This window comes from Clostridioides sp. ES-W-0016-02, from assembly GCF_020641035.1.
GTDB lineage: Bacteria > Bacillota > Clostridia > Peptostreptococcales > Peptostreptococcaceae > Clostridioides.
This window is the reverse complement of record NZ_CP061361.1, coordinates 1978325-2035995: the sequence shown is the minus strand read 5'-3', so window position 1 is coordinate 2035995 and position 57671 is coordinate 1978325. Positions and strand designations below refer to the sequence as shown.

At 28.3% G+C, this 57671-nt stretch carries 56 protein-coding genes, 1 pseudogene and 1 riboswitch (2 of these 58 running past the window's edge); of the genes and pseudogenes, 7 read left to right on the top strand and 50 right to left on the bottom strand.

The features are described from left to right. The 5 genes in view from IC758_RS09870 to IC758_RS09850 are tightly spaced (at most 46 nt apart) and all read right to left on the bottom strand, a layout consistent with a single transcriptional unit that may run on beyond the window. A protein-coding gene (locus IC758_RS09870) for a hypothetical protein (RefSeq protein ID WP_227860945.1) crosses the window boundary here: on the bottom strand, positions 1–598 show its 5' portion. It extends 308 nt beyond the left edge of the window; the window shows 598 of its 906 coding nt (coding positions 1–598); it begins with the start codon at positions 596–598; the stop codon falls past the left edge of the window. Between the two features lie 3 nt (positions 599–601). Further along, positions 602–808, bottom strand: coding sequence for a hypothetical protein (locus tag IC758_RS09865; protein WP_194655110.1), 207 nt, complete (start codon positions 806–808; stop codon positions 602–604). Between the two features lie 46 nt (positions 809–854). Continuing rightward, positions 855–1562 (bottom strand): antA/AntB antirepressor family protein, encoded by a 708-nt coding sequence (locus IC758_RS09860; RefSeq protein WP_194655109.1) that lies wholly within the window; start codon positions 1560–1562, stop codon positions 855–857. A gap of 28 nt (positions 1563–1590) precedes the next feature. Beyond that, complete coding sequence (locus IC758_RS09855) at positions 1591–2043, bottom strand: helix-turn-helix domain-containing protein (RefSeq protein ID WP_227860944.1); 453 nt, start codon at positions 2041–2043, stop codon at positions 1591–1593. Between the two features lie 38 nt (positions 2044–2081). Then, positions 2082–2282: a helix-turn-helix domain-containing protein gene (locus IC758_RS09850; RefSeq protein WP_227860943.1), complete on the bottom strand. Its 201-nt coding sequence runs from the start codon at positions 2280–2282 to the stop codon at positions 2082–2084. 134 nt (positions 2283–2416) lie between these two features. Between IC758_RS09850 and IC758_RS09845 the strand changes: the two genes are divergently transcribed. After that, positions 2417–2713 carry a helix-turn-helix domain-containing protein gene (locus IC758_RS09845; protein WP_227860942.1) on the top strand — a complete coding sequence of 99 codons (297 nt, stop codon included), beginning with the start codon at positions 2417–2419 and terminating at the stop codon, positions 2711–2713. 4 nt (positions 2714–2717) lie between these two features. Here the strand turns inward: IC758_RS09845 and IC758_RS09840 are convergent, their stop codons facing one another. Further along, complete coding sequence (locus IC758_RS09840) at positions 2718–2858, bottom strand: hypothetical protein (protein ID WP_227860941.1); 141 nt, start codon at positions 2856–2858, stop codon at positions 2718–2720. 32 nt (positions 2859–2890) lie between these two features. After that, on the bottom strand, positions 2891–3082 hold the full coding sequence (locus IC758_RS09835; protein WP_227437353.1) for a helix-turn-helix domain-containing protein: 192 nt from the start codon (positions 3080–3082) through the stop codon (positions 2891–2893). 168 nt (positions 3083–3250) lie between these two features. Between IC758_RS09835 and IC758_RS09830 the strand changes: the two genes are divergently transcribed. Next, complete coding sequence (locus IC758_RS09830; protein ID WP_194655106.1) at positions 3251–3610, top strand: hypothetical protein; 360 nt, start codon at positions 3251–3253, stop codon at positions 3608–3610. A gap of 282 nt (positions 3611–3892) precedes the next feature. Here IC758_RS09830 and IC758_RS09825 read toward each other — a convergent pair whose 3' ends face one another. Then, positions 3893–4123 carry a helix-turn-helix transcriptional regulator gene (locus IC758_RS09825; protein WP_207731457.1) on the bottom strand — a complete coding sequence of 77 codons (231 nt, stop codon included), beginning with the start codon at positions 4121–4123 and terminating at the stop codon, positions 3893–3895. A gap of 155 nt (positions 4124–4278) precedes the next feature. On the opposite strand from IC758_RS09825, the gene IC758_RS09820 reads away from it, so the two are divergent. Then, positions 4279–4674 (top strand): helix-turn-helix domain-containing protein, encoded by a 396-nt coding sequence (locus IC758_RS09820; protein WP_227860940.1) that lies wholly within the window; start codon positions 4279–4281, stop codon positions 4672–4674. A gap of 135 nt (positions 4675–4809) precedes the next feature. Here IC758_RS09820 and IC758_RS21010 read toward each other — a convergent pair whose 3' ends face one another. Beyond that, complete coding sequence (locus IC758_RS21010) at positions 4810–4932, bottom strand: hypothetical protein (protein ID WP_255630976.1); 123 nt, start codon at positions 4930–4932, stop codon at positions 4810–4812. 353 nt (positions 4933–5285) lie between these two features. Between IC758_RS21010 and IC758_RS09815 the strand changes: the two genes are divergently transcribed. From IC758_RS09815 to IC758_RS09805, 3 genes are all read left to right on the top strand, one after another. Beyond that, complete coding sequence (locus IC758_RS09815; RefSeq protein WP_227860939.1) at positions 5286–5540, top strand: helix-turn-helix domain-containing protein; 255 nt, start codon at positions 5286–5288, stop codon at positions 5538–5540. A gap of 196 nt (positions 5541–5736) precedes the next feature. Further along, entirely contained in the window at positions 5737–6783 is a 1047-nt protein-coding gene (locus IC758_RS09810; RefSeq protein WP_227860938.1) for a tyrosine-type recombinase/integrase, read from the top strand. Between the two features lie 611 nt (positions 6784–7394). After that, entirely contained in the window at positions 7395–7883 is a 489-nt protein-coding gene (locus IC758_RS09805) for a prolyl-tRNA synthetase associated domain-containing protein (RefSeq protein WP_255613419.1), read from the top strand. A gap of 230 nt (positions 7884–8113) precedes the next feature. On the opposite strand, the gene IC758_RS09800 is transcribed toward IC758_RS09805, so the two are convergent. The 5 genes from IC758_RS09800 to IC758_RS09780 all read right to left on the bottom strand — a co-directional run bounded on the left by IC758_RS09800 (position 8114) and on the right by IC758_RS09780 (position 14341). Further along, positions 8114–10660: an ABC transporter permease gene (locus IC758_RS09800; RefSeq protein ID WP_227823883.1), complete on the bottom strand. Its 2547-nt coding sequence runs from the start codon at positions 10658–10660 to the stop codon at positions 8114–8116. Positions 10661–10668: 8 nt separating this feature from the next. Next, a complete protein-coding gene (locus IC758_RS09795) occupies positions 10669–11346 on the bottom strand; it encodes an ABC transporter ATP-binding protein (RefSeq protein ID WP_227437334.1) in 678 nt (225 codons plus the stop codon). Between the two features lie 82 nt (positions 11347–11428). Then, the gene (locus tag IC758_RS09790; RefSeq protein ID WP_227437332.1) at positions 11429–12418 is read right to left on the bottom strand and encodes a sensor histidine kinase; all 990 of its coding nucleotides are present in this window, start codon (positions 12416–12418) and stop codon (positions 11429–11431) included. Continuing rightward, positions 12405–13091 (bottom strand): response regulator transcription factor, encoded by a 687-nt coding sequence (locus tag IC758_RS09785; RefSeq protein WP_227437330.1) that lies wholly within the window; start codon positions 13089–13091, stop codon positions 12405–12407. Before IC758_RS09785 ends, IC758_RS09790 begins: the two co-directional genes overlap by 14 nt. A 515-nt stretch (positions 13092–13606) precedes the next feature. After that, positions 13607–14341, bottom strand: coding sequence for a class I SAM-dependent methyltransferase (locus tag IC758_RS09780; RefSeq protein WP_227437328.1), 735 nt, complete (start codon positions 14339–14341; stop codon positions 13607–13609). A 379-nt stretch (positions 14342–14720) separates the two neighbouring features. Between IC758_RS09780 and IC758_RS09775 the strand changes: the two genes are divergently transcribed. Next, positions 14721–15770, top strand: coding sequence for an ABC transporter substrate-binding protein (locus tag IC758_RS09775; protein ID WP_227860937.1), 1050 nt, complete (start codon positions 14721–14723; stop codon positions 15768–15770). Positions 15771–15900: 130 nt separating this feature from the next. Here IC758_RS09775 and IC758_RS09770 read toward each other — a convergent pair whose 3' ends face one another. The 36 genes and pseudogenes from IC758_RS09770 to IC758_RS09600 all read right to left on the bottom strand — a co-directional run. Further along, a complete protein-coding gene (locus tag IC758_RS09770; protein ID WP_227436116.1) occupies positions 15901–16248 on the bottom strand; it encodes a cupin domain-containing protein in 348 nt (115 codons plus the stop codon). A 198-nt stretch (positions 16249–16446) separates the two neighbouring features. Continuing rightward, positions 16447–17469 carry a M56 family metallopeptidase gene (locus IC758_RS09765; RefSeq protein WP_227483101.1) on the bottom strand — a complete coding sequence of 341 codons (1023 nt, stop codon included), beginning with the start codon at positions 17467–17469 and terminating at the stop codon, positions 16447–16449. A 1133-nt stretch (positions 17470–18602) separates the two neighbouring features. Next, the gene (locus tag IC758_RS09760) at positions 18603–18812 is read right to left on the bottom strand and encodes a helix-turn-helix transcriptional regulator (RefSeq protein ID WP_227860936.1); all 210 of its coding nucleotides are present in this window, start codon (positions 18810–18812) and stop codon (positions 18603–18605) included. Between the two features lie 11 nt (positions 18813–18823). Beyond that, entirely contained in the window at positions 18824–19153 is a 330-nt protein-coding gene (locus IC758_RS09755) for a DUF6442 family protein (RefSeq protein ID WP_227834343.1), read from the bottom strand. A 15-nt stretch (positions 19154–19168) separates the two neighbouring features. Beyond that, a complete protein-coding gene (locus IC758_RS09750; protein WP_227436109.1) occupies positions 19169–19480 on the bottom strand; it encodes a DUF6442 family protein in 312 nt (103 codons plus the stop codon). A 245-nt stretch (positions 19481–19725) separates the two neighbouring features. Continuing rightward, positions 19726–20463 (bottom strand): YdcF family protein, encoded by a 738-nt coding sequence (locus IC758_RS09745; RefSeq protein WP_227834344.1) that lies wholly within the window; start codon positions 20461–20463, stop codon positions 19726–19728. A gap of 16 nt (positions 20464–20479) precedes the next feature. After that, positions 20480–23935 (bottom strand): GGDEF domain-containing protein, encoded by a 3456-nt coding sequence (locus tag IC758_RS09740; RefSeq protein WP_227860935.1) that lies wholly within the window; start codon positions 23933–23935, stop codon positions 20480–20482. A 33-nt stretch (positions 23936–23968) separates the two neighbouring features. Next, positions 23969–25321 carry a putative bifunctional diguanylate cyclase/phosphodiesterase gene (locus IC758_RS21235; protein ID WP_413927711.1) on the bottom strand — a complete coding sequence of 451 codons (1353 nt, stop codon included), beginning with the start codon at positions 25319–25321 and terminating at the stop codon, positions 23969–23971. 102 nt (positions 25322–25423) lie between these two features. After that, a pseudogene (locus tag IC758_RS21230) lies at positions 25424–26053 on the bottom strand (cache domain-containing protein); the annotation flags it as partial. Positions 26054–26420: 367 nt separating this feature from the next. After that, entirely contained in the window at positions 26421–27260 is an 840-nt protein-coding gene (locus tag IC758_RS09730; protein ID WP_227860933.1) for a prephenate dehydrogenase, read from the bottom strand. A 15-nt stretch (positions 27261–27275) separates the two neighbouring features. After that, positions 27276–27809, bottom strand: a complete 534-nt coding sequence (locus tag IC758_RS09725) for a shikimate kinase (protein ID WP_227436091.1) — start codon at positions 27807–27809, stop codon at positions 27276–27278. A gap of 11 nt (positions 27810–27820) precedes the next feature. Beyond that, complete coding sequence (aroE, locus tag IC758_RS09720) at positions 27821–28630, bottom strand: shikimate dehydrogenase (RefSeq protein ID WP_227436087.1); 810 nt, start codon at positions 28628–28630, stop codon at positions 27821–27823. A 45-nt stretch (positions 28631–28675) separates the two neighbouring features. Further along, positions 28676–29872, bottom strand: a complete 1197-nt coding sequence (pheA, locus tag IC758_RS09715) for a prephenate dehydratase (RefSeq protein ID WP_227860932.1) — start codon at positions 29870–29872, stop codon at positions 28676–28678. A 2-nt stretch (positions 29873–29874) separates the two neighbouring features. Then, positions 29875–30954, bottom strand: coding sequence for a chorismate synthase (gene aroC, locus IC758_RS09710; protein WP_227823871.1), 1080 nt, complete (start codon positions 30952–30954; stop codon positions 29875–29877). Then, positions 30932–32245, bottom strand: a complete 1314-nt coding sequence (gene aroA, locus IC758_RS09705; protein ID WP_227823870.1) for a 3-phosphoshikimate 1-carboxyvinyltransferase — start codon at positions 32243–32245, stop codon at positions 30932–30934. Before aroA ends, aroC begins: the two co-directional genes overlap by 23 nt. Further along, on the bottom strand, positions 32245–33309 hold the full coding sequence (gene aroB / locus IC758_RS09700) for a 3-dehydroquinate synthase (protein WP_227823869.1): 1065 nt from the start codon (positions 33307–33309) through the stop codon (positions 32245–32247). Before aroB ends, aroA begins: the two co-directional genes overlap by 1 nt. 21 nt (positions 33310–33330) lie before the next feature. Further along, entirely contained in the window at positions 33331–34344 is a 1014-nt protein-coding gene (gene aroF / locus IC758_RS09695; protein WP_227436070.1) for a 3-deoxy-7-phosphoheptulonate synthase, read from the bottom strand. Positions 34345–34812: 468 nt separating this feature from the next. Beyond that, on the bottom strand, positions 34813–35769 hold the full coding sequence (locus IC758_RS09690; protein ID WP_227436068.1) for a CorA family divalent cation transporter: 957 nt from the start codon (positions 35767–35769) through the stop codon (positions 34813–34815). 313 nt (positions 35770–36082) lie between these two features. After that, positions 36083–36781 (bottom strand): response regulator, encoded by a 699-nt coding sequence (locus tag IC758_RS09685; protein WP_227436066.1) that lies wholly within the window; start codon positions 36779–36781, stop codon positions 36083–36085. Positions 36782–36815: 34 nt separating this feature from the next. After that, the gene (locus IC758_RS09680) at positions 36816–39518 is read right to left on the bottom strand and encodes a sensor histidine kinase (protein ID WP_227823868.1); all 2703 of its coding nucleotides are present in this window, start codon (positions 39516–39518) and stop codon (positions 36816–36818) included. Between the two features lie 298 nt (positions 39519–39816). Next, positions 39817–41634, bottom strand: a complete 1818-nt coding sequence (gene ftsH / locus IC758_RS09675; RefSeq protein ID WP_227436062.1) for an ATP-dependent zinc metalloprotease FtsH — start codon at positions 41632–41634, stop codon at positions 39817–39819. Positions 41635–41664: 30 nt separating this feature from the next. Continuing rightward, on the bottom strand, positions 41665–42108 hold the full coding sequence (locus IC758_RS09670) for a MarR family winged helix-turn-helix transcriptional regulator (protein WP_227823867.1): 444 nt from the start codon (positions 42106–42108) through the stop codon (positions 41665–41667). Positions 42109–42406: 298 nt separating this feature from the next. Beyond that, positions 42407–43039 (bottom strand): TetR/AcrR family transcriptional regulator, encoded by a 633-nt coding sequence (locus IC758_RS09665; RefSeq protein WP_227436059.1) that lies wholly within the window; start codon positions 43037–43039, stop codon positions 42407–42409. 152 nt (positions 43040–43191) lie between these two features. After that, on the bottom strand, positions 43192–44082 hold the full coding sequence (locus IC758_RS09660) for a homoserine O-succinyltransferase (RefSeq protein ID WP_227483113.1): 891 nt from the start codon (positions 44080–44082) through the stop codon (positions 43192–43194). Positions 44083–44111: 29 nt separating this feature from the next. After that, a complete protein-coding gene (locus IC758_RS09655) occupies positions 44112–45377 on the bottom strand; it encodes an O-acetylhomoserine aminocarboxypropyltransferase/cysteine synthase family protein (RefSeq protein ID WP_227834349.1) in 1266 nt (421 codons plus the stop codon). A 109-nt stretch (positions 45378–45486) separates the two neighbouring features. Continuing rightward, positions 45487–45589, bottom strand: a riboswitch (SAM riboswitch). 53 nt (positions 45590–45642) lie between these two features. Further along, complete coding sequence (locus IC758_RS09650; RefSeq protein ID WP_227860931.1) at positions 45643–48267, bottom strand: calcium-translocating P-type ATPase, PMCA-type; 2625 nt, start codon at positions 48265–48267, stop codon at positions 45643–45645. Positions 48268–48429: 162 nt separating this feature from the next. After that, a complete protein-coding gene (gene yaaA / locus IC758_RS09645) occupies positions 48430–49173 on the bottom strand; it encodes a peroxide stress protein YaaA (RefSeq protein ID WP_227483115.1) in 744 nt (247 codons plus the stop codon). Between the two features lie 15 nt (positions 49174–49188). Then, entirely contained in the window at positions 49189–49647 is a 459-nt protein-coding gene (gene bcp, locus IC758_RS09640) for a thioredoxin-dependent thiol peroxidase (RefSeq protein WP_227483116.1), read from the bottom strand. A 257-nt stretch (positions 49648–49904) separates the two neighbouring features. Next, positions 49905–51602: an adenine deaminase gene (ade, locus tag IC758_RS09635; RefSeq protein ID WP_227483117.1), complete on the bottom strand. Its 1698-nt coding sequence runs from the start codon at positions 51600–51602 to the stop codon at positions 49905–49907. A gap of 294 nt (positions 51603–51896) precedes the next feature. Next, positions 51897–53051, bottom strand: a complete 1155-nt coding sequence (locus IC758_RS09630; protein WP_227483118.1) for a putative manganese transporter — start codon at positions 53049–53051, stop codon at positions 51897–51899. A 270-nt stretch (positions 53052–53321) separates the two neighbouring features. Continuing rightward, positions 53322–54161, bottom strand: a complete 840-nt coding sequence (locus IC758_RS09625) for a 4-hydroxy-3-methylbut-2-enyl diphosphate reductase (RefSeq protein WP_227860930.1) — start codon at positions 54159–54161, stop codon at positions 53322–53324. A 12-nt stretch (positions 54162–54173) separates the two neighbouring features. Next, positions 54174–54770: a lysophospholipid acyltransferase family protein gene (locus IC758_RS09620; protein WP_227436043.1), complete on the bottom strand. Its 597-nt coding sequence runs from the start codon at positions 54768–54770 to the stop codon at positions 54174–54176. Between the two features lie 51 nt (positions 54771–54821). After that, on the bottom strand, positions 54822–55472 hold the full coding sequence (cmk, locus tag IC758_RS09615) for a (d)CMP kinase (protein WP_227851039.1): 651 nt from the start codon (positions 55470–55472) through the stop codon (positions 54822–54824). Between the two features lie 48 nt (positions 55473–55520). After that, on the bottom strand, positions 55521–56774 hold the full coding sequence (locus tag IC758_RS09610) for an NAD(P)/FAD-dependent oxidoreductase (RefSeq protein WP_227834351.1): 1254 nt from the start codon (positions 56772–56774) through the stop codon (positions 55521–55523). Between the two features lie 24 nt (positions 56775–56798). Continuing rightward, positions 56799–57440 (bottom strand): histidine phosphatase family protein, encoded by a 642-nt coding sequence (locus IC758_RS09605; protein ID WP_227436028.1) that lies wholly within the window; start codon positions 57438–57440, stop codon positions 56799–56801. Between the two features lie 205 nt (positions 57441–57645). Then, positions 57646–57671: the 3' portion of a DUF1653 domain-containing protein gene (locus IC758_RS09600; RefSeq protein ID WP_227483122.1), read on the bottom strand. 394 nt of this gene lie beyond the right edge of the window; only the last 26 of its 420 coding nucleotides appear in the window; its start codon lies off the right edge, out of view; it ends in the stop codon at positions 57646–57648.

Here is a 57671-nt window from a genome sequence, read left to right as displayed (position 1 = left end):
AGGGCTGTTCTTTTTTATCTTTTCTAGCCTTTTTATTTGCTTCTTTCATGTCTTTTTGTAAATTTTCAAAATAAAACAATTTAGCTTCCAATTTTTCTATTGCATATATATCACTTGTTTCTATTGCCTTTCCATATTCAAAACTTCCAGTTCGATATGCTTCTAAAATTTTTTCTATAGGTGTCATTTTTTCTAAATTCTTCTTTGTATTTTCAATAAATCTTTTTATAACCTCAGAGTGCTCAAAATTACGTTTCATTATCATATCAGTTTGTTTATCAGCTTTTTCATAGTTATATCTAGCTGGTCCTGCAACTGTAACAGGTACAAAATTTGCTCTTCTATTTAACTTTTCGTTATAGATTTTTTCTATTAATCCTTTAAAACCTGCTTTTCTTAACTGTATGTACTCTAATTGTTCTTTTGTATATTCATCATTGCAATTAAAATTACAATCAAAACTTTCAAAAGCTATCTTTGCATCCTTTGCAATGCAATTTCCAGCTTCAAAATGACTCAACTCATTACATCTTCTTATATTATCCTTATTCAAGTTTAACTCCACTACTTCTCTATCTATACAATTTACACATTCCATTTTTTATGCCCCCCTTTTTGTTTTATAACAATATCTTTCTTTAAAATAAGTCACTGATACCCTGCCAGAAAAAGTCTTAAAGCCTTCTTTTTCTAATTCTTCATTTAATTCTGCAATTATTTTGTATGCAGTTGCTTCGCATATATCTAAAAATTTAGCTACATCTTTTGCCCTATAAAACAATTGTTCTTTAGCTACTGCTTTTGCCATTTAAAACACCTACTTTCAAAATATTCTGTATTTAAATTTTAAAGTTCTAACCTAACATTGATAGCTGTTCTTCTTGTTCCTTCAATAATCTTTTTAAAATATACTCTTGACCTTTTCCTGTAACTCTAGTTGTTTTAAAAGTAAATGTGCCAGCTGAGTTCTCCTTAACACCTTCTATGGTTTCTAAATAATCTCTATCTATTGCAACTTGCTTTGGTTCAGTAGAATTCTTAAATACTAAATCCCATTCTCTTAATTTCTCGTATAATCTTTTCTCTCCAATAACTATCCCTTTGCTTTTAGAAATGATTTTTGCTACCTCTCTTACAAGTAAACTATTTTTTGATGATGCTATTTGATTGATAAATTTACTTTTTTCCTGCAACTCTTTATTTTTTTGCTCTATTGTTTTATTTGCTACAATTAATGCTCTAGCCATAACTTTTTCGGGACTATTCCAATCCTTTTCTATCTTAATAAAATATTGTCTTGCTTGTTTACCTTTTTCATTACGCTGTATCATAGCTATTTCTTTTGCCATATCTAACTTAATAGCATGATTTTCACTTGGTCGTCCTCCAGTACTTTCTTCCAAAATTGGAATAAAGTCTTCGTTTATTGTAAATCCATATTCACACATTCTTTTAAACCAAGTTGTATAATTGGAATTCACCTCTAAAAATTCATGTAATTCTCTAGCATTTACTATTGGTTCTTGATTTTCATTTATTTCAACATTTATAAGCTCATTCATGACTATCTTCCTCTCTATATTTTTAGTGTTATTCAATATTACTTGCTTTAGTTGCAAACTTTAAACCTAGTACAGCTTCATGTAAATCATCTATACTTTCCATTCCGATATTCCAAACTTCTTCTTCATCTTTGTCTATCACATCATCTTCAACTACTCTTATAAAATCATCTTCTAACTTTAGGTAATTCCTTATCGCTATGTATAGTTTTAGAGCTGCATTAGAAATTGTTTTAAGTTTTACATTTGGTAAATCAATTAATTCATTTCCTATGCTAGATTTTAAATGTTGGTATCCTAGAAATTGATTATTATAAATTTCTGTCATTTTTGAAACCACTGTAGTTGGTGGTATTCTTTTCTCGTTTTCATATGCTCTCAAACTTTCAACTGATATATCTAGTTGTTCAGATGCTTTTTCTTGTGTTAAACTGGTACTTTCTCTTGCTTTTTGATAAATATTTTGGTACTGTTGTAACATTTAAATGCCCCCTTTTATGATATATAATTAATAAAAGATTAATTTATTAATGATGCAATTGTTACATCTAATGCTTTTGAAATTTTTTCTAAGTCATATAAAGTAATTTGTGTCGCTGAATTTTCAATCCGACTTATTTCAGCTTGTGAGATACCGATTAATTTTGACAATTCAATTTGAGTTATAGCTTTTTTTATTCTAAATTGTTTTATTCTTAATCCGACTTTCTTATTTAACATTTATTCACCTCCTGTATATTTTATATATTATACGTATAACGTATAATTGTCAATAAAAAAATACGTTTTTTGTATTGGAATTATTAATTCTTTTTTCTTAATATATACTTATAACGAATAAAAGGAGTTTTTATATGAATATTGGTCTTAGAATTAAAGAATTACGTAAAAGTAAAAATATTACTGGAAACTATTTAGCGGAAATTACTGGAATATCTCAATCCATTATCTCAAGATATGAAAGAAATATCATAGAGCCACCAATATCTTCACTGGAAATCATATGCAATGCTTTAGATATAACTTTATATGATTTTTTTGCATCCGAGAGAAATCCTATTTTACTTAATGAATTAGTAAATATAGCCATAGATTTACCTGAAGAAAAAGTAAATACACTTATCCAAGTTGCAAAAGATATGAATAACTAGTTATCTAAAATTCATCAATATTTATAAAAGATACTTTATAACTTAGGTATCTTTTATATATTTCTAATGCTTTTGATTTCTTATCTTGCGTAATACTAGCATTTTCTCTGCTTAATTGATAGATATTTTGGTACTGTTGTAACATTCAAATCACCTCTTTGAAAGGTTATACTATAATTAACCTTTTACTTTTAAATATTTACAAATTGCTTCTTTTGCATTTGGACTTTTAAGTCTATCGTTAATTACTGCTGATAGATGATATTTTGACAATCCTAATTCTTCTGATAAATCATCTAGTTTTAAATCTTTATCTATCATGGCTTTTTTAACTTCCTTGCTCCATTTTGGTAAACATTTTTTATTCATTATTATCACCTTCTTTATTAGTGTGTTTATTTGTGGTAAAATTAAGTTTATATAACAATTTGTTGTCGTAAGTAATTGTTATCATAGTTATATTATAATCGGAATTTTTCCGACAGTCAAGGAATTTTTCCGTTTTTTATATTTTATAATTTGAAAGGGGTAGATTTTATGTCCAATCAAAATATTTTAGACTTTCTAACACTTGAAAATAAGCTATCTGACAAAGAAATAATTTCACTTCTAGGATGGAAAAATCGAGGTAAAGTTACTGATATACGCAGAGGTAAATCTAATTTTACCATTGATGATGTGCTTATTATTTCGGAAAAATTCCATACAAGCGTGGATTATATCCTAAAAGGCAAAGAACATTCAACAGATATTCTTAAAATATCCAATTCAACTGATAACGAACAGGAAATTTTATCTCTATTACATAAATTTGATGAGCGTAACCAAATCAAATTTATAAGTAAGGTTGAGGATTTAGCTGACAAAATGTTAGAAAAAGAAAATGATACAGAGTAATTACTATATGCCTGCTCTTTTATAACTTTTTAGACAGGCGTATTATTACTTACTATTTCGTACCTAATCACCTCTTTTAAGTGTTTTATTTTGATTTTCAAAGTGCGCTTATGATAAATAAGTATCCTTTTTTATTTTTCTTGTATTAAATCAGTATTCTCTCTACCTAACTGATAAATATTTTGGTACTGTTGTAACATTCATTTAACATTATTTATAATGTATAATTATTTTAAAGAAATTTAAATATTGTATGCTTTAATTATATTTTCATTTTAAGTTTCATATCGTAACATTTTTCCCGAAAAAAATTTCATCTGGAAAAGCATCTTCTAACGAAACATTTAATGCTTTTGAAATGTTTATTGCTACTGCTACACTTGGATTCCTTTTTCCAGATTCAATAAGGGAATACGAAGGTCTACTTATTTTGGCGTTTTCAGCTACTTTTTTTTGTGTTATCCCAAGTTTGTGTCTTAATTCATATAATTTATGCCTTTTTATATTATTCATGTTTTCACCTCGTTTCATTTTGTAACATCTTATATTTACATTATAATGTTACGATATGTAACTGTCAAGAGATTTTTTTAATTTTAGTTACATATCGTTACCAAAATTGAAATGTTACATTTTGTAGAGTATAATAAACTAAAAGGAGGTGCATTATGTTAGGAGAAAAAATCAAAAGCCTTAGAATAGAGAAAAAGATGACTCAAGAAGAATTTGCTGAAAATTTATGTATTTCCAGACCAGCTTTATCTTTATATGAATCAAATAAAAGAAAACCTGATTTTGAGGTTCTAAAAAAAATCGCTGAACATTTTAATGTTTCTATAGATTTTTTGCTTGATAATAACATAAAGGACAACAAATTAGCGAAAGTTAATCACTCTGATGAAGATAATCTAGTTTCTAAAAGAGATTTAAAAAAAGATTCAACATATCCAAATGAGATAGATGAAGAAGTAGAAGCATTAGTCGATATGATATACGAATTAGATAAAGAAGATAGAGAAACTGTTACAAAAATACTTGATGCTCTAATTAATAAACATAAATAAATAAAAAACATTGGCATAGTCAGTCAATGTTTTTTATTTAAATAACTGTCATTTTGACCACATAATATTATTAGGCTTTTTCATATATAACATGAACTTTATTGCTTTTATTATAACTAATAAAAATATGCATCCTCATTTTTCTTTTAATTTTATATAAAGAGATATTACTATTTTCATAAAACTTTCATAGTCATATTTATATTCTTTTTTTAATTTTTTTATAGTAGAAACCATTTTTTCTCTTTCATCTTGCATATTACCATCCCCCTTGTTTTATTATAAATAACTTAACTAAAGTTTTTTTATGAATATTCAGTTTTTTATATATGGTTTTGTTTTACCATATATTCTGCATGTATAAAACTATGAAAACTTGGTAATTATTGTATCTTCCTATTTTTGTGTATATCAATAATCTTTGAAATTTTAATCCTTCTTATTAAAGTTCTTAGTATACTAATCTTTCTTAATTAAATATTAACACATAAATCGACTAGAAAAATATCCGTACGAGGAATATTTCCGATAGTAGTTTACAATATTTACCATATTTTTTTTACCTATTACTATTGAAAATAATCATTATTACTACTACAATTTAATCTTGTATGAATATGTCATTATCATTAAAACAATATCGAAAGAAGAGACAGCTTACACAAGAAGAATTAAGCAAATTGACTGGAATTAGTCAAAGTTATATTTCAAGACTAGAAAAAGATGAATTTATTCATAGTATTTCTTCTACAAAAATAATTCTGTTATCTGATGCTTTAGAAATAGATACGCTTGAACTAGCAGAGTACTTTTTTGGCAAAGAGAGAAAACATTTGAATAATATGAAAAAAGGAATTGATAAATAATCAGTTCTTTTTTCATATTTAAAGATTTATTATTAATCAACCTTGTAATATAATTGTAGTTATAAAGCTATTAGAGAGTATTATATTAGAAATGTGGAAAAAAGTATATTGAGTTAAAATCTGAATATGAAAGTTTGAAAAAGAATTATTAAATGTATAAAAATACTAATATTAAATAGTTAAAGAGGTGACGCAAATGCCTGCTTATAAAGATGAAGAAAGAAAAACTTGGTTTGTTAGCTTCTATTTTACAGACTTCAACGGAGATAAGAAAAAGAAAACTAAGCGAGGTTTTAAAACTAAAAAAGAAGCTTTAGAGTTTGAAAGAGAATTTTTAAATCAAAAGCAAATGAGTACAGATATGACATTTAAAAGCCTTACAGAAGAATATTTGGTTGATATGGAAACGAGATTAAAAACCTCAACTATGAATGGCAAGAAACATATAATAGAATTGAAGCTTATTCCATTTTTTGGAAAACTAAAGATAAATGAAATTACTGGTATACATGTTCGTAAATGGCAGAATGAACTATTAAATAGTTCTTATAGCCCCACTTATCTTAAAACAATACATAGCCAGTTAGTGGCAATTTTAAACTATGCAGTAAAATACTATAATTTAGACAAAAACCATGCAAGTCTAGTGGGTGGTATAGGTAAAAAAGATGCAGAAGAAATGAACTTTTGGACTTTAGAAGAGTTTAAAGAATTTATTAAATTTGAAAATAAAGATGATGCAAACCTAGCTTTTAAAATTTTGTTTTGGAGTGGAATAAGATTAGGTGAACTATTAGCCCTTACTCCACAAGATATTTCTGAAACAGAATTAAATATTAATAAAAGTTATCTAAAATTAAAAGGAGAGGATATTATTTCATCTCCAAAAACTGCTAAGAGCAAACGCATTGTTACCATTCCGAATTTTTTATATAATGAAATTAAGGATTATATTTCTAAATTATATGATTTAGGAGAAAATGAAAGAATATTTAAATTTTCAAGAGCTTATTTAAATTTAGAGCTGAAAAGATGTGCTGAATTAGCTTCTGTGAAAAAAATTAGAGTACATGATTTACGACATTCTCATGCTTCTCTACTTGTAAATATGGATATCAATATATTAACTATAGCTGAACATCTAGGGCATGAAAAAGTTGAAACAACATGGAATATATATTCTCATTTATATCCTAATAAACAGTTGGAAATCTCACAAAAACTTGAAGTTTTAAACAAATAGTATCATAATAGTGTCACAGATAAATCATAAAACCTGTAATCATTGTAATTGCAACGATTATAGGTTTTAGTTAACAATCCCAGAAGAAGCATAAATTTTACCAGTATATTTAATTCCAGCGAGTTCAGCTAATTCTTCATCTATGATTCCAACAACTTTGTCTGTAGACATATAAAGCACATTCCTTTCTAAGATAATTTATTGCTAAAATTATTAAAATTAAATATCTATATTTAAAGTATAGTTTATTCGAAAAAGAAAAGATAGTATAATATAGTTTTTTCATATCTGACCTTACATAACCTCTTTTTATATGATTTATAAATGGTAACTAAGGCTCTATTTTCAAATTATTTTTGGAAAATTTTTAGTTTTTTAAGCTTATATTATATATATATCATTTTTTACTTGAAAATATATATATTCTGAATTATTATAATAGTAAGAATTGAAATGAAATTAGGCAAGGCTGTTGAAAGATTTTATGATTAGATATGGAGAAAATATAGTAGACTTTTGTTTGTACAGAATAATAATGCATGTTTTATTTTAAAGTGTTCTATGATAATATTATTTTTATATATCAAATAAATTACCAACAGGAGGAAATTATGAACGCTCAACAAGAAGTATATAAAAAATTGGATGAACTAAATATATCTTATGAAATTGTAAATCATCCTGCAGTCTATACAATTGATGAAATGGAACAATTAAAAACACTACAAATGGAGTTTGTTGTAAAAAATTTATTCCTTCGTGATTCTAAGGGTAAAGAGCACTTTTTAGTTGTCTTAGGTAAAGATAAAAAAGCAGATTTAAAGGATATACGCCAAAAAATTGATAGTAAACCTCTTAGTTTCGCTTCTGAAGAAAGACTTGAAAAATATCTAAAACTTACTAAGGGAGCTGTAACACCTTTTGGTATACTAAATGATACTGATGCTATTGTAAAAATTGTATTTGATAAAGATTTATTGAAAATGGATAAAATAGGTATACATCCAAATGACAATACTGCCACTGTATTTTTAAAGTTTGAAGATTTAAAAAGGATTATAGAAAAAAATGGAAATGAAATATACTATGTAGAAGTATAGTTTTATTATTTTACATATAATAAATGATAGATAAAGTGGGTACCTCAAAATAAAAATTTGAGTCATCCACTTTTTTATACAAAAAATAGAAAGGGGGGTTCATAAGAACCCCTAGTATAATTCACACTACTTCCATAGGATGAACTCTGTATTTTCAATGTTTAAATCGCCTTTTGGGACAATTGTGAATCATTTGAACTCAATCACGCAGGTATCTCTTTTATTTTCTATTAAGTCATATCATCCCTAAGCGCATCAATAATATTTTCTCTTTTTATTTTACTAATGGCATACAACATTGTAATGAACACTATAAAGAGAACGACAAACACGCTGATTCCGATACTGGTCCATGGAAGTACAAAATCTATATCATCTTTGACCATTCCTTTATGAATTAGCCAGGAAGAAATTACAGCTATAGGAAGTCCAAAGAGCAGCGACCTCATGCCATAAAAGGCACACTCAAAATTCATCATCTTCTGAAAATCACGTTCAGACATTCCCACAGAGCGAAGCATGGCAAGTTCACGACGGCGTAGCTTGATATTTGTGGAAATTGTGTTGAATACATTGGCTACTGCAATCAGCGAGATCATAATTATAAAAGTATATGCGAACACATTGGCAATAAAGATGTAATTACGGTTTTCGTCCATCATTCCATACATATTGTACAGGTTGTACTCAGCCGTAATCCCTTCCCTCTCGATGATTTTCTCCATTTCTGCAACTGACTGATTGGGATTCTTTGATTTAAAACTCAAGCTTTTAATTCCTTTAGAAATACTTGGAGTCTCAAATGAATCTTTGACCGAATAAGGTGCCAACACCCTGAAGCAGGCTTTCCTCATCTTTGAGTTTCTGACACCTGGTGGAGAATCAGGTGGCACGACTTTTACAAATGAAATGTTTACATTTTGCCTATCGACTGTGTTCGACTTGCTATCAGCTTCAGGAGTAAGTTTAAGATTTATGGAAGAATTTGTGAAGATATCAATAGTATGGTCATCCTCCACCATCATGGAAACGGCAATCATTTTTGCATTTTGCCCAGTGTACTCTTCTGTTGGCAACCCCAGACTTTTGATAATATTCAGATACGTACTGTCATCAAGAAACTGCATATCTACTGGCATATCAACCGTTTCAGATGGCGAATGTGAACCCTCATAGTTCAAGTAATCATCTGTAAGTTCACTTACTTTAACAACACATGAATAGGTCATAAGTTCTTGATACAAGCCTTCATACACACCATTGGTAGTCTTCAGCTTATCGTATAGCTGTAGCATTTTACTGTCATTCATGTCCTGTGTGGAAAAAATGATGTCCTGGTCAGTAACCTCTGATGCCTGATTTGAAACTTGTTTCAAATCAGCTACCAAAGCACTGGTCGATATGAACAGCACTATACTTAAAACAAGCGATAGCACAATACTACGATAGCGTTTCTTGTTTCTTTTAAAATTCTTCAGCGCCAGAGTTCCCTCCAGACCGTAAATACGCTGTTCAAGCTTTGATATCCTTACTGCTTTGGATTCAATTTTCACCTCGTTCGTCTGGCGAATACACTCCATCACTGGTTTGCTGGCAGCCTTTCTAGCTGGAATATAAGCCGATATCAAGATGGTAACCATGCTGACCACTGCCGCAACAACGATTGCTGGGATGGACAACGTCAAGGTCAAAGGTACATTGGTGTAGAGAACATTTGCGAAATTTTTGGAGATAACAGAAATAACAAGTCCAATACTAACTATACCAACCGCAACACCAATTGGTATGCCAACAGCACCAATGCAAAGACCTTCAAATAAAACTGAATTACGTAGCTGCTTTGCTGTAGCTCCAACAGATGAAAGGATTCCAAACTGCTGTGTGCGTTCGTTCAACGACATGTTAAACGAATTATATATCAGAAAAATCGAGCCGAGCATGATTATGGCGACCACAATACCACCAACTGAGTACAAAAGCATATTGAACAAGTTATTGTCGGAAATACCCATGAAACGCAACACATTATCATTTAAAACGTAAGCATGGTCTCCAGTACTGTTTGTATATGAATGAACCTGACGTGGATTTTTCAACGTGACAAACAGGCTAAGGCTGTCAGCCTTGATTTGTGCATCCGCTTTGGTTATCAATGTGTATCCTGGTGCGGAAGATTCCTCAAAGACAGGCCTTTGGCAGGTACCAACAACTGTGTAGCTTCTCTCGCCTTGTGGAACAAGAGTTTCATCTCCAGCAGTATATTGGTCACTCTGACTAAGCTTCTCATATCCATTCATACGGTTTCCCACAGGCAAAGAAATAGTGTCGCCCACTGCGAATTTGACACCGCCATCTGTTGCAACTTTACCCGAAACAAGAATCTCTCCACTGTTTTCAGGTAATCTGCCAGAAATCAAAGTTATAGGCAAAGTATCAAAGGCTTTTTCGCTGAATCCAGCTATAAAAAGATACGGTTTGTTTGGGTTTTTGTTGCCATCAAGCTTTGCATAGCCAATATTTTCAAATGTTGCGGTATTTGCAACTTTATCATTTCCTATCTGTTTCTGTACGAAAGAGGAATTAACATCCAAAAACTCAACGTGCCAACCACCATATTTCTCAATCGAACCATTTACCATATAGTTTTGCAGGGAAATGGCAAGTGTAGCGACTGCTGTAATCATAGCAGCAGACAGAACAACTCCGATAACTGTTACAATCGTTCGTGTGCGTCTCTTTTTCATGTTTTGCAGTGCAACTTTGTTGAAAATGTTCATGGATATACCTACCTCCTTTCATCTCGCGTCACTTTGCCATCTGATATGCAGATAATGCGGTCTGCTTGCAGGGCTATATTTTCGTCATGCGTTACAATGATAAGGGTTTGACGATATTTTTTATTGCTTAATTTCAATAGATTGATAATTTCATGTCCATTTCGGCTGTCTAAACTACCTGTGGGTTCATCAGCAAGCATTACCGCTGGGGCATTCATTAAAGCACGTCCTATGGAAACACGCTGTTGCTGACCGCCAGAAAGCTGATTTGGTAAATGCGTTTTGCGGTCTTTTAGCCCAAGTAGGTCCATCAAGTCATTTAAGCGTTCCTCATTGACCTTTCGCTTGTCCATCAGTATAGGTAAAGTGATGTTTTCCACAACATTCAGAGTTGGAATAAGGTTATGAAATTGGTAAATCAGTCCGACTTGTCGCCTACGGAAAATGGCCAGCTTTTCATTGCTTTGGGCATATACATCCTGACCGTCCAAATACACCTTTCCGCTTGTTGGTACGTCCACTCCACCGATGATATGAAGTAATGTGGATTTTCCTGAGCCAGATGAACCAATGATTGCAGTAAACTCCCCCTTTTCTATTGTAAGCGAAACATTGTCAAGTGCGGTAACTTTGTTCTCGCCCTTGCCGTAGACCTTGCATAGATTTTCAATTTTTAAGAACTCCATTATGTAAGTCTCCTTTCTTATGGTTTAACCATATAATATAACTTTCAACTTACATCTGTGTGACTTTCAGGTGAGAGATTAGTCACTTTGGGAAACGAATTACAAATATCGCGCCACCTTTTTGGTGATTTTTTGCAGTAATCGTCCCTCCCTGTCGTGTTATAATTATTTTACAGAGTGCCAATCCAATCCCATATCCTGTGGCTTCTGCGTTTTTACCACGATAAAATCTATCAAACAAATAAGGTAAATCTTCTTTTTCAAATCCTGTGCCACTGTCATGGATAGTAATCTCAGTAAATAGCGGATTATCCTCACAAACAATCTCAATCTTCCCATTATCGCCTGCACTTTCCATACAATTTTTGAGGATATTCTGAATTGCTTCTGAAAGCCAACCCGAATCACCCTGAATAATCATTCCTTTAGGCACATCTATTTGTAAAGCAATGTTATGCAGTTCAATTGGAATTAGAAATGGTCGAAGTGAGTTGTATATCAAGTTGTTCACATCTATCTGCTCGCTTTGGAAAACTACAATACCTGCGTCTAAGCGAGATAACTTCAATAGGGAAGTAATCAACCAATCCATCTTTACAAATAATTCCTCTGTTTCCCTCACCAATGCCTTTCGTTGATTTTCATCAGAGCTATTTGATAGCAATGACAGAATAATATTCGCGGATGTAAGAGGTGTGCGGAGTTGGTGGGCTATGTCAGCCAACGAATCAGCAAGATGTTCTTTTTCTTTTTTCAGCGCATCGTTTTGTTCCCGAATACATAGTGTCATTTTTGTTATCTCGCTGTGCAGAATGGAAAGTTCGCCCTCGTCCGATTCACCAATATACAGATGGTCAGCATTATGAAGCACAAGATCAATTTGATTAGAAATCTGTGCAATATTTTTATATCGAGCTTTGGTAAAAGAGAAAAACGCTAAACCAAAGGCAGTAACAGAAATAATAGAAAGGATTCCCGCCACCATATTTATTGTAAATCCAAGCGTTACAGTGGTGACAGCCATTAAAGAGAACAAAATAGCAAACTGCTTAAACTCTCTATTTCGAAGCATAATCGTCCCCCAATCTATACCCTGTCCCACGAACAGTCAGAATTATTTGTGGGCTTGCTGGGTCGCTCTCTATCTTCTCCCTCAAGCGCTTTATGTACACAGTTAATGTATTATCATTGACAAACTCACCCGCCGCGTCCCATAATTCATCAAGGAGCCTGCTCCTCGTGATAATACTTTTGGGGTTATTAATAAACACCAACAACAAGCGGTACTCTAAAGCTGAAAGAAAAACCTCATTGCTGTTTTTTTTCACAACGCCACTTGCCATATCGACATGAAGCCCACAGATTTCAAAAGCCGCTTCTGAACGTCCGTTTTTTCGTAGGGCAGTTCCAATTCGCGCAATCAATTCACGTGGACGAAAAGGTTTTGTTATATAGTCATCTGCGCCTATATTCAGCCCAGTAACAACACTCGCCTCATCGCCTGAAGCTGTCAGAAAGATAACAGGAACATCTTGCATTTCTTTGATTTCTGTGCAAACTGTAAAACCATTTCCGTCAGGTAAGGAAATATCAATTAATGCCAAGTCAAATTTATTACTGGAAAGCATGGCAATAGCTTCACCTCGTGTAGGAGCGTGAGTGACTTCAAATCCTTCTGAGTGCAGCAAAAGCATAAGATTTTTAGCGATTGCTTTATCGTCCTCAACCAAAAATATTCGTTTCATTTGTTTTCACCATCCTTTACTTTACTATTTCTATATCGTCCATCAGCTGAAACAAATCACATATTCTTCATTTTTTTGTTTACTTAACCCGCTCAGCAGAGTAATTTCATATCACTATTATGTATGCAATTTCCCAATTTTTCAAGGATTCTTTTGTTGTTATATAGCTCACGCGTAACACCTCCATTGATATATTATATTTCTTTTGATGGAAATACACAAGTTGAGGTCTGGGTAAAACTGCTTTAACAAGCATCTTTACATTTGAAAATAGTTCTCCATAATGAAATCAATTTTCGAAAGTTCTCATTTTACATTGTTATAGAAAGTAACCATATTCCTGTAAATACAGGTTTGATAAATGCCTTACCTATATTTACAGTGTCAAATGTACATGTTTATAGTGTAATAAAGAGGGTGAAAGCAACAAGTGCTTTCACCCTCTTTGAATATATAGCTTGTGTCACCCAATAGAATCCCATAATCACTTGCAACCAAAATTCCACTATTTTTTATTACTTTTTCCTTGCAGAAACAAGTAACATCATAGGTCTACGTAATTCATCTTTCATTTCAGGAATCGTATTTAATAATTTCTCTTCTGGTTGAGGTTCGATTATTTCTAATATCTCAAATCCAGTTTTAACTAAAGTATTTAGATAAGTAGTTAATGTTTTATGATATTTTATAACTTCTTCCCCTAAAAAATTTGATTTTCGAAGTCCCTCTATAAAATAGTTATCTACTGGCCAGTGTAAATTGTTTCCATCTTTATCACAGTACCATTCTTGAGCTCCATATGCAGTGAATATAGGATGTTCAACTGAAAATACAAAATCTCCTCCGCTTGAAAGACAATTGCTTATATTTTTACATATATCTTCAAATGATTGAATATAATGAAAAGCCAAAGAACTAATTACTACATCAAAGCAATCTTTTGGGAAGTCTATATCTTCAATAGGCATACATATGTACTTTATATTATCAAATTTGGTTTTATTTCTTGCTTCTTTTAGCATCTTTTCTGAAATATCAATTCCAATAGCAGACTCTGCACCATTTTCAACTGCATATTGACAGTGCCATCCAAAACCGCACCCTAAATCTAATACTCGTTTCCCCTCAAAATCAGGTAACATTTTTTTTAGAGTATGCCATTCTCCAGCACCTTCAAGACCTTTTTTAGAGCGTTCCATATCACTGTATTTACAAAAAAATTCATCATTATCATATTTATTTTGTTTCATTTAATTTCCTCCATTTTAACTGTACTTGTTTAACTATATTTGCCAAAATATAAAATGCAAATCTTCACTACTTTACACAATAACATTTTTTAAATTTATAAAATTAAATTATTATTTATATGAATTAATTTAATATCTATTATTAATAAATTTTGTGCCTATATAATTTATATAAAACATTACTGTTTTAATTTTATATCTTAATTTACAAATAATCAATACAATCTATTTAATATAATCGATTACTTGAAAAATTCAAATATAAAAATTATTTTTAAATTATTGTAGAAATAAATTCTATAGGTATATATTTTTGTAACAACTACAACAAATATTTAATATTATATATTATTCGGATGTCTTATGGGAGGTATTTATTATGTTTAAAAAAATAATCGCAATTGCAAGTTCTATTGTTATGAGCACAATATGCTTAACTGGATGTGATTTTAACTCTAATGATGAAAATGATAAGTCTGCTTCATCTAAAGACTTAGATAAAGTAACTATTGCAGAAGTTACTCATTCTGTTTTTTATGCCCCACAATATGCTGCTATTACAAAAGGATTCTTCGAGGATGAAGGAATAAAGGTTGACCTTATAAATACTCAAGGTGCGGATAAAACTATGGCAGCTTTAATTTCAGGTGAAGCAAATGTAGGCTTAATGGGTCCTGAAGCTTCCATATATGTATATAATCAAAACAAAAACGATTATGCTGTAAACTTTGCACAATTAACTAAAAGAGATGGTAGTTTTTTAGTTGCCAGAGAAAAGATGCCTAATTTCTCCTATGATGATTTAAAAGGAAAAGAAATATTAGGTGGTAGAAAAGGTGGCGTTCCACTAATGACTTTTGAATATGTTCTAAAAGACAAAGGACTTACTATTGGAGAAAATTTAAAAGCAGGCAATGTCAACGTAAGAACTGATGTACAATTTGGAGTAATGGCTGGGGCTTTTGCAGGTGGTGAAGGTGACTTTACAACAGCATTTGAACCTACAGCAACTGCCATGGAAAAAGAAGGCAGCGGATATATAGTAACATCTATAGGAAAAGATTCTGGAGAAATACCATTTACAGCTTACTCTACTACTAGATCTTACATGAAAAATAATAAAGATTTAATTCAAAGATTTACAAATGCTGTTTACAGAGGTCAATTATGGGTTCAAAAAGCTCCTAGTAAAGAAATCGCCGAAGCTATGCAACCTTTCTTTGAAGATATATCTCTAGAAGATTTAGTAACAGTTGTAGATAGATATAAGTCAATAGATGCATGGTCTCAAAACCCTGTATTAAAAGAGGAAGGTTTAAATAAACTAATGGATGTTATGAAAGAAGCTAAGGAATTAGACAAAGAAGCCCCTTACAAAGACATAGTAAATACTGAATTTGCAAATAATGCAATAAAAAATATAAAATAAATATGCATCAGTTTTAACTAAAAGCTTACAAAAATTATAAAAAGAGTCTTTTAAAAGACTCTTTTTATAATTGAGATTAAAGTTTATATTAAAAAATAGAAATTAAAGTATCGTAAAGATACCTATATATCTATCCTCTGTATTCTGCTCCAGCATTGATTTTTGTAATTTGAACAGCAACCATTTCCTCATTGCTTCCATTAGTAATTTCATGCCATTCTCCTGTTGGTACAAAAACAGTATCACCTTGTTTTACATCACACTCATGTTCTCCAAGTTTCATTTTCCCTTCTCCTTTTAAGAACACAAATATTTGTTCACCATTAGGATGTCTATGGGCATTAAGAACTTGATTAGGTTTAAAATAATAAACTTCTGAAGTTATATCATTACCAGCAAATACTGGTATTTTTGGTACTGCTGCATCATTATATTGAGCTAAGCTTCCATCTAATAGATTCTTTTTATTTTCATGCATACTATAAATACCTCTTTTCTATATTATAGATTTACTATTATTATTCCAATATAAAAAAATAGTATTCTCCTTATACATAATAGGAATAAAATTCTTTTACTTGTAACTATGACTCCTTAATATAAATTAAATTTTTTAATGTTTTTATTAAACTTACATCTTAACCTTTTAACACAGAAATTATTTCATTACATATATTTAATGATTATCTTGATTTTCTATTCTAATGTTTTTTTCATAGGTTGGTTTACTTTTGATTCTATTTTCAATATATGTTGAATTTGAAATAGAGTTATTCAAAAAGTTTGTAGAGATAAATTCTAATTTTAAATACATTATTGATGAAAATAAACATAAAAACAATACTACAACAGTGCTTCCTTTATATTTTTCACTAAACATATAATAAACACGTTTTTGAATATCTGATTTTTGATGTAAACCAGCTACAAATTTATTTGAATAATTTAATTTTTTTCTCATCATATTTATGATAATTAAAGCATACTCTTTTTTCTCTTCTATATTACAATTTTTTAAAACTCTTTCATCACAATAAAGTTCACAATCTAAATCTATAATCTTATCCATAATATACATAAAAGGATTAAACCAATAAACACATTTTAAAAATAACACTAAATATTTAATATAAAGGTCTTTATTCTTAAAATGTATAAGTTCATGTCTAAATATCCATTCAAGTTCTTTTAATGTATATTCACATGGTGGCAAAAGAACACATGAATCAAAAAATGCAGGTGTTTCAACTTCATAAGTGTATTTAAGTTTTATATCTTTACTTATTTTTAGTTCCTTTAATAAATTTTCATAAAGCTTGATTATATCTTTATCATCTATCTCATAAGATAAATCATTAATTAAATTTTTGAGTTTTATATATTTCAAAATATTGTAAATTAAATATACTATTGCACCAATAATCCAAATAAATATTAAAATACCACTTTTAGAAATAGAAATATTATTAAAGTTTTCTAAGTTTATCTTTTTAATACTATCTTGATATTTCAATGTATTAAATGTAAAAGTATAATATGTAAATGGTAGCAAGAGTTTAATAACTACAATAAACCAGATATAATAATTAAATCTTTTACTAAATCTTTTAAATACACTTATTCTAAATACTAATAAAAGAATTAGGAATAAATTACTTACTAAAACCGTTCTAAAAATATCACTTAGAATCAAACTCATAGACTCTTCTCTCCTATTATATCTATTCTTCAATATGTTTATTTAACAATTTTTAAAAATCAGTTCAATATTAGTATTTTGTATTTAATTTTATGTATAAAGTAATTATAATTGTCATTAGTAAAATTTACCAGTATTATTTTGTTACTTATACTTACCAATAAACTTATTTAATTCTCTCCTTACCAAATCAGGTTTATCACGAAGCTATTTAGGCTAATTAAAATTTATTATATTAAATATAATTTATACTTAAAACTATATTATTAAAAAAAGGCATAAAATATATTATTTTATGCCTTTTTTTAATAGTATAGTTTTTTCAATGCTTGTATAAACATAAATCGTTTATTTGTCAGTGAAATGTCAGTAATTTTTTTTGTTTTTTTTATTATTTTTTCATCTTTTTAGGATTCTCATAAACATTATATTTGTATTTATATTTTTAAAATTTATAGAAATCAAGCATATTAATTTACCACTCTAAATAGTTTTTACATTAAATTATTTAAACTTTATATTTTTTGTTTTAGCTATACCATATTTCTACCACAAAGAATTTATCGAATTTTATTTTCATTCAAATCCTTTTCAAATTAAAGACTCGTTGTATCGCATAAATTTCCATTAAAAATATTTGCGTTTCTATTTTTTATTTTAGCAAACTTTTCTTTTATTTTTTTAATTAAATTCATAAATTTCATTTTTATAAATTTCAGCCAAAATTTATCTCTCCGCATTTTGGATTTTAAATGCACTCTATAAAACCACGCTATGTTTTATACATATTTCATACAAACTTCCTTAAAATCTATTTAAATGTGTAATTTGATGTTTAAGCTACAAGCGAATCTAAAAAGTTAACTATATTTATATTATGTAAACTAAATTGATTTTTGAAAGCTTCATTTATATTTTTAAATAATTAAGATAAACTTGAAATTATTTTCATAGTGATTTATCTTAATATTATGAATATTTACCAATAGTACTTTAAAGAAAAAAGGGAAGCATTACAATCTATTTAGATTAGTGCTTCTCTTTTCACTTCTTTTCTTCTTTGTTGAGTTAATAATACTTTCGCAGTTATAGTTATGAATAGGCATACTATTATTCTCATAAATTAATCCATCCTAAAAGAAAAATAAATCTTCAAACTTTTTATCTAATGCAATGCATAAAATCAATGCAAGTTTAGTAGTAGGATTGAATTGTCCTGTTTCTATTGAACTAATAGTATTACGTGATACTCCAACCATTTTTGCTAATGCTGATTGAGATAATTTTGCTTCTGACCTTGCTTCTTTCAAACTATTTTTTAATATCAATTCTTCTTTTTCCATATCACTTCTACCTATAACGTATAAATGAATTTAAAAATACATAGTGCAAAAATAATTAAAGCCCCTATACTTATCAGCAAATATTTTTTCTCATTTATCTTTCTGTAAACAACAAAATAAGCAACTGATACATAGCCAGTTAATACAGCTAAAATATCATAGAATGGTGTTACTTTTTCAAGACCTCTCATGTCAGATACAACTACTTTGACTGCGAAAACAACACCACAAATAATCGCTAAAGCAATTGAACCAATTGCAGTAGCTTTTTGACTTACTGTGTTTTCAAATTCTTCGTTTTTTTCCAATTTTGCCTTGTTTAAAACAGCTTCTTTATTCATATCAATTCCCCTTTCTTAAAATACTTGTGTAATGTAATAGATAAAACTACTCAATGTTATAATAGAAGAGAGAAGGATAATAAAGCCACTCTTTTTATTTAATGCCTTAAAACTCCCATAATAGTTCCCAGTTAACCAGCCCCATAATATAGTTAATAATAAGGATAAATCAGTTGTTCTTAATTTTATAAGATTTAAGATAATGAGCGGTACTATTATACCTACAAATAATAAAGTTCCATATCGTTGACCTTTATTTAATACGAATAAATATCCCTCATCTGATTTTTCTTGTCTACTTCTTTCTAAAATTTCTTCTTTATTCATCTATATTCTCCTTTTATTGCCAAGTTTACTTGTCAATAACTTTTGCAAAGTTTTATTGTCAAATTAAAAGTATGCAAATCTTATATAGAAATGCACGCTTTTATGATTTACCTTACTATCTTCCAGTTATCGCCTTTCTTCAAGGTCAATTCATACTGTGAAATCTGCATTGGATTTTTACATAAAAAATACTAGATATAAATTTATGATTTATATCTAGTATTTTTATTTGTCACATATCACTTTCACCTATCAAAAACAATTGTTTTCCATATTGCAAAAAATTCTCTTGTATAATATGTTGGAACAAATGAAAGCTTTGACTTACTAGCGTAAAAAGAAATATTTTTATATTCATTTCTAGATGCTAGTATTTTACTCCTAAGAACATGAAAATCAGTTGTTACAATTTTTACTTTTATATTTTTTATTCTTTTTCTACTATGCTCTTCTATCTTTAGCTTTGAATATTTAAAGTTTTCATAAGTATTTGTAGATTTATATTCTTCTATTATTCTATTGCTATCTATACCATTTCTAACAAGATAATCTTTCATAGCTTTTGCCTCAGTTATATTTTCTCCATTACCCTTACCACCTGATACTACTACATAGCATTCACTATTAACTTTTAAATATTTTAAAGCAGTGTTTAATCTTCCCTTCAATGTAGTACTTGGTGTAGTCTTTTTTACAGAAGCTCCTAAAATCAAAAGATAATCACTTTTTGTCTCAAAACTATTTTTAGGATAAAAGATTATTAAGCTTTCAGTAATCATGAATACTATTAAGAAAACACTAATTAGTATTTTTAGCACTTTATAAAAAACCTTCTTTTCTTTAATTTTCTTTTTTAAGATTCGATAAACAATTAATAGTATTCCTATAACTAAGAAAAATCCACTAAATGAAATACCACCAAAAACTATTTTAAGATAAAAATAGTAAATTATAAATATTAAACCCAATATTAAATTAATCATATTTCTATAATCCTTTTTATTTGTTTTTGTTTTTATATAAAGAAATATCTATGCACTCTATAAGACAGTTATATTCTCCATCTATCCAATTAATCCAACTTGCAATTGATACATTTTCTCCAAATATATTTGTCTCTGTTTTAAATTTTGAATCTCTATTTTCTTTTAATCCATTAATCGGGCAGTTATTACAAGGAATATTAGATTTTAATAATGATTTATAACATTTATCTCCTATTTTTATTTCTAAGTCTAAATTTGAGACCTTATTATTAATAAAAATAAGGTCATAAGTATTCGGATTTACTATATATATATAATTATCAATAGAATCAAGAACTTCTTTTAGTGATAGATTAGAATCTTCATATTCAATTTCACCTTTTAGACTTTCTTCTTTCACACTACCATTACTTATATCGGTTTCAAGTTTATTTTCACATATACAATCATTATAAAGTGAATACTTATCTTTTCCTTTATTCTTTGCATAATAAAGTGCCATGTCTGCTTTTTTATAAAGTTCTTCAAATACAGCTCCATGTTCTGGTACGAATGAAATTCCAACTGTACCTGATATCTTATACGTTTTTTTATTTCCAGTATAAGAATTTCTAAATATATTACATATTTTTTCTGCTTTACTTTTAGCATTTTCAAAAGATTGAATATTCTTTAAGAATACTATAAATTCATCACCACCAATACGCCCCACTATATCATTATTTCTAAATATAGGCTTTAGTTGTTTAGAAACTTCATACAAAACTTTATCTCCAAAAACATGTCCTAAATTATCATTTATTGATTTAAAATTATCTATATCAATAATTAAAAAGGCATGAATTCCTGAATTTGATTCTTCTGAATTTAGAAAATCATTAATAAGATTTTCTGTAGTACCCTTATTATATAATCCTGTTAAAGTATCTCTTTCAGCTTTTAATTTTAATTTAATTTCTTCATTTTTCTGTTCGTCGATATCTTTAATATAAGCAAGTGCTTTTATATCATTCGTAATAGAGTCTTTTATTAAATGCATTGTACAAAGTACCCAAATCATTTTATCATCTTGATTCATTCTTCTATATTCCAACTTTATTTCACTTATATTATTTTTATAGGCTTCTAATAAATGTCTACATAAAAATGTATTTAAAAAGACTTCTTTATCATCTTTATAAATAACAGTCTCTGATATAGATTTTACCATTTCAGAGTAGTCATTGCTTGGTTTAATTCCAAATTGTCGATACCAATTTTCATTACCCCTTATAAAAATATCCTTTGATACATTTATTTCATAGGTTATTATTGCTTCTGATAATATAGCGGAATGATATTTGTATGCTTGATTATATCTTATTTCTGCTTCTTTTTGTTCACTTATATCTTCTTGTATCCCAATAGCTCTTATAGGTTTACCATCTTCATCAAAAATAGTAGTTAATGTAATTTTGTTCCATATGTAGCCTTGATCTGGAACTCTTATTTTAACAACACAACTTGCAGTTTTTTCTCCACTTATTATCTTCTCATACATTTTTATAAAATCTTCACTAAAGTCTTTATAAATAATTCCTGCTTCAACTAAGGAATAAGGAACATTTTCATTTATTTTATCAATATTATAATTTTCCATACTCTTATTAGTATTTACAAGAGATTTTGTATTTATATCATACTCAAATATAATATTTGATGTTTGATTTAATGCAATTCTAAATCTTTCTTCATTAATTCTAAGTTTTTGTTCTGCATTTTTTAAATCAGTTATATCAGTTAAAATCCAAATTCCTTTTTTGCTATCATCACTATCAGTAATAAGCCTTCCTTTTAAAGAAACCCATATCATCTTGCCATCACATTTCTTTATTCTATATTCACCTACAGCGATATTTCCAATAATCAACTGATGTCTTAAATTTTCAAGAATCTTTTTTCTATCATCATAAAAAACAAGATTACATGATTTATATTGGAGTTCATCTTCTAACTGTTTACGTGTATATCCAATCATTGATAGATAACCAGAGTTAGCATATTGTATAGTAAAATCTTCATCAAATTCTGTTATAAGTATTCCGCCTAATATATTTTCTGATACCATTTCAAGTTCTAAATTCTTTTGTTCCATTTCTTTTTCTAATTGTTTTGTTTTGGTAATATCTACTGTAACACAATAAAGATATTTTTTACCATCAGGTTCTACTATAAGTTCCCCCTTATCAGATATCCAGACTATATCACCACTTTTAGTTCTAACTCTGTATTCCAATTCAATAGTTTTATTTTTATAAAGTTGTTCAGAGATTTCTTTTTTTACTCTTTCAACATCATCTTTGTGTATTATTTTATAAAAACTATTATTAAATTGCATTTTTATTTCTTCTCTTGTGTAACCAAACAAATCAACAAATCCATCACTTAAAAATTCAAACTCAAATTTTTCATCAACAGTACATTTTTGAACTCCTCCAGGAATGCTATTTGTAATAGATGATATTTCCTTATTGGCTTTTAGAATATGCTTTTGTGATTTATTATTTTTATAGAAGATATATATTATTAGTGCAATAAATAATAAGAACACCTTACAAATTAAAGAAAATGCTAATTGATTTATTTTATCAATATTTTTTCTTACAGTATATTGTGGTATTACTGAGAGAACATACCAGTCATTTACACCTATTGGTGTGTATGTTGCATAACGTTCTTTACCTTTGTATTTATATGAAATAAATCCACTCTTTTTATGTTTTGTATCTTCATATACTTTTTTATAGCTATAACCAGCATCAAAAGAAGCTTCCTTGAATATATCGTATATATTACTACTTGCTCCAACTATAGCATTTGTATGTGAAGATTTCAAAACAAATTGTCCGCTAGATTCAAATATATCTATATATCCTTCACTGTTGAAACTTGTTATGTCAATGAATTCAGCTAATTTATCATTATAGTATGAACCATATAAAACACCAATCACTCTATTTTCTTTGTATACAGGTGTAGCTATAACAAAAGTATCTTTTCCATCAATAGGAGATTTTACTACTTCAGATATGTTACTGTCTCCACTAATAGCTTTCTTAAAATATTGGTAATTTGATATATCAACAACTTTCCCATCGCTAGTACGACTTATTCCATTAGGAGAAGCAATTGATATTCTTTGAAAATCAGATTCTTTTGATATTTTAGCTAATAACGGGATTATCTCAGGATTATCTATAGTATCAAAATATGAAACCATATTCGCTATACTCTTAACAAATGATAATGAACTGTCTAGCTTTATTTTTATAGCATTAGAACTTTGTAAAGATATTTCTTTTAAACTAACTTTATTGTTTTCTTCTTCTTGAACATTAGTTTTAAATGCAAAATCAGAAAAAGAAATTATTGTGAATAAAAATATTAATATAATACTCATTACGCTTTTCAACGATTTTGCTCTTATCACTTACTTACCACCTCCAAATTAAAATTTATTGACCTATATTTTATAGACTAATTTCTCAAACTCTTTAACTGGTAATGGTTTTGAAAAATAATAACCCTGAATAATGTCACAATTTGCTTCCCTTAACATTTCCACCTGACTTTTTGTTTCAATTCCTTCAGCAACGACTCTTATTCCCAATTGTTTAATAAGCGAAACTATACTTTTTATAACAATTTGACTTTTATCAATATTCTTATCATCAATAAAAAAGCCTCTATCTAATTTGATTACATTTAAAGGTATATTTTTAAGCATATTTACAGAAGAATATCCTGATCCAAAATCATCCATTGAAATTATAAATCCAATATCTTGAAGTCTTCTACTTACATCAAATAGAGTGTCCGTATCACCAAACATACTAGATTCAGTAATTTCAATTTCTATTAAACTATATGGTATTTTATATTTATCACATATATTAACTATTTTTGTGATAAAATCTTTTTTTAAAAAGTCAACTCTTGAAAAGTTCACAGATATAGGTAAAGGTAAAATACCTTTGTCAAATAAAGTTCTAATTTCTTTGCAAGCTTGTTCTAGTATGTACATATCAATTTTTGTAATAAAACCATTCTTTTCAAATATAGGAATAAAATCACTTGGATATATAAATTCTTTTTCTGTGTATTGCCATCTAACCAGTGCCTCACTTCCACAAAATTTATCTGATTTAATATTGTATTTTGGTTGTAAATACATTATAAATTGATTATTTTCAAGTGCATATTCCATTTCTTTCTCTATTTTATCTTCAAGTAATAACTTATCCCTTAACTCATCGTTAAAAAAAGCAAAATTTATATCTCTATTGTTTTTTATTGATAATTTCGCAAGTGAAGCTCTATCACTATATGCACTTATAGATAAGTTCTTATCCTTAATTTCATAGATTCCAAAAGACAAATTTACAAAGTCATTACTAATAATGATTTTTTTAATAGTATTTATTATATCTTCTTTTGTATTATATTTTAATAAGATATTAAAATTATCAGAACTAACACGAGCAAAAGTCTCATTATCATGAGTCATATTATTTAATGTATCTGCAATATCTTTTAAAATTGAGTTGCCTTTTTTATGGCCATATATATCATTAATTGCTTTGAATTTATCAATATCAAATGTCACCATTGCATGTTTATCATTTTGTGATGCTTTCCTTAGTAAATTTATAGCATCTGATTCAAATTTTCGCCAATTTGAATAACCAGTTACAAGATCTGTATATGCTATTTTTTCTATAGTCTTTTGACTCTTTGCTTTTGAATATAATATGTACAGTATAACACCTAAAAACAAAAATGAAAGTATAATCCATCCAATAATTGTAATCATCATTAAATTGTTTAGCTTTTTAGATACAACTATCTTTGGAACGATTGATATTATAAACCAGTCATTTATTCCTAAAGAAGTATATGCCATATAAATTTCTTTTCCTGATTCTTTAGCCTCTACTACTCCTTTATCTGATATTTTCATATTTTTAAAAGTAAATGCTTTTTTAAAATTAACTTGTGAAAGATTTGTAATATTTGAATTTGAATTTTTGTGATAAGATGGTATAATTATTTCACCATTACTATCACATATAAGTGAAAAACTTTCACCATTAAAAGTTGAAATAGACAAAAACTCAGATACAAACTCAACATCATAATCAGCTGCAATAACAGCAACAATTTTACCATTATTGTATAATGGGACTGCATATGTTTTCGTCAATTTTCCAGTATCTTTATCTATTAAAGGCTTTGATATATTAGCTGTACCTTTAATGGCCAACTTAAAATAATCCCTATCTGAAAAATCTGTTCCAAAAATACCTTTAGCATAGCCTTTGCCATTAGGTAAAATCATACCAATATTATTATAGTTACTATTTTTATTATATGATTCCAAGATTTTTAAAGTTTTTTCTAAATTAAAATTATCTTCTATTTCTAAAAACTTAGAAATACTTTCTAATTCATTTAAATTACTTTTCAACTTACTATTAATTGCAATCTTACTCTCTTCACTAATTTCTGATAAATAATTCTTTGTCTCATATTCTAATACATTATCCATATTACTTATATAAAAAAACGCAAATACACTAAAAAAGAATAGTACCATAAATGCTATTAATATACTTTTTAATATTTGCCTACTATATTTCAAGTAGCTACACCTCACCCTCTCCACTAGTTATATTTAGTTGATTCACTTTATTTTACTATTAAAAACTCTTTTTTACAATTGAGTTTTATAAATTGTTAATAAAGAACATATTAAATAAGTATTATTTATAGGATAATAAAATTAAGGGTATAAATACAGCAATAGCATATTTAATTACATTAGTAACAATAAGACTAATATGATTAAATATGTTATTGTTTATATTTATACCCACTTACATGTAATTTCAAATTTATATAATTTAAATAAGAGTCTATTTTTCTAAATACTCTCTTCTGACTGAAGATGTTTTAAAATATTCAACAAGTTTATTTTTATCATTATTAAAGATAGCCTCTTTTATTAAATTCACTTCCATCTCAAAATTTTCTATAGATTTTAATAAATTATCTCTATTTCCTAAAAAAAGTTCACTCCATAGTTCTTCATTCATATTTGCAATACGAGTTAAATCCCTATAGCTATCTCCAATAAATTTGCCTGTATCTCTACCTTCTTCATCACTATTTATAAGAGCAACTGCCATTACATGAGGTAATTGAGATGTAAAAGCTATCATTTCATCATGTTTTTGTGCAGTTAATTTTTTTACTCTTTTAAATCCTATCTCTAAAATTAAATTCTCAACAAACTCCAAGTTTTTTATATTATTTCTGCCAGTTGGAGTAATTATATAATTTGCTTCTTTAAATACCTCATCACTCGCAAAATCAATTCCCTTTTTTTCTCTACCTGCCATTGGATGACCAAATATAAAATCTATATCATCTGGAATAATTTTTAAGACATCATTTATAAGAACTTCTTTTATTCCTGTGGTATCAGTAATTATAGTTCCTCTTTTAAAATACTCTTTATTATTTTCTAAAAAAGTTACAATTAATCTAGGATATATAGATAATATAATCAAATCAGCTTGTTTGAAAAATTCCTTCCCTGTAGTACATCCTTTTTTGATGATTTCTAACTCTTCTGCTTTTTTCAGAGTTTCAGAATCTATATCTACTCCAAACACATCTTCATATCCAGCTTTTTTCAATGCCTTAGCAAAAGAACCTCCTATAACTCCTAATCCTACAACAACAATATTCATTATTCTTATTTCCCCCTAGATTATTTTTTCATTAAATTCAAATTTAAAATTTTTATTAATTGCATTTTTGATATTATATACAGCATCATTTAATGATTTATCATTTAAAATTTCTATATCCGCAGCATTTTTATAAAGATTTATTCTTTCATTATAAAGATTGTATAATTTCTCTTTTCCATCTTGTAATAAGGGTCTTGAATTAATATTTATATCTTCTAAAATTTTTTCTATAGGTCTATTAATAAAAAGTATTATTCCTGCTTCTTTGAGTATTTCTATATTAATATCTTTTTTTATTACACCACCACCAGTAGAGACTACTGTTTTATCACTAGTAGAAAGTTCTCTACATGCTTGAGTTTCATAATTTCTAAAAACATCTTCTCCTTCTAAAAATAATTCTGCTATACTTTTTTGAGATATTTTATTTATATAATCATCCATATCACAAAAACTACAATTATATTCCTGTGCTAAAAGTTTTCCAATTGTAGTTTTTCCACTACCTGGCATACCTATTAATATTACTTTTTCTTTGTTTATCATAATCAATCCCCCTATAAAAAGTTTAATTTTATTTCTTCATATATAATATTTAAAACACCATTATCTATTTTAGTATTCTGCCATATTTCTTGAGATTTTATTGCTTGCCCAACCAACATATATAATCCATTACACGTTTTTTTACCTAGATTCTGACCAATTTCTAGAAAAGAAGTTTTTTTAGGATTGTAAATCAAATCTACTAATATATCAAAATTTTGTATAATAGATTTTGAGACAGGTGATAATCCTATATTAGGGTACATTCCTACTGGAGTTGCATTTAATATTATATCTCCTTTTATATTCTTAAGTTCTTCATAATCTATTAATATAGCTGAATTATTTGATAGCTTTTTATTATCTTTTTTTCTACTTGAAACATAAACTTTATCTATTCCAGAATCAAGAAGGTATGTTATGGCTGCTTTAGATGCACCTCCAGTACCTAATATAACAGCTGTCTTTCCTTGAATATCAATATTAGCTATTTTGAACATAATGTCAAGTCCAAAATAATCTGTATTATAGCCATATAATTTATTCTCTTTAAGTAAAATGGTGTTAACTGCCCCTATACGCTTTGCTTCTGGAGATATAAAATCTAAAAACTCCATGACTCTTTCTTTATATGGGACAGTAACATTTACACCTTTGATTCTTAATAATTTTATAGCATCATCCAACATTGGTATATTTTCTTTTGAAATCTCAAAGTTCTTATAAGCACCTTCAATATTCAATACTTCAAATAACCTCTTATGAATTTGAGGTGAAACGCTATGAGATAGCTTTTCACCTATTAGACCAAAAAAATTCATCTTTACACCTCCAATCATTCTGTTTAAAGAAAAAATTACATTTATCTATTCAATTTTATTTCTATATACACCGATAAATTTGAAGTATGCTGTATTACGTTCTATCATGTCTAATAAGCTACATACTTTTGAATCATATATAGAACATTCAAAATCTATATAAAAGAAATATCTCCAAGAAGCATTTTTCATTGGTCTTGATTCTATTTTTGTCATATTTATATTGTTTTCAGCAAAGTATCCAAGTATTTTATAAAGCTTTCCAGCTTCATGCTCAACAGAAAATACAATACTCATCTTATTTGACTCTTCTTCAATGTGTATCTCATTACTAATTACCACAAATCTAGTATAATTATCTGTTATATCATTTATACAAGGACTTATTATTTCTAATCCATAAATCGTTGCGGCTTTTTTACTAGCAATTGCTGCCTTTGTTTTATCTTGAAGCCTTTTAACAAGTTCAGCACTAGTTGCTGTATTATTAAAAGGTATCAATTTCCATTGACTATTTTGTTTTAAAAATTCACTACTCTGACCTATTCCTTGTGGATGTGAATATATTTCTTTAATATCTTCAAGGTTTGTGCCCTTTATTCCAATTAAATTTTGATTTATTTTTATACACTCTTCCCCAACTATATAGAATCCATATTTTCCTAAAAGGTCGTAAGTTTCAGAAATTGCTCCTGTAGAGGAGTTTTCTATAGGTATTATTCCATAATTTATTTCTTTATTTTGAAGTGCTATAAAGACATCTTCAAATTCTTTAAATTGTTTTTTTGTGATTTGAGTATTAAAAAATTTTGTTAGTGCTTCTTCTGTGAATGAACCTGATATACCAGGAAATCCTACTAGGATATTTTTTTTATTAAGTTCACTTTTTAATGACTTATATTTATATAGATTTAACAAATCAAAATTTTCATTTGATGAATTTGAACTGTTTTCATTTTTTTCCTCTACATCATTATCTATTAATCTTTTTTGCAAATTTCTACTAACTTCCATTACTGAATTGAAAAATTGTACAGTCTCTTGTGAATATTTTTTATCTTCTAGATTATCTACTGCTTTACTCAATACTTTTTCTTCTCTATCTTTTTGAAGTATAGTAGTATTATTTTTCATTTTATATCTAGCAATTTCAAGAACTATATTCATCCTTTTTTCAAATAGTTGAACAAGTTCCTTATCTATATCATCAATTTTATTTCTATATCTCGTTAAATCCTCCATTATTATCGTCCTTTCATCAAATCAAAAATTCCAATAGCTGTTACTGCTTCTATTACAGGTACAGCTCTTTGAACTATACAAGGGTCGTGTCTACCTTTAATAGCTAAAACATCATCTTTTTTATCTTTTATATTAACAGTATTTTGTTGTTTACTAATTGATGGAGTTGGCTTAATTGCTACTTTAAAAACTATTGGCATTCCAGTTGTAATACCTCCAACAATCCCACCATTATTATTAGTTTTACTTTTTACTGTATCTTCATCATAGTACATTTCATCATTACTTTGAGAACCATACATGTCTGTAATATCAAATCCTAATCCAAATTCTACACCTTTTATAGATGGAACAGAAAATAGTAAATGTGATAGAGTAGATTCAACAGAATCAAAAAACGGATTTCCAACACCTACATTAACACCTACTACTGCACATTCAATTATACCACCAACTGAATCTCCCTGATTTTTTGCATCTAGAATAGTATTTTTTATAGCTTCTTCTTTTGATAAATCAAGCAAAGGTAATTCTAAATTTTGTAAATTTAATAATTCTTGTCTTGAGATGTCTATATAATTAAAACCCTTATCCTCTATATTCTTGATTTTTTTTATGTGGGCTCCTATCTCTATACCTTCTTGTGATAAAATTTGTTTACATATAGAACCACAAAATACTAATGGAGCAGTTATTCTTCCTGAGAAATGTCCTCCTCCTCTATAGTCATTAAACCCAGAATATTTTATATGACCTGTATAGTCTGCATGACCTGGTCTCATCAAGTTTTTAACTTCTCCATAATCTTTTGAGCGAGTATCACTATTTCTTATAATTGCACATAATGGAGTTCCTGTAGTTTTTCCATCAAAATATCCACTTAAAATTTCTGGTATATCACTTTCATTTCTTGAAGTTGATATAGAATTTTTTCCTGGTGCTCTTCTCTTCATTTCTTTATCAATTTTATCAAAGTCTAACTCAATGCCAGCTGGAAGACCATCTATATTTATACCTATAGCATTTCCATGAGATTCTCCAAAGATGGATATTTTTAAATTATTTCCCCATATTCCACTCATCAATTCTTCCTCCTAACATCTCAAAATCTTTAAAAAAATGTGGATAAGACTTTGATACACACTCAAAATCTTTCAATATGATTGGTTTATCACATCTACAGGAAGCAATTGCAAGTGTCATGGCAATCCTGTGGTCTTTGTGACTCCATACCTCTACGCCTCCATTTAATTTGCTTACTCCCTCAATTATCAAACTATCCTCTTTTTCTTCTATATTTGCCCCAAGCTTACTTAACTCAACATTTATTGCATGAAGTCTATCACACTCCTTAATTCTAAGTCTTCCAGCATTGATTATAGTCGTCTTCCCTATACTTAAAGCTGCTACCACAGATAAAACGGGTATTATATCTGGGCATTGAGATGCATCTATCAAAGTACTATTTAGACAATTTGTTATTCCTTTGATTTTGTTGTCTTCTCTTAAAATTTCCACACCCATCCTTGATAAAATCTCAATAACTTCACTATCTCCTTGAAGAGAATTTTCTTTAAGGTCAAGTATGTTAATATCTTCTCCAATAGCATCTGCTGATAAATAAAATGCACCTTGAGAATAATCTCCTTCAACTTTATAATCTATAGCTTTATAAGTTTGATTTCCTTTTATGATAAATTCTTTATAATTATTGTTTACAATTTCTACCCCAAAATCTTTCATAGTTGAAATAGTTAAATCTAAATACCCTTTAGATTCCAGTTCAGTGGTAATTATTATCTTTGAGTCACTATCTAATGTAGGTAATATAAATAATAATCCTGTTATAAATTGAGAACTTATATTTCCTTTTACTCTAAATTCGTCTGGTTTAAGTTTTCCTGATACGATTAAATCCAGTTTATTTTCTTTGTAGTTGTATTCTATGCCTTGTCTGTCAAATATCTCATAATAAGTATTAAGTGGTCTTTTTCCAAGATTACCTCTTCCTATAAATCTTTTTACTCCATCAAAGGCTAAAGATATAGGTACCAGAAACCTTAAAGTAGAACCTGATTCATTACAATCTATAGTCAATTTAGGTTGATTCAATTGATTCTCTTTATTTAAGATTGCTTCTTTAGAGTAGATTCCTGTAATTTCTAAAATGTCTTCTTTTTTTTCTATGGTTGCTCCTAATGATATCATTGCTCTTATAGTAGCTATGATATCATCAGAAAAATCTATATTAGAAATTCTACTTTTTCCATCACTTAAAGCAGCACAAATAACTGCTCTATGTGCCATACTTTTTGATGGAGGAATTTTCACATCTCCTGATAATTTGCTTGGATATATTTTTAAGCTTCCCATCATTTTACCTCCTGAAAAAATTTAGAAGTAGTATCATATATAATACTTTCTCCAATATCCTTTAAAAGTATTATTTTTAGTGTATCACCTAGATTTTTTTTATCAAGAGATATAGTATCTATTATAGATTTATTATCTCCTAATTCAACATCATAAGGTAAATCATAATTTATTAAAATTGATTTTATAAGCTCTGATGTACCTTGTTTTGTAATCCCTTTTTTTTCACTCTCTAATGTTATCTTATACATGCCTACACCAACAGCTTCTCCATGAGTATAACCTGTAAAGTTATAGTGTTTCTCAATAGCATGACCTAGTGTGTGTCCAAAATTTAAAAGCATCCTATCTCCTAAATCTCTCTCATCAGCTTCAACTACAGTTTTTTTGATAAGGCAACATTTGTGTATAATGTATTCTATATGTTGCATCACTTCTTCCCTATTTTTTAAGTTTTCAAGCTTATTAAAAAAAGTTTTATCTTTTATACATCCATACTTTATAACCTCTGCCATTCCATCTCTATAAAATTTTTCTGGAAGAGATGATAATACATCTGGGTCAATAAATACTGCTTTCGGCTGATAAAAACTCCCTACTAAGTTTTTTCCCCTTTCAAGGTCAACTCCAACTTTTCCACCTACAGAACTGTCCACTTGAGCTAATAGAGATGTTGGAATTTGAATAAAATTTACACCTCTTAAAAAAGTTGCTGCTGTAAATCCTCCTAAATCTCCAATTACCCCTCCTCCCAATGTGATAATCAAATCTTTTCTAGTTAACTTAAAGTCAAGTAAACTTTCATATATTTTAGGTAGAGTATTAAATGACTTTGTCTCTTCACCAGCTTCTAATATTATAGCTTTCGTTTCAAATCCAGATTCAATCAAATTATTTTTAACTTCATATAAATATAATTTTGCTACATTTTCATCTGTAACAATAAAAATCTTATTTCCAGAATATATTTTTTTAATTTCTTTACCTATATTTTTTAATATACTTTTTTTTATAAATATATTGTAACTATTCTCTTTTAGATTAACTAATAATTTTTCTTCCACGTTTAACCATCCTTCTATAGATTATATTTCTCTTCCAACTGCTGATGCGATAGTTTTTAGTTCATTTATTAATCCTTCATACTCATCTGGTTTAATTGATTGTTTACCATCACAAAGTGCATGAGCTGGGTCATTATGAACCTCTATTATTAAACCATCTGCTCCAACCGCAATTGCTGCTTTAGATAGAGAGTCAACCATCCATGATTTTCCTGCTGCATGACTTGGGTCAACTATAACTGGTAAATGGCTAAGTTTTTTTACAGCTAAGATTGCACTTAAATCCAAAGTATTTCTAGTGTATGTTTCAAAAGTTCTTATACCTCTTTCACAAAGAACCACACTTTCGTTTCCTCCAGCCATTATATATTCAGCTGACATTAGCCACTCTTCAATTGTAGCAGATAATCCTCTTTTTAAAAGTATTGTTTTATTTGTTTTTCCTAATTCTTTCAATAAATCGAAGTTTTGCATGTTTCTTGCTCCAACTTGAATTACATCTACATTTTCTTCAAATACATCTATATCTTGTGTTGACATTATTTCTGTAACTATAGGAAGACCTGTTTTTTCTTTTGCTTTTTTTAATAAATCTAATCCATCATATCTTAATCCTTGGAAAGCGTATGGAGATGTTCTTGGCTTGAATGCTCCTCCTCTTAAAAATCCTGCTCCTGATTTTTTTACATCTTCAGCTATAGAAACTATTTGTTCCTCTGTTTCAACAGAACAAGGACCAGCTATCATAGTAAGTTTTTTTGACCCAATTTCCATACCATCTACATTTATAATTGAAGGTTCTGGATGAAATTTTCTATTTGCTTTTTTAAAAGGTTCTACTACATGCATAACTTTTTCAACCACCTTATTTGCTTCTATTCTTTTGGCATCTATTTTACTAGTATCTCCAACTAACCCCAAAACAGTTAATTCTTTTCCATCTATAGGATTCACTTCTACACCTTCTTTACAAATAGCTTCTATTAATTTCTTAACTTCTCTCTTATCTGCTCCTACTTTTAATACCACTATCATCTTTACTACCCCCTAATGTTATATTTTTATACTTGAGTTTAAAATAAAAAAGAGAACTCATTAATGAGTTCTCTAAAATAATCTATTAAGCATCAAATCTTACATGACCATATAAAATAATCATTTTTATAAAATTGACCTATGCCCAAGGTTATTAAAATCAAGGCCTCACCAGAAAGGAATTACATGTATTTTTGTAAAAGAAATAGCCAGCGCTAAAATAAAAGCCCCAGAACATAAAATAAAAAAAGCTATAAAGTTTTGCCACTAGTTCTTTTAAAATCCCTTTCATAGTATTATCCTCCATTTTTATAATTTATTAATCTTCTTGTTTAATAATTATAGCAAAGAAAATATAATTGTCAATATTTTCTATAAATATTTTCAATTTAAAATATTTTTTTATTTTCTTAATACACTTTTTCTTTTAATATATTTTTCTAAAATCGTTTAAAAAGCATCTTATTTTTACAATAATTTTTTTATTTTAAATATTATAATTCCAACAAAAACTATGCCTAACATCAAAAGTAATGTTGCTGGATATCCATAAAGCCAGTTTAGTTCTGGCATATACCTAAAGTTCATTCCATATATTCCTGTTATAATTGTAAGTGGTGCAGAGATAGCCGTAAGTAGGGTCAATTTTGTAATTAAGTGATTCGTTTTTTCACCTACTCTAGAAGAATAAATATCTAGGAGTTTATCTGCTAACTCACGTGTTGATAGTGCAAAATTATATAATTTATCAATACCAAAATCTATCCCTTGAAAATTTTCAAGATTATATTTTTTTACATTCGAGTATTTTAAATATCGTATATTTTCTTTAACTATTCTATCTCCAATATATAAAAGTGGTCTGGTGTTTTTAACTATAGTTCTAGTCAATCCTCTTACATCACTTATTCTAGAAACATGATTTTTATGAATATTGTCCATCATCTCATCTTCTATTTCAAGAATTAATTCTTCAACTTTTTCTAAAGATTCAAAACCATTTTTTATAACTTCTCTAAAAATTAAATAATTTATCTTAAAAAGGTTTATGACAGGATTTTTTTCAAGTTGAGAGTTTTTTAAAATAAGATTCTTTACAAATTCAAATAGAAAATGCTCTTCATTTACAACAACTAATATAAAATTATCTGATAAATACATATTTACTTCTTCTATAACAGCTTCTCCATTTCTCAATTCAAAAGTATTTAGGCTCAAAAAATCATAATTATCAAATAAATCAAGCTTTGTTATTTCATCAAATTTAAGACAATCATTAAATGTTATTTCATCTATATCCAAAGTTTCCTTGAGTAATTTTAAATTTTTTGGAGCACTTAATATAAGATATGAATTTTCTGGTATATAAAATTTTGTTCTAAAATCTTTTGCAATCTCTCTTGTATTTAAATTCAATATATACATAAATCTACTCCTAAACCTCAATTTACATTTTTAAAATTATATATATTTATTACTGTAATTATTTTTCACTATTTCAGTAATTATTATTTAATATTTATTTATATTAAATTTATTAGAAAATAAATATTAAATCTTTTATTTTTTAACTTAGACTTTTCTTACAAATTATACCATACTTTTATTTTAAAATGTGTTTAATATTATCAATGTTAAAAAAGTACTAAAAAATGAAATGCATATACTTAAATTAATAATAGCATACACACTTCATTTTAACTTAATCTAAATTATACAATTTTAGAATCCATTTTGCCTATTCATCATTTAGTCTATATCCAACACCAACTTCTGTAATTATATACCTAGGGTCAGCAGGTTGCTTCTCTATTTTTCGTCTTAATGTTGCCATAAAAACCCTTAAAGACTTAGTTTCATTGCCTATAATACTACCCCATATTTCTTTTATTATAAAATTATGAGTAAGTACTTTTCCATGATGCTTTGCAAGTAATGAAAGAATATTATATTCAATTGGTGTCAAATGTACTTCATTATTGTCAACAATAACTTTTCTTTTATCAAAATCAATAAATAATTCACCTACTTCAAACGTAGACCTAATCTCTTCTTTTTGTTGTAATTCTACTTGTGAGTGTCTAAACGCTACTCTGACCCTAGCTAATAACTCTACTATAGAAAATGGTTTTGTTAAGTAATCATCTGCACCTGCATCAAACACTTCTACCTTTTCTCTGTCTTGTTCTCTCGCTGAAACTACAATTATTGGTATATTTGAAAACTGCCTAATAGCTTTTATTACCTCTATTCCATCCATATCTTCTAACCCTAAATCTAATAGAACGACATCTGGAGAATATGATACAGCAATTGATATTCCTTCTTTACCAGTTATAGCCTCTTTAACATCATAATCTTGAGTTGCAAGTGCAGTAGATATAAATTTTCTTATTGTTTTATCATCCTCTACTAACAATATAAGTTTTTTACTCATTTCTTCCTCCAAAACTAAATTTCAAAATTTCATACTATTCATTTTCTTTTGGCAAACTAAATTTAAAAGTTGAACCTTTATCTTTATTGTTTACTACTAAAATTTCACCTTTATGAGCTTGAATTATAGATTTACAAATTGATAATCCAAGTCCAACACCTTTTCTAGAATCCTTAGTACCTTCTTCTCCAGTAAAAAATCGATCAAATATATGCTCTTTCAATTCTTTTGATATTCCAGGACCATTGTCAGACACTTCAAACCAAACATAATCTTCTTTTTCATATACAATTATATTTATCTTACAATCCTCTTTTGAATATTTTAAAGCATTATCTATTAGATTAATTAAAACCTGTTCTATTAATTTGGCATCCATAGGAACAAATAATATTTGCTCTGGTATATTAATATCTATAATTGCATTTTCAATTCTTTTTTTAATATTTTGCAATGACTCTGATATAATTTCCTCAACAAGTTCAGAACGTTTTTTGACTTCTAACTTTCCTTCATCTATCTTAGTCATGCTAAGCAAATTTTCAACAAGTCTTATTAACCACTGAGTATCTTCATATACACCACTAAGTAATTCGTCTATTATATCCTGACCTATAGTATCCTTATTTTTTATAATTGTACTAACTGCTCCAGATATTCCTGCTAATGGTGTTCTGAGGTCATGTGAAACTGCTCTTAAAAGATTGCTTCTAAGCCTCTCTCTTTCTATCTCAAGATTAGTGTTTTCTTTTGCTTCTGATAGAATTTCTCTATCAAGAGCTATTGCCATTTGAGCAGTTATTGTTTCAATTAAACTTATATCTTCTGTATCTAATTTTGAATCAACACATGATATACCAATGACTCCCAAAGTTGAATTCATACCTATAATTGGTATATAATATCCTTTTGAACCAGGAAGTGTATCTGTATCACTACCTGCTACTGTTGAATTAGACAATACCCAACTTGCAACAGCCTTTTCATCTTCTATATCTAAATCATTTTTGTCCTTATTAGCAGTATTTTTTTTATAGAACTTTGATTTCTTATCCTTATCCACATTTAAATAACAAACTATATCTCTACTTAGACTAAGACATAAAAGTTCTATACCCTTATTTACTATATCATCTTTATTCGACAATCTTAAAAATCCCTTAATGATTTGATATATCATTTTTGTATTTTCTTCTCTTTTAGCAGCTGTATCTGCTTCATGTTGTATCTTAGATGTAAGAGTACTAGTTATTATACCAACTATTGAGAATACAACTAATGTTACTATATAATTTGAATCAGCTATTGACAGTGTATATAAAGGTGCTGTAAAAAAATAATTTAACAGTACTATGTTAAATACAGAACTTATTATACCTGTACTATACCCTTTAGTCCACATAGAAACCAAAACTACACCTAACATATATATTAGTAATATATTTTCTCTTATAAATCCCATACTTTGTACTATATATGCCAAAATGCTTATCACTGAAGTAATAATTATAAGTTTTATAAAATCAGTTTTACTAATTTTAAATTTTGATTTTATTGATGAGTTATCTTTTTTAGGTCTATATTTAACCTCTGAAGCAAATTTATAAGGGATTATATGTATATCTATATAATCAACTTCATCTATTAATTTGTCAACTATATCTTTTTTCAGTTTTTTACTCAATTTTTTAGTATTTGAATGATTTCTGCCTATTACAATTTTTGTTACATTTCTTATCTTGGCAATTCTAAGTATCTGTTCTATTACATTTTCACCATGTAAAACAATTATCTCAGCACCCAACTTCTTAGCTAGTTTTAAATTGTTTTGTAATTGTTTTTGCTCCTCAAAAGGCAATTTTGCTGTATTTGGAGTTTCAACATATAAAGCTATCCACTTAGCAAACGTACTATCTGCTATCCTAGATGCAGTTCTAATAACCTTGGCTGAAGATGGAGATGGGCTTATACATGCAAGAAGTGTATCTGATGTAGGTATTACTGTTACATCACCCTTTGATAATCTAGTCATTTGAACTTCTTTATTTACTCTTTCGGCTGTTTTTCTAAGTGCAATTTCCCTAAGTGCAACTAGATTGTCTTTTATAAAAAAATTATCTTTTGCTCTAATTGCCTGTTCCTTTTTATATATTTTACCTTCATTAAATCTTTCAAGAAGTACGTCAGGTTCAACATCTATAAGCTCTAATTGTGTACTTGTATCTAAAAATTTATCTGGTATAGTTTCTTTGACTGATACATTTGTAATTATCTCCACAATATCATTTAAACTTTCTAGATGTTGTACATTTACAGTAGTATATACATTTATACCTGCTAGTAATAATTCTTCTATATCCTGCCATCTTTTAGTATGCCTTAACCCAGTGACATTAGAGTGAGCAAACTCATCAACTAATATAACTTCTGGCTTTCTTGCTAATGCTGCATCTAAATCAAACTCTTTTAATTTTATAGATTTATATTCTATTTCTTTTACAGGAAGAGTCTCTAATCCGTCAAGTAATGCTAATGTTTCTGGTCTAGTATGTGGTTCAATATATCCAACAACTACATCAACCCCTACTTTTTTTAAATTTTGTGCAGATTCCAACATAGAATAAGTTTTACCTACACCTGCTGCATACCCAAAAAATATTTTTAACTGACCTCTATTTAGTTTTTTTTCTTCATTCTTTATTTTTTTTAATAGAATATCAGGATTTGGTCTGTCCATCAAACAACCTCCTTGTACATTTCATTACTATTATAATATCAATTCTAGTATAAAAATGTAGTTAAGATGTATTTTTAATGATTAAGATTATGTAAAGATACAAGTATGTAGTTTAATTGTAAAATAAAAATGCCTATTATTTAGGCATTTTTATTTTTTACACAGTCATTTTTATCGATTCTCTTGTTTTGATTTATATAGATATTTATTTATATTTTATTGAAAATACATTAACATTTTTAAATATACAAATATATCTTTAAATAAAACTATTACTACAATCTTTATTTCAACATGGTTACTTTAAATTCAGTATTTCCATGAACTCATCACCTGTAATTGTCTCTTTTTCTAATAAATATTCAGCAAGTTCATGTAGCTTATCAATATTATTCTCTAAAATCTCAATTGCTTTTTTATGACAAGTCTTTACTATTCTAAATACTTCTTCATCAATTTTAGCTGCAGTATCTGAAGAACAAGCAAGAGAAGAGTCTCCTCCTAGGTACTGATTACTTACTGTTTCAAGAGCAACCATATCAAATTCCTCACTCATACCAAGACGAGTAACCATAGCTCTTGCAATCTTAGTAGCTTGCTCTATATCATTTGATGCACCTGATGTGCAAGTATCAAAAATAACTTCTTCAGCAGCACGACCACCTGTAAAAGTAGTTATTTTATCAATGGCTTCCTCTTTGGACATAAGTACACTTTCATCTTCTGCAACTTGCATAGTATAACCCAATGCACCTGAAGTCCTAGGTATTATTGTAATTTTATGGACAGGTGCAGAATGTTTCTGCATTGCAGCAACAAGTGCATGACCTATTTCATGGTAAGCTATGATTTTCTTTTCTTTATCAGAAATCACAGCTCCTTTACGTTGATATCCTGCAATTACAGTCTCAACAGATTCCTCAAAATCTTGTTGCTCTACTACATCTCTGCCAGACTTAACTGCTAAAAGTGCTGCTTCATTTACAATATTTGCAAGTTCTGCTCCAGATGCACCTGATGTAGACCTAGCAATTGCATTATAATCTATATTTGAGTCTACATTTACATTTTTAGCATGTACCTTTAAGATAGCTTCTCGTCCTCCAAGGTCTGGAAGTTCAACTGGTATACGTCTATCAAATCGTCCTGGGCGAAGTAATGCTTTATCAAGACTATCAGGTCTATTCGTTGCAGCTAGTATTACTACACCTATTCCACCATCAAATCCATCCATTTCACTTAATAATTGATTTAAAGTTTGTTCACGTTCATCATTTCCGCCTATTCCACTTCCATTATCACGCTTTTTACCTATAGTATCAATTTCATCTATAAACACTATACATGGAGCTTTTTCTTTAGCTTGTTTAAATAAATCACGTATTCTAGATGCTCCCATACCTACAAACATCTCAACAAATTCAGAACCAGATATTGAGAAAAATGGTACATCTGCTTCACCTGCCACAGCTTTTGCAAGTAGTGTCTTTCCTGTTCCTGGAGGCCCTACTAAAAGTGCACCTTTTGGCATTTGTGCTCCTATTTTTTTGTATTTTTCTGGATTGTGTAAGAAATCTACTATCTCGCTTAGAGCTTCTTTTGCCTCATCTTGACCAGCTACATCATTAAATCTTTTTCCACTTTGAGCAGATACATACATTTTGGCATTACTCTTTCCAAATTGCATACTATTGCCACCCATTCGTTTTTGCATTGATTTCATCATTAAATTACCAAATAGCATAAGAATACCTATAGGTACTATCCATGTAAGTAAAATACTCAAAAGAGGTGAATTTTCTTTAGGAATAATCTTAGTAAATTCTACTTTTGCATCTTTTAATCTATCAACTAGTTCTGGGTCATCCATTCTACCAGTTATGTATATATTTTTATCCTTACTACTAGATGGGCTTATTGCAATTTTATTACTTTCTATTTCAACAGATTTAACCTTTCCTGAATCTAACATTGTAAGAAATTTTCCATAATCAATCTCAACCATTTTTTTATCCATTAGACTTGGAAATATTAAAGCATTTAAAAACATTACTACTATTATTATTATTGTATAATAATAGAGTATTGACCTCTTTTGTGGTTTGTGTTCATCCATAATTTTGTTCTCCTTTAAATTAATTTTATGTTATTTGCAATCAATATGAGTTAAAAGCTTATTTAATTTTTCTAAGCCCTCTATTATATCTTCCATATCTTGCAATTTTTCACTAGTCATATTTTCAAAATAGTCATCAAAAATACTACTTGAAATATTTTCTTGTATATCCAGCGATTTTTCTGTAACTTTAACTTTTACAATTCGTTGGTCTTCTTTATCTCTTATACGATTTAAAAATCCATTTTTTTCGAGTCTTTGACATATTACTGACACATTGCTATTTGTCATATTCAAATTTTTACCTAAATCACTTATTTTTTTCTCTCCATGTTCACATAGTTCTGATAAAATCAAAGCTTGTACTGCTGTAATCCCAAGTGGTTGATAGAACTGACTTAATGAAGTTGTAAATTTGATATTTATATCTCTAGTTAATTCTAGCAGTGCTTTTTTAAAACTTATCTCATCCATATAAATTCTCCCTGTAAAAATACTTTATTTTACTAATATTTTTAACTTTAAATTCAAAAATATTTTATAAATAATCCTTAACACTATAAATATTTAATGTATTAAATATTATAGTATTAAGGATTTATTGTCAATAACAATATTGTAACTTCAGTTATAAATAGTTTATCTTATCTTATTGAAATTTTTGAATAAGATATTTTTAATAAAAAATCGATGTATTTATTTTACACCGATTCCTCTCATTTTAATCTTATTCAAAAATAAAAATCTAAAGTTATTTACTATTACAATAAATTTAATCTTCTGTTAACATATTATATACAAAATCAAAACTTCCTTTATGTGCTCCCAAGGTCGTTTCCATAATACAAACAAATGCCTTTGCTTTTTGCAGTATTTCATCATTATCCCAATCAAACATGCCTTTATCAAATATACACTCAGAAGAAACAAGTAAAAACTCTATTGTCTCTTTTGGATATTTTGTATTGAATACACCTTCTCTTATACCTTGTTCTACTACCTCTGTTAATATAGGTGTAAAATTTAAAATAGTTTTGACTATTGTCTTTTGATGCATCTCAGCATTGTTGGGTTGTTGAAATTGGTTAATCACTTTTTCTTTACTTCCTCCAACTTTAGGTCTTTGAGATATTAATATCTGAAAGAACTTTTCAATAACTGGAATATCTGGATTTGAAGCAATTTCTTTCAACATCTTTATATCATTATCTATAATTCTAGTTATAATTTCATCCATTACCTCTTCTTTAGATTTAAAATAGTAATAAAATGTTCCTTTTGCAATTCCAATCTCATTTAAAATATCATTTACAGTAGTTTTTGTATAACCTTTAGTACAAAAAAGCATTTCAGCTGTATCAAGTATTTCATTTTTACGTTCTTCAGGGTCTTTTATAATTCTCATATACTTTCTCCTTTCAATAGACCAACAGTCGGTTTAGTTTTATTATATAAAACTACTTTTATAATGTCAATTTTATAAAATAAAAATAAGGTATAAAGAAGTATGATAATTACTTTTATACCTTATAGATTCTCATATTTTTTAGTTGCGTTTTATATTATTAGATAGTTTTTTATCCAATTTCTAAACAAAAGTTCTGAATGCTTTTTCCATTTAACAGTTGGTTCTTTTGAAGGATCATCATTTATATAATAATTTTTAGGTATTGAGATTTTATCACCTCTATCTACATCTCTTTTATATTCTTTATCTAAAGTGTATTTATCATACTCACTGTGACCCATTACAAATACATCTCTTGAATTTGTAATTATATAAGGACCAGCTTCTTTAGAATGGCTTACAATGCTCAATTCATCATTATTTTTCAAAGTTTCAATATTTACAGTAGTGTGTCTTGAATGTGGAGCAAAAAACTCTTTTTCAAATCCATCTACTATCTTACTATTTTTATCCACTTCATGCTTAAATACTCCAAAACATTTTTGACTTAATGGAAGTTTTTTTACATTGTAGTATTTGTAAAGACCTGCTTGAGCTGCCCAACATATATATAATGTCGATTTAGCCTTTCTTTTAGAATAATCCATAATATCTTTTAGTTCATCCCAATAATCAACTTCTTCAAACTCCATTTGTTCAACTGGAGCTCCTGTTATTATAAAACCATCAAAAGATTCTTTTTTTGCTTCATCAAATGTTTTATAAAAATTCTTAACATATTCATTACAACTTCTTTTACTCTCTCTTGTTGAGATTTTAATAAATTCTACAGATACATTAAAACCTGTCTTGTCTATTCTTCTAAGTAAATCTAGCTCTGTATCTATTTTTATTGGCATTAGATTTAATATAGCTATTTTAGTATCTATATTTTCTTTGTATTCTAAATCTTTATTAAAGTCTTCTTTACAAATTACATCTATTCCTTCATCTAATAATTTATTAATAACAGGTAGTCCCTTTGGTAGTATTAAAGCCATATCTTTTCACTTCTCTTTCTCTTATACTATTAGAAATTTAAAGCTTGATTTAAATCAGCTATTAAATCCTCTACATTTTCTATTCCAACAGATAATCTTATTAGGGAAGGTAATACTCCAGACGCAATTAATTGTTCTTCTGTTAATTGTCTGTGAGTAGTTGAAGCTGGATGTATAACACAAGTTCTTACATCTGATACATGAGTTACTAATGCTGCTATTTGTAGTTTTTCCACAAATTTTTTAGCATTTTCAAGTCCTCCTTTTACTCCAAATGATAAAACTCCACTACATCCTTTTGATAGATATTTCTTGGCATTTCCATAATACTTATTATTTTCAAGCCCTGGATAGTTAATCCAATCTACATTTTTATGTTTTTCTAAAAACTCAGCTATCTTAAGTGCATTTTCACTATGTCTCTCCATTCTAAGATGTAGTGTTTCAATATTTAAATTAGTAAGATATGCGTTAAATGGACTCAGGCAATTTCCATAGTCTCTAAGTAATTGAACTCTTGTTTTAGTAGCATATGCAGCATTGCCAAACTTCTCAGTATAACTTATTCCATGATATGTTGGGTCTGGCTCAACTAATTCTGGAAATTTCCCATTGTCCCAGTTAAAATTTCCACCATCTACTATAATTCCACCAACACTTGAAGCATGGCCATCTAAGTATTTTGTAGTAGAATGAGTGACTATGTTTGCTCCATATTTTAGCGGATTACAAAGTATTGGTGATGCTAATGAGTTATCAACTATAAATGGAACATTAATTCTTTTAGCTACATTTGCTATTTTTTCAAAATCTATAACTTCAAGAGTTGGATTTGCAAGTGTTTCTGCAAATACAACTTTAGTATTTTCATTTGCAAGTTCTACTATTTCATCTTCGCTTGCATCTAAATCAAATGATATTAAATCTATTCCAAATTTTTTAAGACTAGGCCCTAATAAATTAAATGTTCCTCCATATACTTTTGAAGAACAAAGTATACTATCTCCAGATTTACATATATTTAAAACTGCTAACATATTTGCAGATTGACCTGATGATACAGCAACAGATGATACTCCTCCCTCTAACAAACTTATCTTTTCTTCAAAAGCTTGAACTGTAGGATTACTTATTCTGGAATACATATGACCATCAGCTTTTAAATCAAATAAGTCAGCAAGTTGGTCTATACTACTATATTTAAAAGTTGTACTTTGATATAAAGGTAAAACTCTTGGTTCTCCATTTCCTGGCTTATAATTTCCTTGCACACATATTGTTTCTTTGTTATACATTTTTGTATCCCCCTTAGATTTTAATTAAGAAAATTAAACTATTTGTCAGATGAGATTTAAAATAAATAAAGCCTGAGTATATAACTCAGGCTCTGTATAAGCTTAATTATACTCATCTCTCAGCTTTCGCCGCAGGATTTAGCACCAATGTATATAAATATACTGGTTGCCGGGTTTCATAGGGCCAGTCCCTCCACCTCTCTGGATAAGATTTATTTAATTTTTCTATGTTTTATATCTTATATTTTTTTCCTAATTTTGTCAACTATTTTTCATATAATTTTCTTTTAAGAAATTTTCCAACCTCTACTTGCACTACAGACATTATAGCTAAAATCACTGTTACAAGCCACTGTGAGCTATTTAAAACAGTTAAATTAAATGCATCTCTAAAATTAGGGACAAATAATATAACTGCCATAAGCAAAGCAGAAGTTAAAAATGAGATTAAAAGAAATGGGTTTTTAGCACTATTTCTAGTAAACATAGAATCTGTATTTGAACGCTGGCTAAATGCACGCAACATTTGTGAAAATGCTAATACACAGAATGCCATTGTTTGACCTACAGTATGGTTTCCTATATTAAGACCAATTTTATATGCTAAAATGGTCATTATTGCTACAAATATCCCCTGAGTAATAACTCTTTGTACAAGGTTTTTTTCAAACAAACTTTCTGATTTAACAGGCTGATGCTTCATTATATTTCTACTTGGTGGGTCAACTCCAAGAGCAAGAGCTGGAAGAGTTGCTGTTGCAAGGTTTACCCATAGAATATGCACAGCAAGAAGTGGAGTATCCCAGTTTAACAATATTGCAACAAATAGTGTAAGTATCTCTGCTATATTTCCAACAAGCAAGAATTGTATAACCTTTTGTATATTTCTATATACACGTCTACCTTCTTTTATTGCATATGCAATTGTGGTAAAACTATCATCCATTAAAATCATATCTGAAGAATCTTTTGCCACATCTGTACCACTTATACCCATAGCTATACCAATATCAGCAGACTTTAATGCAGGGGAGTCATTTACCCCATCTCCAGTCATTGCTGGTACTTCTCCAATTCTTTTTAGAGACTGTATAATTCTAAGTTTATCAAATGGTGATACACGAGCAAATACTGTCACATTTTTAACAGCTTTATCAAGTTCATCATCACTTAAATTATCAAGTTCATCACCAGATATAACAGTATTTCCTTCATTCCAAATTCCAAGTTCATGAGCTATTGTTGTGGCAGTGACTTTATGGTCACCTGTTATCATTATGGTTCTTATGCCCGCTTCTTTACAAGTTTTTACTGCATCAGTTACCTCGGTTCTTGGTGGGTCAATCATACCAACTATACCAATAAATGTCAAATCATATTCTATGTTTTCACTATCTTCCTTTGGTATCGATAGAATTTCACGCTTAGCAAAACCAAGTACACGTAATGCATCTTTAGACATAGTAAGACATAATTCGTGTATGTTTTTTTTGTCCATCTCTGTAATGTTTCTTTCACCTTTTGATGTTAATATTTTGGTACATAAATGGAGAAGTTCATCCACTGCACCTTTAGTATATGCTGTGATTTTTCCATCTATATCATGAACAGTTGTCATACATTTTCTGTCAGAATCAAAAGGTTGCTCAAATACACGTGGATATTTCTCTTCAAGAGCTTCTTGATCTATTCCAAATTTATTAGCCATAAAAATCAATGAACCTTCTGTTGGATCACCTAATATTTCATCTTTTTTATCTGGATTTATACATGCATCGTTACAAAGTGCACCAGCATAAACAAGCTCTTTATATACTAGTGGATGTTTCTCAGACGCAGTATCTATTGATGTTACTTTTCCAGATTCAAAATCGCCATTTACAGCAATATGTGTAACAGTCATTTTATTTAAGGTTAATGTACCAGTTTTATCACAACATATTACTGTAGCTCCTCCTAATGTTTCAACTGCTGGCAACTTTCTAATCAAAGCGTTTCTTTTAGCCATACGTTGCACACCTAGAGCCATTACAATGGTTGCTGTTGCAGGTAATCCCTCTGGAATGATTGATATAGCAAGTGAAATTGCAATCATAAACATTGGTAAGAGAGGTCTCTGATAAAATGCACCTATTGCAAATATAATAACGCATACAATAATACCTATAACACTTAATGTTTTTCCAACAGTATTAAGTTTACGTTTTATAGGAGTATCAAAATCATTTTGTGAATCTAAAAGATGTGCTATATTACCTACTTCTGTGTCCATCCCAGTTGCAACTACAACACCTACACCTCTACCATATGTGACAATTGAAGACGTATAGGCCATATTACTACGGTCTCCTAATACACATTCTTCAGGTAAAATGCCATCTGAATCTTTTTCTGATGGGACAGACTCTCCTGTTAAAGAAGCTTCTTGAATTTTTAAACTAGATGTATCTATTAAACGAATGTCTGCTGGAATCATCGCTCCATCTTCTAAAAAAACAATATCTCCTATTACAAGATTACTTGCTTGAATAACATTTTCTTCACCATCACGTATAACACGTGCTGTAGGTGAATTCATATTTTTTAGTGCTTCCAATGATGATTCTGCTTTTTTTTCTTGAACAATACCAATAACTGCATTTACTGTTACAATTATTAGAATTACAAAAGCTTCTGTAAATTCTCCAAATGCTAAAGATAATACTGATGCACCTATTAGTATCAATACCATAGCATCTGTAACTTGGGTCCAAAGCATTTGTAAAACTGTTCTAGGTGGTCTTTTTCTCAGTTCATTTAAACCATACTCTTTAATCCTGTTTTCCGCCTCGGTATCGGTGAGCCCCTCCTCTGATGAGTCTAAACTCTCTAATACTTCATGTGTTGCCATCGAATGCTAAGGCATCTGTTTGTGATTTTCCATTTTGGAAGATCACTCCTTTCTTTTTTTGATTTAAGAATAATTATATTTTAAAATCCAATTCAATTCAATACTCAGTAATTATATTTTACCTAAATTTAACAATTCAATTTAAAGTCTATATAAAAATATCTACTCTTTTACAAACACATACTCCTTATTATTAGATAAATCTTCTTGATATTTATACCCTTCTAAGTTAAACTTTTTTAAGTCGTTAATATCTTCTATTTTATTTTTAACAATATATTTTACCATCATTCCTCTAGCTTTCTTTGCTTGTGTAGATTCGACTTTTAACATATTATTTTTATTTATTTTAAAATTACATGTTACATATGTATGATTGTCATCAATAAATTTTTCCACAGTTTTGCTGTATTCACTTGATGCAAGATTGACAATAGCTGTATTTTCTTTGTTTAATTCGTTATATATACTGTCTCCCCAATATTCATATAAATTTTTAAATTCTCTTATCTGTAACTTTGTCTGCATTTCTAATCTGTATTCATATATACTATCATAGGGTTTTACGACCCCATACAATCCACTTATGATTCTAATACAACTATTTGCAAATTCCTCATCTTGCTTTGTAAAATTCTCTGCTTCTATATTTTTATATTGTATTCCAGCATAAGTTAAGATTGCAGGAGTACCTAAACTGTCAAATTTAAAATTATCAAATCTACTCTTGTTTAATATAGCTAATTTTTCGTTGATTTTCATTTTACTTTTGAAATCCTCTACACTAAAGGTTTTTATATTCTTTGATATTTCTTTTGCTTTATCTATGAAACAGGGCAAGCTTAAATCTCTATCAAATTCTTGTACATTCTTCATATTTTTAGCTGGTGATAACATTATAATCATAAATTTCTACTACTCCTATTTTTCCAAATATTCAAGAATCTCTTGTGCATTTGTATCTGGTTTTGCTTTTTCAAAAACTTTTTCAATAATTCCACTTTCATCTACAATATAAGTTGCACGAACAACTCCTAAAGCAGTTTTCCCATACATTTTTTTCTCTTTCCACACATCAAAAGCCTTAATAGTAGTTAAATCTGGGTCAGAAAGTAAAATAAAAGGAAGCTCATGCTTTTCTGCAAATTTTTGATGTGATTTAATACTATCTTTACTTATCCCAATAACTGGTATATCATTATTTCTAAATCCTTCATATGCGTTCCTAAATGCACATGCCTGACGTGTGCATCCTGGTGTATTATCTTTAGGATAAAAATATATTACCACTTTTTTCCCCTTAAAATCAGACATACTGACTTTATTTCCATCTTTATCTTCTAATGTAAATTCTGGTGCTTTTGTACCTATACTTAACATAAATATCTCTCCTTTTGTTTTTAATCAATAATTTATACTATATTTATATTACTACCCTATATTTCTGTATATAAATAAAATATTTTACTTTTTATATAGAAATTTTCATGAATATGTAAATCTTATATACTGAAAATTTCAAGCTTTATTTGATTGGAACATTTAAACTGGAATTTATGTTAAGTAATTAAAATAAGCAGGATTTAATTTATGTATTAAATCCTGCCTATTTATTTTTATTCTTCTAATACTCTAATCTATATAAATTTAAATTCTTCTACATCAAACAGACCTAAATCAGTAAGTCTTATTTTTGGAATAACAGGAAGAGCCATAAATGAAAGTGTAATAAAAGGGTCTACATACTTTGGAACTCCCATTTTTCTTGCTATTTTTAACATATTATCAGTTGTTTCTTGCACTTCATCTGCTGGAAGAGTACTAATTAATCCAGCTACTTTAAGACTTAAGTGAGCAAGTACTTTTCCATTTGATACAATTACATAGCCACCCTGTATATCTCTCAAGTAATTTACTGCAACTATAATATCATCATCATTATCTCCTGCAACTATGATATTATGTGAATCATGAGCTACAGTAGTTGCTATTGCTCCATTTTTTATGCCAAACCCTTTTAATGGTGCAACTGATATGTTTCCAGTCATTCTGTGTCTCTCAACAACACAAAGCTTTGAATATTCTTCATTTGGATTGAAATATCCATTTTTGTTTGGTATAGATTCAAATAATTTATTTGTCAGAATTTGATATGGTACAATTTCCATTACATAATTTTTTTCATTTGACTTTAATTGTATTTTTTCTCTATCAACGTCTTTAAATTTGACTGTATTGAGTAAATCTTTATCCTTAATTTCATAATTATAATCAGAAAAAATTCCCTCATCTATCAATTTACCATCTTTATAAACACTACCTACCTCCATGTTTTCTAAATTGTTTAAAACAACAACATCCGCTTTATACCCAGCACCTATTGCTCCAATTCTATTTAGACCATATGCTCTTGCTGAATTGTAAGTTGCAATTTTAATAGCTTTAATTGGCTCCATACCCAAATCGATTGCACACTTTATATTCCATCTTATATGACCTTGTTTTTCTATATCATCCAAATGTTTATCATCTGTACAAAACATAAATTCTTCAATTGGTAAGTTGTGTTTCAATAATCCCTTTATTATGGCTTCTAAGTTTTTTGCTGCACTTCCTTCTCTTATAAAAATTTTTAAACCTGCTCTTAATTTTTCATACACTTCATTAAAAGTTATACATTCATGGTCATTTTTTATTCCTGCACATACATATGCTTGAAGTGACTTCCCACTTATATTTGGTGCATGTCCATCTGCAATTTTATCTTTAAAAGCCTCTAATTTATCTAAAATTTCCTCTTCCGCAGATATAACATCATTAAAACACATTACCTCTCCTAATCCTAAGATTCTAGGATTATTTATGTAAGCATCCATATCTTTTGCACTAAAAGTTCCTATTCCATTAGTTTCAAATCTTGTTGCAGGGACAGATGATGGTAGCATAATATATACATTTAAGGGTATTTCTTTTGTTGATTCTAGTAAAAAGTCTATTGCACTTGCTCCTTTTACATTGACTAGTTCATGAGGGTCAGCTATAACAGTTGTTGTACCTGACTTTAGTAATTTTTTTGATAATTCAATTGGCATTACCATTGTAGATTCAATATGCATATGTGCATCAATAAAACCAGGTGATAAGTATTTACCACTACAATCAATCTCTATTTTACCACTATATTCGCCGATTCCAACAATTGTATCATCTACTATTGCTACATCTCCTACTATTAATTCTTCTGTGAATACATTTATAATTGTTCCATTTTTAAGTACAATATCAGCTTTATCTCTTCCACTTGCAACATCACACTTTTTTTTCAAATTGCTCATTTTTACAACTCCTCTTAAATTTTTTATATCAATATACTTGTTGTATCATATATTATAGTTTGATTTATTAATATATATTATATATGAGTTTCAATAAAAAGTATTGATTGAAATTTATTCCATAGCTTATTAAATTAAACAAAAATAACATAAGAAACAATAATATTATTTCTCATGTTATTTATAAATATTTTAATTATATTAAATTTTATTTTTTATATTTTTAATACTTGTTACTATATCCATAGTATAGATTTATGTATTTTTATCATTTATATTAAAATCTACTTTCAATTAACCTAAAAAAGCATAAACTATAATTCCTACGATTATAGCTGGTATAGTAGTAATAATCATAGCCCATAAGGAAGATTTTTTATCCATTGCTAAAAGTGGAAAAAGTGCATCTCCATCTTGAGATATTGAATTAGCTATTACTGCACCAAGTGGTATAGTTCCTTTCAAGTAAAATGACATAAGTACAATTTGTATACCGCACCCTGGAATAAGTCCAAGACCTGCACCTATAAATACACTAATTACACCTGTTGATAAAACTAAATTAACTAAGTATTCATCTCCACCTAAAACCAATATTATCAAATCGTAAATAAGATATGCAATAAAAATCCATGTAATAACAAATGAAATTTCACCTACAGAATGTATAAGCATTTCTCTTAGGGAAATTTTCTTATTTTCTTCCTCTTTTTGATTAGAATTTTTAAATACCTTTTTAAAACACCACATATAAACTATTGAGAATAGTATTCCTATAACTGCTATTGCTTCTTCTAGTGAATGTAATTTTTCAATAATAGGAAGATTTATTCCAGAATGAGCAAGAGACATAAATATAAAACCTATTAATACAATTCCTATATAAATTTTGTACCCTTTACCATGTGTTATTATAAATGCAAGTCTATTTGTATTTCCATGAGATTTAGCTAAATTATCCAAAATTATATCATCATGATTATGCGATTCTTCATTATCTTTATGGTAATTTTTATCTGTATTATGTTTTTCTGATTTTCCATATTTATTTAATTTCAATTTTTCTTCTAACTTAAAATAATCTACTAGTTGTCCTGTTATTACTCCTGTAATTGTACTAACTATAGTCACAAAAAAATACATTTTAATATTTGATGAAATAAGTATAAATGCAGCATCTCCCATACTTGCTATTAAGCTTGCAATGATTGCTCCAAAGCTTAGTTTTCCACTTATATATAATGGCATTATTGCCAAACTCCCACCACAACCTGGTATAGCTCCTATCAAAGCTCCTATTAAAGGTTGATATTTTCTATTTTTTGATATAATATTAGTAAAATTACCACTAGTTTTATAGTTTATATATCCAAATAGCAAAATAAAAAATCCAATCATAGAACCCACATGTAAAAATGCTTCTTCAGAAGCAGATATTAACATTTCCATTAATTTACCTCCTATATTAATTTCGCAATAATTATATTATATTTCATTTATTATTGATAATCAATATCATTATATCTTTTAAATTTCTAATATTAAAAAGTGCATATCTTATATTGTTAATTTCTTGCATATTAAGATACACACTTTCTGATATTAGGTTATCTAGTTGCCATATGTAATTTTACATTATAATATAAAATTACATATAGATATTACAACAAATTTTATATATTATACCGATATTACACATTTTTTCATCGTTTACTATATTTATAAATTTTCAATAAATGTTATTACTTCCTCTATTATCCAATCTGGTGTAGATGCTCCTGCTGTCACTCCTAAAGTTTTATACTTCTTAAGCATATTTACATCCAATTCGTCTTTAGTTTCCATTGCAAAAGTTGGAACTAAATCTTCACAAACTTTTACTAACTTTTGAGTATTAGAGCTGTGTTTTCCACCTATAACTATCATACAATCAACTTCTCCTGCTAATGCTTTAGCTGCTTCTTGTCTAGTTTTTGTGGCTGAACAGATTGTATCATTAAATACTATATTTTCTAGTTTATCAGCTAATTTATTAACTATATTTGAATATAAATCTGGATTTATTGTTGTCTGTGCAACAACACAATATTGTTTTGAATTATCAAATTCCATATTCTCCATTTGCTCTACAGCTTTTATTATTATTGCTGAGTTTTCGCACCATCCATTTATACCTATCACTTCTGGATGTTTCATATCTCCAATAACTATTATTTCATAACCCTTATTATGATACTCACTCACTACTGTATGTATTTTCTTTACAAATGGACATGTAGTATCTACAATTTTAAGTTTTTTATTTTTAGCTTCTTTGTATACTTTCTCAGGAACTCCATGAGATCTTATTATCATATTTTCATAATCTGGTATTATATCGATTTCATCTACAGTTTTAAGACCTTTTTGTTCATATCTTGCTACTGCTTGCTTGTTATGAATAAGAGGTCCTAAAGCATATATTCCAGAATCATTTTTCTCTACTTCATCCCATGCCATTTTCATTGCTCTCTTTACTCCAAAGCAAAATCCTGCATTTTTTGCTATTTTAACATTCACAAAATCCCCCCCTTATTTTGAATATTTAAAATAATTCTGTTTTATTATTTCTAAAACTTCTTGCGACATTCTTTCATGGTCATCATTACTTAACTTTTCTTTAAAATGTTCTTCAAATGATATTGGCTCTCCAAAGTACACAATTACTTTACTAAAAGGTTTATACTTAGATATTATCGATACTGGTACAACCTTAGATTTACTCTTTATTGTAAATAGAGAAAGACCTGCCTTAGCTTTGCCAAAGTTGTCTCCTTTAATTCTTGTTCCTTCTGGAAATATTCCTAATATATAACCATCTCTAATTGACCTTAAAATAGTTTTTATAGTGGATACATCTGGCTTTTCTCTATTTATAGGCATAACATGCAATTTTTTTAATATAAAACCTAGTGGCTTCACTTTAAATAATTCTTGTTTTGCAATAGCTGCTATCTCTCTATTCTTTATAGCTGCAGCTAAAAATACAGGGTCAAGATTTGATTTATGATTTGAAGCCACCACTATATTTCCTCTGTCTGGTATATTTTCGGCACCTATAACTTCATATTTAAAAAACACTTTAGAAAAACATCTAAAAATATTTATTGCAAATCTATAAAAATTCACGTTTATCTCCCTTCAATACTACATTATATTTTCATTTTAGATACATTAAGCTCAAAAACTTATCTTAGATACAACTTCTTGTACAACCTGATCTATAGTCTTTCCTGTTGTATCTATTTCTAGTGCATCCTCAGCTTTTACTAGTGGTGCAAATTCTCTATTTGAATCAATTTCATCTCTCTTTACTATATCCTCAATTACTTTTTTTAAAGTAGTATTATATCCTTTATTGCAAAGTTCTTTATAACGTCTACTTCCTCTTTCTTCTGGTGTAGCTACTAAAAAGAATTTATAATCTGCATTTGGAAAAACATATGAACCTATATCTCTACCATCTAATATTACTGAACTTTTTGTTCCAATTTTTCGTTGAACTTCAACCATCAACTTTCTTACTTCTTTTATCTTAGCTACATTGGAAACATTATTGCTTACTTCTATTGTTCTTATTTCATTATTTATAATTTTTTGGTCTAAGTATATGTTATTATTTTCAAAATCTATATCTGAATTTTTAGCTATTTTAATAACCTCTTTTTCATTATTAACATCAATATTATTTTTTAAACACTTATAAGTAACAGCTCTATACATAGCACCTGTATCTATATAATTTATATTTAGTTTTTCTGATACTATCTTAGCTATTGTACTTTTACCAGCCCCTGCTGGTCCATCCACAGCTATAATCAAATTACTCATATCTACACCTCTATTTTATTTATATTTAATAATCGACTTATCAAAAACTTATACACTAATCCCTGCAAGATATCCAGTTGAAAATGCTATTTGTAAATTATATCCACCAGTTTCTGCATCTACATCTATCACCTCACCTGTAAAAAATAAATCCTTTATTAACTTAGACTCCATTGTAGAAGAATTAATTTCTTTAACTGAAATACCACCAGAAGTAACCATTCCAGTGTTTATCCCTGTAGTTCCATTACAAGTTAGTTTCATATTTTTTATATACTCAATAATTTTAATCTCATCAGCCTTAGATAAATCATTTGCTTTTTTATCACTTAAAGATAATATAGAAAGAATTTCTTTTAAGAAGTTTTGAGGTAATATCTGTTTAAGATTATTTAAGATATTTTTATTTGGAAATTCTCTAATTATATTAGAAATTTCATTGACATCTAAGTTTGGTAAAAAATCTATATTTAATTCTATCTTATCTTTTTCAATAATCTTGTTGATATAAGAAGAGATTATAAGTACACAAGGACCTGTTATCCCAAAATGTGCAAATAACATGTCTCCTGATTTTGATATTTTCTTTTTCTTAATCTTACAAGATATTTCTACATTTCTCATAGATATTCCTTGCAAAGCTTTAATCCATTTTTCTTCTATTGTAAGTGGCGCTAAAGCAGGATATAGTTTATTTAATGTATGTCCATGATTTTGAAGAACCTTATACATTGAACCATCTGAACCTGTTTTTGAATAACTAACTCCTCCAGTTGATATAATGACTTTATCTCCTAATATCTTATCTCCATTATCTAAAATGACACCTTTTATTGAATAATTTGCTTTATTATTGTTATGGTCACCTTGTTCAGTAATTTCTTCAGTTATAATATCCACAACTTTTTTATTATACATTATCTTTACATTATGATTAATTAAGTCCTTATTTAATAATTCTATTACTTCTATAGACTTATCATTCTTAGTATAGACCTTGTGGTCATTTTCTTCTTCAATCTTATATTCTAAATTTTTACTTTCAAAGTACGATATAAGATTTTTATTTGTAAATGTATAAAAGCTACTGTATAGAAATTTTTTATTGTTCACAACCTTATCAAAAAAATCTTCTATCTCTCTATTGTTGGTAAAGTTACATCTACCTCCACCAGTTGCTCTTAACTTTCTCCCTAACTCTCCATTTCTTTCAATCAATATTACTTCATTATTATTTTTCGAAGCTGACAAGGCTGCCATCATGCCAGATGGACCTCCACCAACCACTATAACTTTACTCATAAACTTCTCCTTATAATTTGATACTTACTCAAGTGCAGAATTATTTATTTTTACATGATTTTTTATATGACTTGTATCATTCATCTTTATTACTACTGGACCATAATCTTTAAACTCTACTATATTTAAAGCAGTATTATCTTGCTTAATTCTGTATATATTTTCCATACCTGACTCTAAGAATGATAGTAACATAACCCTCAATGTAATTGAATGTGTAACAAGAACTATATTTTTATCATTGTATTTTTCATTTAATTCCTTTATAAAAGTATCCACTCTTTCTTTTATAATTTTAAGAGTTTCTCCTTCTGGTATATTTACTAAATGTGGCTCATTTCTCCATGTTGAATATATATCTGAATAGTCTTTTTGAATTTCTTTTATTAAAAGACCTTCCCAAACTCCAAATCCCATTTCTCTAAGTGCTTCAGTTTTTTGTACTTCAATATTAAGCTTATCACCTAAAATTTGAGCTGTTTGCATTGCTCTTCCTAAATCACTACTAAAAATATAATCAATCGAATACTTACCAATGTCTTCAGAAAGTTCTCTTGCTTGTTCTATCCCTTGTGGTGTAAGGTCAGAGTTACCATGACCTTGTGTTTTTCCTAATAAGTTCCAGTCTGTTTGTCCATGTCTTACTATATAAAAAGTATTTCCCATATTTCCTCCTAATATATCTGTCTATTTTTTATTAAATATAAATTGTCACTTCTCAAACTTTAATTATACCATATAATAGTTTACTATGTTTCTATTTTATAACTTAATCTAATATATCCTTCTTAGCTCATACTATTTATATTTACCACAATTTATTATATAATAACAGGTTTTTTCTCAACTTATAAAAAACAATCATCATATTTTATTTATAAAATTCTTCAAATCTAT

What these genes read in the sequence shown, in the direction of transcription:
- IC758_RS09805 (WP_255613419.1), top strand. Translation starts at nt 7,395, where the DNA reads ATGAACGCTCAACAAGAAGTATATAAAAAATTGGATGAACTAAATATA.
- IC758_RS09815 (WP_227860939.1), top strand. Translation starts at nt 5,286, where the DNA reads ATGAATATGTCATTATCATTAAAACAATATCGAAAGAAGAGACAGCTT.
- IC758_RS09840 (WP_227860941.1), bottom strand. Translation starts at nt 2,858, where the DNA reads ATGTTACAACAGTACCAAAATATCTATCAATTAAGCAGAGAAAATGCT.
- IC758_RS09685 (WP_227436066.1), bottom strand. Translation starts at nt 36,781, where the DNA reads ATGAGTAAAAAACTTATATTGTTAGTAGAGGATGATAAAACAATAAGA.
- aroA (WP_227823870.1), bottom strand. Translation starts at nt 32,245, where the DNA reads ATGGGAAGCTTAAAAATATATCCAAGCAAATTATCAGGAGATGTGAAA.
- IC758_RS09750 (WP_227436109.1), bottom strand. Translation starts at nt 19,480, where the DNA reads ATGAATAAAGAAGAAATTTTAGAAAGAAGTAGACAAGAAAAATCAGAT.
- aroE (WP_227436087.1), bottom strand. Translation starts at nt 28,630, where the DNA reads ATGAATTTTTTTGGTCTAATAGGTGAAAAGCTATCTCATAGCGTTTCA.
- IC758_RS09770 (WP_227436116.1), bottom strand. Translation starts at nt 16,248, where the DNA reads ATGCATGAAAATAAAAAGAATCTATTAGATGGAAGCTTAGCTCAATAT.
- IC758_RS09855 (WP_227860944.1), bottom strand. Translation starts at nt 2,043, where the DNA reads ATGTTACAACAGTACCAAAATATTTATCAAAAAGCAAGAGAAAGTACC.
- IC758_RS09630 (WP_227483118.1), bottom strand. Translation starts at nt 53,051, where the DNA reads ATGGAAATGTTAATATCTGCTTCTGAAGAAGCATTTTTACATGTGGGT.
- IC758_RS09730 (WP_227860933.1), bottom strand. Translation starts at nt 27,260, where the DNA reads ATGAATATTGTTGTTGTAGGATTAGGAGTTATAGGAGGTTCTTTTGCT.
- IC758_RS09765 (WP_227483101.1), bottom strand. Translation starts at nt 17,469, where the DNA reads ATGAGTTTGATTCTAAGTGATATTTTTAGAACGGTTTTAGTAAGTAAT.
- IC758_RS09825 (WP_207731457.1), bottom strand. Translation starts at nt 4,123, where the DNA reads ATGAATAATATAAAAAGGCATAAATTATATGAATTAAGACACAAACTT.
- IC758_RS09655 (WP_227834349.1), bottom strand. Translation starts at nt 45,377, where the DNA reads ATGTATAACAAAGAAACAATATGTGTGCAAGGAAATTATAAGCCAGGA.
- IC758_RS09690 (WP_227436068.1), bottom strand. Translation starts at nt 35,769, where the DNA reads ATGTATATATTGAATTTAAATACAAGAGAGATTGCAAAAGATTTTAGA.
- IC758_RS09670 (WP_227823867.1), bottom strand. Translation starts at nt 42,108, where the DNA reads ATGGATGAGATAAGTTTTAAAAAAGCACTGCTAGAATTAACTAGAGAT.
- IC758_RS09725 (WP_227436091.1), bottom strand. Translation starts at nt 27,809, where the DNA reads ATGATAAACAAAGAAAAAGTAATATTAATAGGTATGCCAGGTAGTGGA.
- ade (WP_227483117.1), bottom strand. Translation starts at nt 51,602, where the DNA reads ATGAGCAATTTGAAAAAAAAGTGTGATGTTGCAAGTGGAAGAGATAAA.
- cmk (WP_227851039.1), bottom strand. Translation starts at nt 55,472, where the DNA reads ATGAGTAATTTGATTATAGCTGTGGATGGACCAGCAGGGGCTGGTAAA.
- IC758_RS09795 (WP_227437334.1), bottom strand. Translation starts at nt 11,346, where the DNA reads ATGGAGTTCTTAAAAATTGAAAATCTATGCAAGGTCTACGGCAAGGGC.
- IC758_RS09835 (WP_227437353.1), bottom strand. Translation starts at nt 3,082, where the DNA reads ATGAATAAAAAATGTTTACCAAAATGGAGCAAGGAAGTTAAAAAAGCC.
- bcp (WP_227483116.1), bottom strand. Translation starts at nt 49,647, where the DNA reads ATGTTAAGTATAGGTACAAAAGCACCAGAATTTACATTAGAAGATAAA.
- IC758_RS09745 (WP_227834344.1), bottom strand. Translation starts at nt 20,463, where the DNA reads ATGATTAATTTAATATTGGGTTTAATATTTATAATTTACTATTTTTAT.
- IC758_RS09845 (WP_227860942.1), top strand. Translation starts at nt 2,417, where the DNA reads ATGAATATTGGTCTTAGAATTAAAGAATTACGTAAAAGTAAAAATATT.
- aroF (WP_227436070.1), bottom strand. Translation starts at nt 34,344, where the DNA reads ATGATAGTGGTATTAAAAGTAGGAGCAGATAAGAGAGAAGTTAAGAAA.
- IC758_RS09605 (WP_227436028.1), bottom strand. Translation starts at nt 57,440, where the DNA reads ATGGGAAATACTTTTTATATAGTAAGACATGGACAAACAGACTGGAAC.
- IC758_RS09780 (WP_227437328.1), bottom strand. Translation starts at nt 14,341, where the DNA reads ATGAAACAAAATAAATATGATAATGATGAATTTTTTTGTAAATACAGT.
- pheA (WP_227860932.1), bottom strand. Translation starts at nt 29,872, where the DNA reads ATGGAGGATTTAACGAGATATAGAAATAAAATTGATGATATAGATAAG.
- IC758_RS09665 (WP_227436059.1), bottom strand. Translation starts at nt 43,039, where the DNA reads ATGAGAATTATAAAAGACCCTGAAGAACGTAAAAATGAAATACTTGAT.
- yaaA (WP_227483115.1), bottom strand. Translation starts at nt 49,173, where the DNA reads ATGATTATAATGTTATCACCAGCTAAAAATATGAAGAATGTACAAGAA.
- IC758_RS09785 (WP_227437330.1), bottom strand. Translation starts at nt 13,091, where the DNA reads ATGAAACGAATATTTTTGGTTGAGGACGATAAAGCAATCGCTAAAAAT.
- IC758_RS09800 (WP_227823883.1), bottom strand. Translation starts at nt 10,660, where the DNA reads ATGAACATTTTCAACAAAGTTGCACTGCAAAACATGAAAAAGAGACGC.
- IC758_RS09650 (WP_227860931.1), bottom strand. Translation starts at nt 48,267, where the DNA reads ATGGCAACACATGAAGTATTAGAGAGTTTAGACTCATCAGAGGAGGGG.
- IC758_RS09830 (WP_194655106.1), top strand. Translation starts at nt 3,251, where the DNA reads ATGTCCAATCAAAATATTTTAGACTTTCTAACACTTGAAAATAAGCTA.
- IC758_RS09680 (WP_227823868.1), bottom strand. Translation starts at nt 39,518, where the DNA reads ATGGACAGACCAAATCCTGATATTCTATTAAAAAAAATAAAGAATGAA.
- IC758_RS09660 (WP_227483113.1), bottom strand. Translation starts at nt 44,082, where the DNA reads ATGGCTTTAATACTACCAAAGGGACTACCTGTTATTAATAAATTATTA.
- IC758_RS09755 (WP_227834343.1), bottom strand. Translation starts at nt 19,153, where the DNA reads ATGAATAAAGAAGCTGTTTTAAACAAGGCAAAATTGGAAAAAAACGAA.
- IC758_RS09810 (WP_227860938.1), top strand. Translation starts at nt 5,737, where the DNA reads ATGCCTGCTTATAAAGATGAAGAAAGAAAAACTTGGTTTGTTAGCTTC.
- IC758_RS09850 (WP_227860943.1), bottom strand. Translation starts at nt 2,282, where the DNA reads ATGTTAAATAAGAAAGTCGGATTAAGAATAAAACAATTTAGAATAAAA.
- ftsH (WP_227436062.1), bottom strand. Translation starts at nt 41,634, where the DNA reads ATGGATGAACACAAACCACAAAAGAGGTCAATACTCTATTATTATACA.
- IC758_RS09865 (WP_194655110.1), bottom strand. Translation starts at nt 808, where the DNA reads ATGGCAAAAGCAGTAGCTAAAGAACAATTGTTTTATAGGGCAAAAGAT.
- IC758_RS09760 (WP_227860936.1), bottom strand. Translation starts at nt 18,812, where the DNA reads ATGGAAAAAGAAGAATTGATATTAAAAAATAGTTTGAAAGAAGCAAGG.
- IC758_RS09820 (WP_227860940.1), top strand. Translation starts at nt 4,279, where the DNA reads ATGTTAGGAGAAAAAATCAAAAGCCTTAGAATAGAGAAAAAGATGACT.
- aroC (WP_227823871.1), bottom strand. Translation starts at nt 30,954, where the DNA reads ATGAGTGGAATATGGGGAAATAATTTAAAAATATCCATCTTTGGAGAA.
- IC758_RS09775 (WP_227860937.1), top strand. Translation starts at nt 14,721, where the DNA reads ATGTTTAAAAAAATAATCGCAATTGCAAGTTCTATTGTTATGAGCACA.
- IC758_RS21010 (WP_255630976.1), bottom strand. Translation starts at nt 4,932, where the DNA reads ATGCAAGATGAAAGAGAAAAAATGGTTTCTACTATAAAAAAATTAAAA.
- IC758_RS21235 (WP_413927711.1), bottom strand. Translation starts at nt 25,321, where the DNA reads ATGATGATTACAATTATTGGATGGATTATACTTTCATTTTTGTTTTTA.
- IC758_RS09610 (WP_227834351.1), bottom strand. Translation starts at nt 56,774, where the DNA reads ATGAGTAAAGTTATAGTGGTTGGTGGAGGTCCATCTGGCATGATGGCA.
- IC758_RS09860 (WP_194655109.1), bottom strand. Translation starts at nt 1,562, where the DNA reads ATGAATGAGCTTATAAATGTTGAAATAAATGAAAATCAAGAACCAATA.
- IC758_RS09790 (WP_227437332.1), bottom strand. Translation starts at nt 12,418, where the DNA reads ATGCTTCGAAATAGAGAGTTTAAGCAGTTTGCTATTTTGTTCTCTTTA.